Raw genomic sequence first — 55061 nt, 5'->3', positions numbered from 1 at the left:
CCGAGCCGCAGGCCGGGTCGTCGCTCGCCGACATCACCACCAAGGCGGAGCCCGCTGCCGACGGTTCCTACCGGATCACCGGAACCAAGATGTGGATTTCCGGCGGGGATCACGAATTGTCCGAGAACATCGTGCATCTCGTACTCGCCAAAGCGCCGGGAGGCGGTCCGGGCGTCAAGGGGATCTCCTTGTTCGTGGTGCCGAAGTTCCTTGCCGACGGCACTCGCAACGATGTGGCACTCGTCGGGCTCAATCACAAGATGGGCAACCGCGGCACCACCAACACCCTGCTGAACTTCGGCGACGGGACACACCATCCGGTGGCGGAGTCCGGCGCTGTCGGCTACCTCGTCGGCGATGAACATCGCGGCCTGAGCTACATGTTCAAGATGATGAACGAGGCCCGCATCGGTGTCGGATTCCTCGCCACCTCACTGGGTTACGCGGGATACCTGCAATCGCTCGACTATGCGAAGACCCGAACCCAGGGCCGTCCGGTGACGAACAAGGACCCGAACTCCGCACCCGTCGCGATCATCTCCCACCCTGATGTGAAGCGGATGCTCCTAGCCCAGAAGTCCTATGTAGAAGGCGCTTTGGCGCTGGGGCTCTACTGTTCACGGCTCGTCGACGAACAGCAGACCGCCACCGACCCGGCCGTCGCCGCACAGCGTCTCCTGCTGCTCGACGTGCTGACCCCGATCGCGAAGAGCTGGCCGTCGCAGTGGTGCCTCGAGGCCAACAATCTCGCGATACAGGTCCTCGGTGGATACGGCTACACCAAAGAGTTCGACGTCGAACAGCTCTACCGGGACAACCGCCTCAACCCGATTCACGAAGGCGCCCATGGGATTCATGGTCTCGACCTGCTCGGTCGCAAGGTCGTCATGCAAGGCGGCGCCGGACTGCAGCTTCTCGTCGAGACGATCTCCGCCACGATCGACCGTGCCGAGTCGGCCGAACCTGAGTACGCCGGCACGCTCCGCGCCGCCGTCGACCGCCTCGTCGAGGTCACCGGAACCCTCTGGTCTGCAGGCGATCCCGCAGTCAGCCTGGCGAACTCGACGGTGTATCTCGAAGCCACAGGACACGTGGTGATCGCCTGGATCTGGCTGGAGCAGCTGCTGGCGGCCGGCGAGAGCACCGGCGACTTCTATGACGGCAAACGCGCAGCGGCGCAGTACTTCTATCGGTACGAGTTGCCGAAGACCGGTCCGCAGTTCGACCTGCTGGCGAACCTGGATCGAACCACCCTCGACACGCCGGCCGCCTGGCTCTGATCCGACTGGTTCCCGACCCCAGAATTCGCGCCACCTGCCGCGATTCGCTCCTGTTGTACCCGGCGCGTATCGCAGCAGGTGGCGCGAACTTTGGGTGGTGAAGTCGTCAGGCGACGGGTCGCGTACGGACGTACATGTCGAGATCGGCCGTCAGCACGGTGGTGTCTCCGGTGGCGAGTACACCTTCGGTGACCACGAGGGCCCGACCCGGCTTGTCGAGGTCGACTTTCGTGACCTGCAACGAGCCGGTCAGTTCTTGGCCCGAGCGGACGGGGCTGCGGAACTGCACATCTCGCAACGTCCGCCCGGCGATGACGGCCCAGTGGTTGTAGGCACCGAGCACCGAGAGGCGCTGGAAGACAGCAAGGGTGTGGATGCCGCTGGCGATGACCTCACCGAAGTATCCGGCCTCTGCGACGGCGGTATCGGTATGGAAGCCTTGCGGATCCCATTGCTGCGCAAACGAGAGGATCTCGTCTCGGGTCACGAGATACGAACCGAGTTCGTACGTGTGACCTTCGACGAGATCCTCTGCGTAGAGCACGCTTGTTACAGCGCTTTGAGTTCTTCGATGACCAGGCCGACGGATTTCTTGGCGTCGCCGAAGAGCATCGAGGTGCCCGGAGCGGTGAACAGCGGGTTGTCGATGCCGGCGTAGCCCGAGGCCATACCGCGTTTGAGGACGATGACCGAGCGGGACTGGTCGACGTTCAAGATCGGCATCCCATGAATCGGGCTGCTGGGATCGTTGCGGGCGGCGGGGTTGGTGACGTCGTTGGCCCCGATGACCAGGGTGACATCGGTGCGGGAGAACTCCCCGTTGATGTCATCCATCTCCTTCATCGCGTCGTACTCGACATCAGCTTCGGCGAGAAGCACATTCATGTGTCCGGGCATCCGGCCGGCAACGGGGTGAATGGCGTACTTCACCTCCACGCCCTTCTCCTCCAGAATGCTCGCCATGTCCTTCACCGCGTGCTGAGCCTGCGCCACCGCGAGCCCATACCCGGGAACCACGATGACCTGGGAGGCGTACGCCATCTGGATCGCCGCATCGGCAGCGCTGGTGGCCTTGACGGTGCCCTGCTCGCCGGCCGGACCGGCCGCAGCAGCCCCACCGCCGCCACCGAACGACCCGAACACGATCGCCGGGATGGACCGGTTCATCGCTGTGGCCATCAGGTTGGTCAGAATGCTGCCCGACGCACCGACGATCATGCCGGCCACGATCATCGCGGTGTTGTTGAGCGCCAAACCCGCAGCCGCAGCCGACAAACCGGTCAACGCGTTCAGCAGCGAGATGACCACCGGCATGTCGGCGCCGCCGATCGGCAGCACCACGAACAACCCCATGATCGCGGCAGCGACGAGCACCAGCACGATCCACCACTGCGACGACCCCTCGCCCGGGGTGGCGTTGATGCCGATGAACACACACGCCGCGAGCGCGATGATCAGCAGCACGATGTTGGCGACCTGGAAGATCTTCGCGTTCTTCACGAACGCCTTCTCGACGTTCTTGTTCAGCAACTCCTGCAGCTTCAGGAACGCGATCAGCGACCCCCAGAACGACACCGAACCGATGATCGCCGCGAACAGCGACCCGATCACGATGTGAACGGTCGGGGATTCACCGTGCTTGAACTCCGAGAAACCTGCGGTCTCGATGAACTCCGACCACGCGATCAACGCCACCGTGCCGCCGCCGACACCATTGAACAACGCCACCAACTGCGGCATCGCCGTCATCTTCGTCCGCTTGGCCGGCGGCACACCCAAGATCACACCGATCGCCAAACCAGCGACGATCAGGATCCAGTTGATGGCGTAGGTGTCGCGGATCTCGATCAACGTCGCGATCACCGCGATACCCATACCGGTCGCGGCGATCCAGTTACCGCGCACCGCGGTCTTCGGTCCGGTCAACCCCGACAAACCGAGGATGAACATCGAAAACGCAACAATATAAAGAATATTGACCAAGTTGTTCACTTGCCGGCCTGCGCTTTCGGGTCAGCGGAATCAGCAGCAGCCACAGGGGCCTTCTTGCTCTTGAACATGCCCAACATCCGGTCGGTGACCAAGAACCCACCCACCACATTCAGGGTTCCGAAGATCAACGCCACGAACGCGATGATCCGCACACCCCACGGCGCATCATCAGGCAACCGGCCCAGCACCAACAGCGCACCCAGCACCACGATGCCGTGGATGGCGTTCGTCCCCGACATCAACGGCGTATGCAAGGTGTTGGGCACCTTGGAAATGACCGCGAAGCCGACAAAACCCGCCAACACCAAAATCGCGATATTCGCGAGTAAACCCGTATACATCTTTAGGCACCTGCCCTCTCGGTTTCGCGCGTCACACACGCCGCGGCCAATACCTCGTCAGAAAAGTCCGGCGCGAAATTGCCGTCGTCATCGAGCGCGAGTTCGATCAACGCCAAAATGTTCTTCGCGTACAACTCGCTGGCATGCTCAGGCATCCCCGCGGGCAGATTGAGCGGGCTGCAGATCAGCACGTCATGCTTGATCACATTCTCACCGGGCTCGGTCAGCTCACAGTTGCCGCCGGTCTCACCGGCCAGATCCACCACGACACTGCCGGGCTTCATACCGTCGACCGCGGCGGCGGTCACCAGCCGCGGCGCCGGACGACCGGGCACCAACGCCGTCGTGATCACCACATCAAAGCTCTTGATCGCGTCCTCGAGAGCCTGCTGCTGCTTCGCCCGCTCTTCCTCGGTCAACTCGCGGGCATAGCCACCTTCACCGGCCGCGTCGATACCGAGATCGAGCCACTGGCCGCCCACCGACTTGACCTGCTCGGCCACCTCCGGCCGCACGTCATAACCAGTGGTGCGCGCACCCAGACGCTTGGCTGTGGCCAACGCCTGCAAACCCGCGACGCCGACTCCGAGGACCAGCACCGTCGCCGGCTTGACCGTTCCGGCGGCCGTGGTGAGCATCGGGAAAAAGCGGGTCGACTTCTCCGCCGCCAAGATCACGGCCTTGTAGCCCGAGACGTTGCCCTGCGAGGACAACGCATCCATCGACTGCGCACGAGAAATACGCGGGATCGCCTCCACCGCGAACGCCTGCACCCCGGCCGCCTTCAAAGCGCCGATCTGATTCTCCTGATTACGCGGCGCCAAGAACCCGATCAACGACGAACCCGACGACAGCTTCCCGATCTCGGCATCGGTGGGTGCATCGACCTTCACCACCACATCAGCCGACCACGCATCACCAATCGACGCACCAGCATCGACATACAACTGATCAGGGATCAACGCAGCCTCACCCGCGCCCGACTCCACAACAACCGGTACGCCCTTGTTCACCAGCGTCGCGACCACCTTCGGCACCAACGCCACCCGGTTCTCCCCAGCTGTCGTTTCACGCACGACACCCACACTCATACAAGCTCCCTCGTCATGGGTATGGGTGGGCAACCGAGCGTGCGCTCTGGTGCCCACCCCTAAATAGCCTGATGTGGCGCACGACACGCGTGCGCCACATCACTGCGTTGGAACATAGCATGCGTAGCAGGGTGGTCATGGTGTTGAACTCGACACACTCAGCAGTTACAGACACCCGCACCGGAGCAGATGGCCACGTACGTTTGCGCAGTACAAACGGCTGATCTCAGACTAGAACTGGACTGCCGTGATCACTTCGCCGGTCGGCTGAGGAGATCCGCCATCGGGTTCGATGGTGATGCCCAGCTTGTCGGAGCCCGTCAGGTCGTCGAGTGCGATCACCTGACGCCCGGGGTCGCCCTGCATCAGGCCCACAGACGTCGGATCGTGCGAATCCCCGAGCAGCCACATCTGGTACGTCTGACCGGTCGGGGTCGGCGGCAGACCGTCGGCGAACACCACCGCGGTGTTCGCCTCGCGGGACGCCGCGACGGTGACGTTTCCGCCGCCAACAGCATCCTGCCGAAGTTGCATATCGGGTGCGCTGAGCACCTTGCTCGTGTCCTGCTCGAGCTCGCTGGCGACAGGAGCACCCGTGTCCGGAGCGGTCACCCTGCCGACGAGCACGCCACCGATGATGAGCATGAGGGCAGCAGCCACCGAGCCGACGGCGAGGCTGATGGGACGACGACGGGCAGCGAGGTCGATGACGTTGTTCGACGGGCTGACGGCCTTGTCGGGGTCCACGCCATCGGTGGACCGGTCAAAACCCGGCGGCTCCAGCGGCTGCGACGACAGGCTGGCAAGCAACTGCTCCCGGATCTGCGGGGGTGGCGGGGTCGCGACCTGGACGGTCATCTTCGCCAGCGCCTCACGGGTACGGGACACCTCGTGCCGGTACCTGCGCTGCTCGGCTACCGTCTCGCGGGCGATCTCGACCTCGATCCGGTCGATCTCGGTGTCGTCGAGCGCACCCACCGCGTAGAGCTCGATGTGCTCATCGAGCCAGCTGTGTTCAGCCATTGGGGTTCGCCTCCAAGCAAGTCTTGAGGCGGCGGAGGCCGTCGCGGATACGGGACTTGATCGTGGGTAGGGCGGCGTCCAAACGCTCCGCGACCTGCCGGTAGGTCAGGCCACCATAGTAAGACAATTCGATGCTCTGTCGCTGGGTGGCGGTGAGGCTGCCCAGGCAGAACATCACGTCCGAGCGTTCCTCTTCGGCGATCACCGAGTCGGCGACAGTGTCGCCCGGCGCCTCGAAGTTGGATACCGAGTAGTCGTTCGAGCGCTTGCCCGCGGCCTCTTCACTCCGTACCCGGTCCACGGCACGGCGATGGGCGATGGTCAGCATCCAGCTCAGCGCTGACCCGGCCGACGGGTCGAACCCGCCCGCCTTCTGCCAGATCTGCAGATATACCTCTTGCAGCGTCTCTTCGGCGTAACCACGATCGCGTAGTACGCGAAGGATGAGCCCGAAAACTCGGGCGCCCGTCGCGTCATACAACTCAGCAAAGGCCTGTCGATCATGGCCGGCCGTCCTGATCAGCAGATCGGTCAGATCCACCTGTGCTTCGGGGATTCGGTCGGTCACATCCATAACACTAGCGATAGTCATCAGAACACCTACTCAATCCGGAACACTCGGTTGTGCCAGCCGGTCGCTCCATCGGGAATGGGAGCAACCCTCTCCTCGGGTTGCACCGCCCCGGTCACATCGGTGGCGCGACAATAGACAGTGTGTTGTCCTGCGGTTGCGGGCCAGGTCCAGAACCATTGCCGCCAGGTGTCATTCGTGTACTCGGGAGCCAGGGTCGCGACGTTCCACGGCCCCTTGTCCACCCGCACCTCGACCTTGGCGATCCCGCGGTGCTGCGCCCACGCGGTGCCCGCGATGACCACATCCCCGACAGGATGCCTGGAGAGTCCCTCGGGCCTGTCGATCCGCGATGCTGTCTTGATCGGCCCCTTCACGCCCCAGTTCCGTTTCGTCCAGTAGGCCTCGGCCTTGTCGAACCTGGTGATCTCCCAGTCGACCACCCACTTGCAGGCCGAGACGTATCCGTACAGGCCCGGGACCACTTGCCTCACGGGATACCCGTGCTCGAGTGGTAGCGGCTCACCGTTCATCCCGATGACGAGCATCGCGTCACGGCCATCGGTGATGTCGTCGAGCGGAGTGCCTGAGGTCCAGCCGTCGACGCTGGTGGAGAAGAGCATGTCGGCGTCATCCTGCACGCCGGCGCGCTCGAGGATCGTCTTCATCGGGTAGCCGATCCAGCGGGCGGTGCCCGCCAGATTGCCGCCAACCTCATTCGAGACACAGGTGAGGGTGATGATCTTCTCCTCGGCCTGCATGTCCATCAGGTCGTCCCAATCGAGGGTGATCTCGTTGTCGACCATTCCGTGGATCCGGAGTTTCCACTCGCCGGTCGTCAGCTTCGGAACCTGGAGCGCGGTGTCGATGCGATAGAAGTCGGCGTTGTTCGTCATGAAGGGCGTGATGCCCTCGATCTCGACCTCGGTACCCGCTGGGATCGGTGCTGCGGCCCGGCTCGGCCGCGGCAGCCGGACTCGCTTCCGGTCGGCGACGACATCGCCCATCGTCGACACCTGCCTCCCGATGAATGCTCCGGCCACCGAGACGGCCGCGATCACACCCGCAGCGACACCGAACTGCCTTCTCGACAGATCGCGGTTCCCATCGGACTGCGGCTTCTCTGTCGACGCGTCGCCGTTCGGATCGGTCTCTTGCCGGGTAGCCGAACCCCTCACCCGTCCACCCGACGAAGAACCGCTCCACAAGAAACCACGCAGACCGCGAAGGACCAGAATTCCCACCACCGCAGCAACCAATGACGGTGCGGCATACCACATGTCAGACGTCGGTCGATGAAGCGCGGCCAGGACTCCAAAGGCCCCGAAAGCCACGATCAGCGCAGACCCGACCGGTACGGTGCGGCGTTCGGCGATACCCGCGATGATCGCGAGCACCACTACGGCAATCGCTATGCCCCACAACAGAACCGGTTTGTCGTTGGTACCGAACGTGTCGATGGCGAACTCGCGCACCGGGGCCGGCGCCCGATCCACCAGGAAAGAACCCACTGCATAGAACGGGGAGGCATAGGATGAGACGGCGGCTGCCGTCACCTCACCGGCAGCAAGCCCGGCACCCACGGCAATCAGGCCCGCGAGCCCGTTGCGTGCCGTCGCTGCTGTTCGCATTTCCTCAGCCCTTCAAAGATCTCGATTGGGTAACGCACTGGCAAGTGTTGATAACGAAGGGGATTCGGAGTCGTCGGCATTCCGGATGGTTCGGTGAACTCGGCAAAATTCTTTTCGATCCATACCCATCCGCTCGGCGGACAGCTCCGAACCTGCAGTGATCGACCAAGTGATCGGCAGAAACCGGAGCTCGAGTCAGAGCAACGGCACCGTCGCCCACACCGTGCAGAAGACCGACAGCAATCGATAGGACAGCGAACATGGCTCTCAAACGTATTCAGCGCATCGCGGTAACAGTGGCAAGCGTTGGCTTGGCAATCGGCCTCGTGGCAGGTTGTTCGGACGACAGCTCCGACTCCTCTTCGTCCAGTGCCGCGACGTCGGCACCCATGACTTCTTCCGAGATGTCCTCGGATTCAAGCACTTCGATGGAGCCCGCCACCCTGGTCGGACCCGGTTGTGCGGCATACGCCGAGGCAAACCCGACCGGCGCAGGATCGGTTGACGGAATGGCTGCCGATCCGGTTGCCACCGCCGCGAGCAACAACCCGATGCTCAAGACCCTGACCGCAGCGGTGTCGGGCGGACTCAACCCTGACGTCAACCTGGTGGACACCCTGAACGGCGGCGAGTTCACGGTCTTCGCCCCGACCGACGATGCCTTCGCCAAGCTCCCCCCGGCGACCGTCGAGTCCCTCAAGACCGACAGCGCGACCCTGACCAAGATCCTGACCTACCACGTTGTCCCGGGCCAGCTCACCCCTGAGCAGGTCATCGGAGACCACGCGACCGTCGAAGGTGGCACCGTGACCGTCGCCGGCCCGGTCGACACCCTCAAGGTCCAGGACGCGTCTGTCGTCTGTGGCGGTGTGAAAACCGCCAACGCAACCGTCTACCTCATCGACACGGTGCTGACGCCTCCGGCCGCGTAATCCGCGACTGCGAGAATCAGCATCTGGGGTAGATCAAGACTCGGGTCGGGGCGGTACACCCCCCCGACCGACCGTCCCGGCTCGAGTCGCTCCTTTGATACAGCAAAGATAGAAGTTGTCGCCCCGGCCACCGGCCGGGGCGACAACACATTTTGGGGGGTCCTGCCATATCGTGGTGGGTGTGACGGTAGGCCCGGTCCCCGGAGACGCGATCGAGACCGCTGAGGCGGCTCAAGATCCTGCCCGGCGGCAATTTCTCGTCGAACTACTTCGTAAGCCCTTGTCGACCCAGGTCTTGCGTTTTTGTGCTGTAGGCATCCTCTGCACGACGGCGTACGCATTGATGTACCTGTCGCTTCATCCACTGATGGGCGCTCAGGCAGCGAACTTCGTGTCGATGCTCATCGCAGCCATTCTCAACACCGCGGCCAACCGCGCGTTCACCTTTGCGCTGCGCGGTAGTCATCGACTGCTGGTGCATCACGTGCAAGGCATCTTGGTGTTCGGCTTCGGCGCAGCACTCAGCGCACTGTCATTGATGGCGTTGCACCAGATCTCTGAGCACCCCTCGAGCCGCCTCGAGCTGGTAGTGCTGATGACGGTCAACCTGATCGCCACCGCAGTCAGGTTTCTGACCTTCCGTCATGTGTTCGTTCGCGCCCGACGACGCCAGCTCGCCCAGGAAGAAGTGTCGGTCTCCCGATAGCGTGGCTCAGCGTGCCGCCGCGTGGCGTCCCGCCCGCCGACCGAAGAACGACCCCTCACCCAGCTGGGTGCCGCTCGCGTAACCCTTACCGTCCTGGGCGATGTTCGCAGCCCCGGCACCCGCCGCGTAGAGACCCGGCACCACGTCTCTTGCCTCCGTGAGGACCTCACCGTCGACCGACGTCGCCACGCCGCCCATCGTGAAACCCGCGTACATGGCCTTGCCCAGCGAGAGGTCGAACGCACCCCACGGGCCGCTGTTCTGCGGCGCAAGCCATTCCGGCCGCTTGTTGAAGTCGGGATCCTCGCCCCGGGCGGCGTTGTCGTTGTAGCGGTCGAGCGACTTCGCCAGGTTCCCCGTCGGAATCCCCAGTGCCGACTCCATCTCTGCGACTGTCTCCCAGCCGTCGATGAGCGGTGCGAGAGGGAACTCCGGTCGCTCCAGGTGCTCCTCGTCGACGATCAGATAGGCGATGGCGTCTGGTTGCTCCATGACGAACGCCGAGGTCCGTGAATGATACGAATCCTCGTTGACGAATCTGTTCCCGTCCTTGTTGACGGCAATGCCGGTCAGCAGGATCGACGGAGGATAGATGGGGGCCGTGACGAAGGGCTGGTCCATGTGTTTGAGTGCGGCGCCAACGGATGCGCCGAGGCGGATACCGAGCCCGTCGTCGTACGTACTGCCCAGCGTGTACGGCTTCTCGGACATCTGCGGAACGAACTCGGCGACCATCGATTCGTTCATCACGAAGCCGCCCGCCGCGATGATCACGGACTTCGCCTTGATGAAGCCGGTGTCTTGCAGTCGCTTCCACTTCACCCCGACCACGGCACCGGACTCATCGACGACCAGGTTGCGGGCACCTGTCTCGTACCGGATCTCGGTACCCAACTCCGCGAGGCGTTTGACGAGCAGATCGACCACCAGGCCGGCACCGCCGAGGTCGCCCTTCACAGGGACCTTGTGCCCACGGGGAGCGGGAACGGCTTGTTCACAGAACGGCCAGACCTTCTCGTTCCCGGTGTACATCAGGCCCTGTGTCTCGGGCTGGATGACGGCCTTCTCGGGGTAGTAGCTGCGCTCGAACTCGAACCCCAGCGACTCGAGCCAGTCGAAGTGCTCGACGCTGCCGTGGCTGTACGCGTGGATCTTCTCGGGTTCGGGGTCGCGCGAGACGGCGAGCAGATACTTTTCCATCTCCTCGGGCGAATCGTCATGGCCGGTCGCCTTCTGCACGGCGGTCCCGCCACCGAGGTAGAAGTGACCGCCCGCCATCGACGAGGTGCCACCGGCGACGGCAGCGCGTTCGAGGACGAGCACCCGGGCCCCGTCGGAGGCAGCCGCCACCGCGGCGCTGCCACCGGAGACACCGCATCCGACCACCAGGACGTCGACCTCATCGGTCCACGCGTCGACGTCCGACACGGGCACTACCTCGGGCAACTCTGCCTTCATCACATTTCCTCACTGACGCGACCCAAACTAGAACTCGTTCTAATTTAGGCCATATCAGCGATGAGTGCCATGGCCTTGCACTGATCGGCCAAAGTCATCGTCGACTGGTTGAACTCCCAGTGCACCTCGTCGGCACCGAGAGCCAGGGCCCGGCCAAAGTCAGCGGACAGCGTCTCGGCGAACCTCTCGAGAGCATGATCGCGCCGGTCCCGAATCGGATTGAGTCGCAGCGCGATCGGGCCACCCCCTCCCGCCTCACGGTATCCCCGGACGGCATCGCGGGCGGCATCCCAGCAGGTCACCGGGAACATGAAGCCGTCTGCGATCGCAGCGGCCTGCGCAATCCCGTCCGGGGTCACCGCGGCGATGAACACCGGGAGCGGATCTTGAAGGGGCTTGGGTTCGACCCAACTCGATCTCAGATCGTAGAAGTCCCCGGCATGAGACACCGGCCCCTTCCGCCAGCACTCGCGCATCAGCTCCAAGTGCTCCGCGAATTGCCTTCCTCGCGAGGACATCGCCACCCCTGCGGCCTCGTGCTCGTGCGGCGTCCATCCCTGGCCGATGCCGACCAGTAACCTGCCCCCGCTGAGCCGGTCGAGGGTCCCCAGCCGGCGAGCAAGCGCCACGGGGGGCTGGAACAGCGAGTGGACCACCGTCGTCGCCAGCCGGACGCGAGTCGTATGCGCCGCCGCCCAGGTGAGCACCTCGATCGGATCCCAGACGGGCATCGGCAGCTGACAGGGCCTTCCGACGGGGCCCGGGTCGGCGGGCAGCAGCAGCCGATCGGTGGCAGACACGCCATCGAGGCCCAGGTCATCGGCGGTGCGGGCGATGACAGACACCGACTCGGGACCGGCCAGCGGGCCAAATGTCGGCAGACCGACACCGCGGCGAGGTGCCGCCATCGAGGTACCTCCTACCGGTCCATGTGGTTCACGTTCACCCCTATGGACCAGGGCGCAGGTGACAACTCATCGCCGGGTAGGGCTCAGATGTGTTCGGAGATCAACACCGCACTGCAGTCCGGGACCAACGCCTTGAAGATGTGCGGAAGGTCCCCGGGGTAGCTGACGTAGTCACCGGGCTCGAGTTCGACCGGCTCATCGGTCAAACCGACCAGAGCCCGCCCGGCGCTGAGCACCACGTGCTCCACCACACCGGTCGCATGCGGATCGGCTTCGCGCGGCTCACCGGGCTGCGCCGTGATGAGGTAGATGTCGCGACGGGCGTTCGGCGGGCACGTGGCCAGCAAGGTGGCCAGGTAATTCGACCGTTCCGAGAAGACTCCGGGACCCTCACCTGCGCGGATCACCTGCACGCGCGGCATCGGCGGCTGTACCAGGTGCGCGAAGGGAACATTCAGTGCCGTACTGAGCGCCCACAGCGTCTCCACACTCGGGTTACCGTTGCCCGCCTCGAGGCTCGACAGAGTGGATTTGGCGACCCCGGCTCGCCGCGCGACCTCGGCGAGCGACAGCCCGGTGCGTTTTCGTTCTCGTTGCAGTGCTGTCGCGATCGCCTGCAATGGTGCGCCACTCATGTCGTCGAACCCCTCGATCGTTGCGTTCGACACAGACTACCGTTCGTTCGGCTTGACGAACGCGCACGACGTGGTCCATTATTTTGGTCATGCGTTCGATATGGCGAACACTCGATCCCCAGCTCACCCGCGACATCGCTCTGGTGTGCGCGGCGATCTCGGTTGTCGGCCTCTCCTTCGGCGCGATCGCCGTCAGCAGTGGTCTCCCCTTGTGGATGCCGCTGCTGATGTCGGTCGTTGTTTTCGCGGGGGCATCACAGTTCGCGTTCGTCGCCATCATCGCCGCCGGTGGAGGCATCGTCGCTGCCGTGTCGGCCGGACTACTCGCGAATGCTCGGCACATCCTGTTCGGGTTCTCGCTCGGCGACGTCCTCGGTACCTCACTCGCGAGCAGGCTCGTCGGATCACATCTGATGGTCGATGAATCCGTCGCGTTCACCCTGTCCAAAAGCTCGTCGCACGAACGTCGTTCGGTCTACTGGCTCTGCGGGGGCGGTCTTTTCGTCTCATGGAACCTGGGCGTGCTGGTCGGCGCGCTCGGCGGGACACTGGTCAGCGATACCGACGCGTTCGGGCTCGATGCCGCATTCCCGGCGGTACTGCTCGCCCTGATCCTGCCGTCGCTCAAAGAGCGCGTGACCCGTCGCGCAGCGGGCGTCGGAGCCGTGATCGCGGTCGGGGTCTCGCCGTTGCTGCCCGCCGGCGTCCCGATCCTGCTGGCGTTGTCGGCACTGGTGCTGACCATGCCCCTCCGGCGTCCGAGACGGGTGATCCACTCATGACCACGTCGGTCCCGGTCCTGCTCGCGGGCATTGCCGCACTGGCCGTCGGCACATATGCATTCCGGTTCGCCGGACCGGTGCTCGCCGCGCGGTGGACACTGCCGGACCGCCTGCAACAGCTCACCTCCGCCGGCACCGTCGTCCTCCTCGCCGCGCTGGTCGCCACCGCGACGTTCACCGACGGCGGCGACATCGCAACCCCGGCGAGGATTCTCGGCGTCACCGTCGGCGGTGTCCTCGCGTGGCGGAAAGTACCGTTCGTCGTCGTGGTGCTGGCCGCAGCCGGCACCGCTGCGTTGCTGCGACTGGCCGGCATGCCCTGAGACGTTACGGGTCTCAGACCCCTAGCCAGGTGAGAACATCTTTCGTGACCGGGTCGGTGATATCGGAGTATTCGGGATGCTTCTTGAGGTATGCCGCCACCAGCGGGCACACCCCTACGATCCGTTTACCCTGCGCACGAACATCATCGAGAGCCTCCTTCACCAGGATGGTCGCCAGCCCGCGGCCACCGAAGGCTTCGTCGACCTCTGTGTGATAGAAAACGCGCTGATCTGACCCTGCTGCGGTCCGATCCGCGTACTGGGTGAACCCGGCGACCTGACCCTCCACCGAGACCGTGTACCGGCGCTCCGCCGGATCCGGCGCCACGATGACCGCGGCACCTGTCTTGTCCGTCAATGCCTCACTGTTTTGCGTCATGCCTGCTCAACCGCCTTTTGTTTCCACTATTCCAGGCTCATGCCCCAGGTCCGGAGCGCGGCTTGATCCTCGTATTCGGCAGAGTCGGTGCGGGCAGACGATCGACGTGACCCGTGTATCCGGCCACCTCACCAAAACGTTCCGAATGAGCCTGCCATTGTTGCCGGTACGCCACGATCTCCTCGTGAGAGCGTCCGACAAAGTTCCACCACATCACCAGTTCTTCTTCAAAAGGTTTACCGCCCAGCAGAATCAGTCGCGCAGGACTGTCGTCTGAACTCTGCACGGTGATCTGACTGTGGCCCACACCCACGTATCCCATCTCCGTTCGGGCGACCTCGGAACCCTCGACGCTGACCGTTCCCTGATCGACGAGGATTCCGTATTCGAAATCGGTCTGCGCCGGGATGGTCAGCGACGACCCGACATCGAGGTCGATCTGCGCACCCACCAGAGGGGTGAACGTCGAGACCGGCGACGTTCTGCCGAGCAACTCCCCGATGAACACACTCACGCGCCCGCCTTCGACCCAGAAGGGTTCCGGTACGAAATGCTCGAATCGTCGCTCCGAGTCACGTGCATCATCCGGCATCGCCACCCAAAGCTGCACGCCGTGCAGAATCGAGGTGTCGGGCGTCGACACCTCGGAATGGCAGATGCCGTGACCTGCGGTCATCAGATTGACCTCACCGGGCCGCACCATCGCGTGTTCGCCGAGGCTGTCTCGATGCTCGATCTCACCCTCGAAAAGCCAACTGACTGTTTGCAGGCCGGTATGCGGGTGCGGGGGTACGTCCATTCCACCGGTTTCGCTGACATCTGCCGGTCCGTAGTGGTCGGCGAAGCACCACGCCCCGATCAGGGAACGGGCCCGCTGGGGCAGAGTGCGGTGGACCACCATCGCCCGCGGACCACCCAGCGGAACGTCTCGCGACGTCAGGATCTGCACCCGGTCCGGATCGCCGGGAACAGGCAGACAATCGATTTCAGGACCATTCACAACATTGCTCATAGGTATGACACCGCAATCATCGGCACGATCGGCCACCTTTCTCGATCCGTGACATTTCAATTTGCAATCGGACGAACGAATCAGCGGTCACGGTGGTAATACTTTCGGCATGGCAACGGCGGATTCACCGGTGTTCATCATGGGCGCACCACTGCTGCCATCAGTCTATTCGGCGATACCCGGCACGTCCCATTGATGGAGGTATAACCCACATGTCCTCTCCGACCACTGTCCAGAAGCTCGCTGCGGAAGCACTGGGCACATTCTGGCTGGTTCTGGGCGGTTGCGGTACTGCCGTATTCGCCGCCAAGTCCATTGCCCAAGACGATGACACCGGAACGAGTTTCCAGGTGGGCGTCGGGTTCCTCGGTGTGTCGATTGCGTTCGGTCTCACCGTTCTGACCGGCGTCTACGCACTCGGCCACATATCGGGCGGTCATTTCAATCCCGCAGTCACCGTGGGGGCCGCCCTGGCGAAACGATTCGAATGGAAAGACGTACCGGGATACATCGTGGTGCAGGTGATCGGCGGTCTGATCGCCGGTGTTGTCATTCTGGTCATCGCCAAAGGCAAAGACGGTTTCGAAGCCGAGGGCAACATGGCCGCGAACGGGTTCGGTGACCATTCTCCGTCCGGTTACACACTCTTGGCCGCTCTGATAGCCGAAGTCGTCCTCACGGCGATCTTCGTCGTGGTGATCCTCGGCGCCACCGACACCCGCGCCCCCGCGGGCATCGCGGGCATCGCGATCGGTCTGACACTGACCCTGATCCACCTCATCAGCATTCCGATCACGAACACGTCGGTGAACCCGGCCCGATCGACTGCCGTCGCGTTCTTCAACGGGAACGGGGCGCCGGGTCAGCTGTGGTTGTTCTGGCTGGCGCCGATCCTCGGTGCGGTGATCGCCGGCATCCTCTATCCCCTGGTGTTCGCCAAAGGCGCCGGCGAGCCCGAGCTCGACCAGATCCCGAATCCGCCGGTTCCGACGTAAACCGGCAAGCCCCCCACAAGCGGTCACCGAAAGCGGCGCAGCCGCAGACTGTTTCCGACGACGAACACCGACGACAGTGCCATCGCCGCTCCGGCGACCATGGGACTGAGCAGTCCGGCCGCCGCCAGCGGAATGGCCGCCACGTTGTAGCCGAAGGCCCAGAACAGATTGCCCTTGATGGTGCGTAGCGTGGCCCGGGACAGCCGGATGGCATCGCCCGCCGCGCGCAGGTCCCCGCGGACCAGGGTGATGTCACTCGCCTCGATGGCGGCATCGGTCCCGGTGCCCATCGCGAGTCCGAGGTCGGCTTGGGCCAGTGCCGCAGCGTCATTGACGCCGTCGCCGACCATCGCGACCGTTCTCCCCTCGGCCTGCAGTCGTTTGATCACGTCGACCTTGTCCGCGGGCAGTACCCCCGCGACCACTGTCTCGATACCGACCTGCGCCGCAACGGTTGTCGCCACCGTCTCGTGATCGCCGGTCAGGAGTACCGGCATCAGGCCGAGTCCCTTGAGCTCGGCCACCGCCTGCTTCGATGTCGACTTCATTTCATCGGCCACCACCAGGACCCCGCGAATCCGCTTGTCCCAACCGACGACCACCGCCGTGTATCCCGCCGCACCGGCCTGATCGAGTGCGACATCGAGCTCGACCGGAAGCTCGAAACCGCTGTCCGTCAGCAGCTTCGGCCGACCGACCAACACCTCGAGCCCGCTGATCGTGGCACGCACCCCGAGACCCGCGGTATTCGAGAACTCGGTGACCGGGTGCAGAGCGCCGACGCGCCGACGAGCCCCGTCGGCGACGGCCCGCGCGATGGGATGCTCAGACGCATCCTCGACAGCGCCGGCCATCGCGACGACATGGTCGTGTTCCTCGCCGTCGGCCACCCTCACGTCCGTCAAGACCATCTGGCCGGTGGTCACCGTTCCGGTCTTGTCGAGCACGACGGTGTCCACCTGCCGGGTCGACTCGAGCACCTCAGGCCCCTTGATCAGCACACCCATCGTCGCGCCTCGGCCGGTGCCGACCATCAGCGCGGTCGGGGTGGCCAGGCCCAGCGCACAGGGGCAGGCGATGATCAGCACGGCAACCGCGGCGGTGAAGGCGTCGGTTGCCCCATATCCAAGCAGGAGCCACACCGCCAGGGTGCCGAGGGCCAGCGCGATGACGATCGGCACGAACACGCCCGAGATCCGGTCGGCGAGGCGCTGTACTCGTGCCTTACCTGTTTGCGCCTGCTCCACCAATCGGGCCATCTGAGCAAGCTGGGTATCGGCACCGATTCGACTCGCCCGCACTACAACGCGGCCGCCGGCATTGACCGTCGCCCCGACCACGGTGTCGCCCGGGTTGACCTCGACCGGGACCGCTTCGCCGGTCAACATCGAGGCGTCTACCGCCGAGCTTCCGCTTTCGATCACCCCGTCGGTGGCGATGCGCTCGCCCGGCCGCACGACAAACAGATCCCCGACCGCGAGTTGCTCGATGGGAACCAACCTTTCGGCACCGTCCACGAGGAGCGTCACATCCTTGGCGCCGAGACCGAGCAGCGAACGAAGCGCTGCACCGGCCCGCCGCTTGGAACGCATCTCGAAGTAGCGGCCGGCGAGAATGAACGTGGTGACACCCGCGGCCGCTTCGAGGTAGATGTTCCCGGTTCCATCGGTGCCGCCCATATCCATTGCGCCATGGGCGGTCTGAGGATCGCCGGCAGATCCGAAGAAGAGGGCGTAGAGCGACCAGCCGAGCGCGGCGAAGGTGCCGAGCGACACCAGGGTGTCCATCGTCGCGGCCCCGTGCCGGGCATTGATGAAGGCAGCTCGATGGAACTGCCAGCCGCCCCACACCACCACCGGCGCGGCAAGGGTCAGCGACAGCCATTGCCAGTTGTCGAATTGCAGCGCCGGGATCATCGCCATCGCGATGACCGGTGCCGACAGAGCCGCACTGACGAGTGTGCGGTGTCGAAGGGCCCGCAATTCAGCGTCTTTCGCGGGCTCACCGGGCGTATCTTCGTCAGTGGCTCTCGCCGGAGGAGCGGCGGAATAGCCGGCGGCCTCGACCGCGGCGATGAGGGCGGCGGTGTCGATCGGGTCGGCGTAACGGACGCTGGCCTTCTCGGTCGCATAGTTGACCGTCGCCTCGACACCGTCGAGTTTGTTCAGTTTGCGTTCGATTCGATTGGCGCAGGACGCGCAGGTCATGCCACCGATCTCGAGGTCTATATGCGCCTGTGGCGCAGCAGTGACCACGACCTCAGGCCAACCGATAGCCGGCCTCGATGACCGCGGCCTCGACCTTTTCGCGTGCAACGGGTTCTGAGACGTGGACGATCAGGCCACCCGATTCCAGGTCGACTTCGACCCGATCGACTCCCGACACCTCGCCGACCTCTTCGGTGACCGAGGCGACGCAATGCCTGCAGGTCATCCCCACCACCGTGTAGGTGTCTGCACTCATGTCGCGACCTCCCCTTCCTATGAACGGACCAGCCGGGCTATTGCCTCGGTGGCCTCTTTGACCTTCTCCTGACCGGCCTCGTCACTCTGGCGGGCGGCGTCGATCACGCAGTGAGACATGTGCTCTTCGAGGAGCCCAAGACTCACCGCCTGCAGCGCCTTGGTCATCGCGGACACCTGGGTCAGGATGTCGATGCAGTATTTCTCTTCTTCGACCATCTTCTGGAGCCCACGGGCCTGTCCCTCGATCCGGCGTAACCGCTTGAGATAGTCGTCCTTGCGGTGGATGTAACCGTGATGGTGCTGCTCGTGTTCCTGATGTTCGTCGGCCATGATCACTCCTAGTTCGGCGCCCGTCGGCCACAATACCCCCCTAGGGTATTTCTCGCCACCAGCGTCGACATACGCCACATCCGGACCCGACAGGACCCGCCGAGGGCACAATTCAATGCCCTCGACGGACGTTCACGGGGATGATTCCGGCGGCGATCCGGGCTAGCCGGTGTCGTCGCGGCGGCGGATCGCCCTGGCCAACTCGGCCAGAGCTTCCGCGACGGCAAGCAGTGCCTCGTCGACGGTGGGTACAGCCTCAGCAGTCCTGTCGGCAGCCCGACGCGGGCGCGCCGTCCCAGGCGCACTCGGCGTGGGGATCTGCGGGGTCTGATCTTCGGAGACCTGTTGCGTGTCGTCGAGATGCCTCGACCGACGACCGGTACCCACCTGTTCTCCAGCAGACTCGGGAACGGACACCCGAGGTTGCTCGGTGGCGTGTCGCTGGGGCGAGACGGGCGCTGCGGACTCGCGAGCGGTCACAACTGAACCGCCCCGGCTCGAGCCGTTGCGGCTGACGGTGGTCTCCGGTTCGTAATGAGTCCCGAACTTGAGGGTCGACGACGTGGGAACGAACCTGTGGGGTCCGCCGTGATCGGCGAAGAGGGCACATGCGGAATCGGCGCCGTCCGTACCGGGACACGGCGACAGCTCGATCAACCGGTGGCCCGAGACCTCGTCAACCCACTGCAGCCACTGTCTGCGACCGGTCACCGGCTTGGCGCCGGCATCACTACCGTGGAGCCCTGGGTGACCTGATTCCAGCCGGCATCGCTGGACCCACCCGTTGTCTGGGGCGTCACCGAACGCCGCGTGAGTGTCGGCGGCAGCAATTACCGTTGACCAACACGCATCGAACTCGCCCACCACGGGTACATCTTGTCCTCAAGTGGCTCCGGTGGCGAGTCGACACACGAGTTGGGAGTACTGATGATCGGTTTCGTGAATGCAATTGCACTTGACGGTCCGAATCCGGTGGAGTTGGCCCGGTTCTACCAGCACCTGCTCGGGGGAGAACTGGACACCAGCGATCCTGAGTGGGTCGAACTCGACTGCGGTCTGGGCAAGGCGAAACTGACATTCCAACCCTCCACCAGTTATGTGCCGCCGGAGTTTCCCGACCCGAACGGTAGCCAGCAGTTCCATCTCGATGTCCAGGTCTCCGACTTCGAGACCGCCGAACCCCAGGTTCTCGAGCTCGGTGCGACCAAGGTCGACGGGCAGGAGCACGAGGGCTTCCGCGTCTATCGCGATCCGGTCGGCCACCCGTTCTGCCTCGTGCTGAGCTGACTCGATCTCCTGACTGCTGTACACCCTAGTCAGGCCGGGTACGATGGACCGCATGGCTGTAGTACTCGACGACAAGCTGGCTGATCTCGACCGCTGGGTTCCCGGGAATCGGTGCTCTATCGTGCGCGCCCTCGATGTCGTCGGCACCAAGACCGCGATGCTGATCATGCGCGAGTCGATGTACGGCACCACCCGCTTCGACGGCTTCGCACGGCGAGTGGGGGTCAGCGACGCCGTCGCCGCCGCGCGGCTCAAGGCCCTCGTCGCCGAAGGCCTACTGGAGAAGTCGCCCTACCAGGAGCCCGGCCAGCGGACCCGTTTCGAGTACCGACTCACCGAGAAGGGCGCCGACCTCGTGCCGGTCCTGTTCGGGCTGATGCAGTGGGGCGACAAGTACTGCCAGCCCAAGGGCGCGCCACTCGAGATGGTCTCCGACAAGACCGGCGCGCCGGTGCAGGTGACGGTGTCCACCGCGGACGGCGTCGAGGTGCCGCTCGACGAGCTACGGATATCACTGGTCAAGCGCTGACCGATAGACTTTCCACCCATGGTTGCCGACGCTGCGTTGCGTGCTGATCTCGTGGTGGTCGGTGCCGGCGTCGCCGGTCTCACCGCCGCGGTCCGGGCAGCCGAAGCGGGTCTGACCGTGATCGTTCTCAACAAAGGGCGCGGCTGGCGCCCCGACGACCTCGACCCCGGAACAGCGACGTATTTCGCCCAAGGCGGTATCGCAGTCGTCGAGCCCGACAACGACGAGGACTCGGTGGCGCTGCACACCCGCGACACCGTGGTTGCCGGTGCCGGACTGACCGACGAGGTCGCCACCGCATCGATCCTCGGTGACGGGTACGCAGCGGTCTCGACCCTCGTCGACTGGGGGGCACAGTTCGACCGGGGCTCCGACGGTCGGTTCCTGCGTACCAGGGAAGGCGGACACAGCGTCCGGCGCGTCATCCACGCAGGAGGAGATGCCACCGGCGCGCAAGTGCAGCGCTCACTCGCCACCCGCACCCTCTCCCATTCGCAGATCCGGGTCATCGACGAATCGCACGCCCAGCAGGTGGTGCTGTCCACGGGCGGTGACGCAGTGGGCCTGCGCATCGGGTCGGGCGACGGTCACACCGCCGAAGTGTTTGCTCCCACCGTCGTTCTCGCGACCGGCGGCGCCGGCCACATGTACCGCGCCACCACCAATCCTCTCGGTTCGACCGGTGACGGTACCGCCCTGGCACACGCGGCCGGGGCAGCAGTGGCCGATATGGAGTTCATCCAGTTCCACCCCACGATGCTCTATCGCCCGGGAGTTCGAGGGCGTCGCACCCTGATCACCGAGGCGCTTCGCGGCGAAGGGGCGATCCTCGTCGACATCGACGGCAATTCGGTCACCGAAGGCGTCCATCCTCTCGGTGACCTCGCACCGCGGGATGTGGTCGCGAACGCGGTGACCGCTGCGATGGCAAAGACGGGTGCCGAGCATGTCTACCTCGATGCGCGGCACATCAGCGACTTCGCCCGCCGATTCCCCACCGTGACCGCAGGGGTTGAGGTGATCGGCATCGATCCGGCCACCGACCTCATTCCGGTGGTCCCCGGCGCCCATTACCTGTGTGGTGGAATCGTCACCGACACCTCAGGAGCGACGTCGATTCCGGGGCTGTACGCCGCGGGCGAGGTGGCCCGCACCGGCCTGCACGGCGCAAACCGGTTGGCGTCCAACAGCTTACTCGAAGGTCTGGTCATGGGACGACGCGTGGCCGACGCCGCGATCGGCCGGACCGGCGGGCCGGTGGCACGGCCCGATGGACTCACGGCAGCCACCGAACGTCCTATCGCACCGCGTGGTGAACTGCAGAATCAGATGTCCGATCGCGCCGCGCTCAGCCGCGACCACACCGGGCTCAGCACCTTGGCCGAGCAACTACAGTCGGCGCCCCGACGTACACCGGTCACCGCCGCCGACCACGAGGACGCCGCACTCACCGTCACAGCGATGCTCGTGGTGAATGCGGCGTTGGCACGCAAGCGATCTCGCGGTTGCCATCACCGCACGGATGAGCCGGGGACCTAGACCGAAACTGCCTGCACCTCGGTGCCGGTCTTCCGTTCGAACGCCGGTGTTGCGGTGCCGGTGCGCATCTGAAAAACCGGCGCCTTCGTCCTCAGCACCTGTCCGGCAACCAACGTCAGACTCCGGGAGGCGACGACCACCCAGGCGAGGAGCAGCAGCACATACAGCGCCACCGAGATGATCTGCAGCAACCCGGAGTCGGTGGCGAACGCGAGAGCTGCGGATCCGGTGACGCAGGTGCCGATCGGGAAGGTGAAGCTCCACCAGGCAGGGGTGAAGCTCATCCCGCGGCGCACGTTGTGCACCGTGATGGACACTGCCAGTACGAAGACAAAGACGGCGAACCCGGCCATCACCAGTCCGTAGCCGATCCCGAGGACGTGTAGTCCGGCTGCGATCGGCGCTTTCTCCCCCTGGAATACCAGTGCCGAGTTGTTACCCAAAAGAACTGCTGCGGTGATGGATTGGCCGATCATCCCGAGCATTATCCAAACAGTCGGGGCCACGGCGACCGATGGCAGACCCCGATGGACGAGGCGCGAGTACACCATTGCGATGGTCAGGAAGCCGACGACGAGACTCAGGCCGAACATGGCGTAGCAGGTCGCCAGGAGGCCGAGCCGCAGTTGGCCCGCCGAGACGTGCTGGATCAGCAGCGATCCGGTGGCAGCCGAGACCATCGGCGGGACCACCGGCATGAGCCAGCTCGGCATCGCACCCGACCGCGCGCTCTGCGCCCCAGTGATCATCCGGAACGGGATCCACACGGCGGTGAAGAGTCCGGCCGTGGTGCCGGCCAGCCAGAGCAGTCCGCCGACCCACACCGCGACATGGTTGCCGAGGAACTGCGGACCGAGCTCGATGGTGCCGGCGCCGACGGTCAGCAGCGCCATGGCGGGCGCTCCGTAGAAGTGGGCCATCATCGGGTCGTCGGCGTGCTCGGCCGGGCCTCCGCGCAGGAACAGGATGGTCGCGATCACCAGCCCCACCGACGCGAGCAGCCAGAAGCCGGTGGCCGATGTGTTCAGACCCGGCAAGTCCGAGTGCAGGGCCACCCCTGAGGTGGCCACGATTCCCGTACCCATGATTGCGGCAAACCAGTTCGGCGTCATGCATCGATCGTGCAGCTCAGACGTTCTCGCCGGTAGACGGCTTGTCCTTGTCATGTCACAAGTTCAGCTTGTACCCTGCGCTGATGGTGTTGCCCGCACGCGTTCCCGACCTGTCCGCGCTGGACGTGGTGGTATCGGTGGCCCGGAGCGGAAGCATGAGCGCCGCCGCTCGAGAACAGAATCTGAGCCAGCAGGCGATCAGCTCCCGCGTTCACGCGGTGGAGCGCGAACTCGGCGTCATGCTCTTCCGCCGCTCGCCGTCGGGTACCGAACTGACCACCGAGGGTGTCGCCGTACTGGAATGGGCGGCGGGCCTGCTCGACGCAGCCGAAAAGTTCTCTGCGGGTATCGAATCGCTGCTCGGCAGCAAACGGGCTTCGCTGACCGTCGCGGCATCGATGACGATCGCCGAATACCTCGTCCCCTCATGGGCGCTGAGTCTGCGCAGGCTCTATCCCGAGGCCCGCATCAACGTACGGCCCATGAACTCCGCAGATGTGACGCGCGAGGTGCTGGGTGGCAACGTCGACCTCGGATTCGTCGAGGGCCCCGACGTGGAGTCGCGACTCGACAACCTAACTGTCGGCCACGACGAGCTGGTGGTGGTCACCCGACCTGAACATCCCTGGGCCAGGGCCGAACGCGTGATCACCGCCGAGGAACTGGCGCGAACACCACTGGTGCAACGGGAACCGGGGTCCGGTACCCGCGTCACGTTCGAGGCTGCGTTCGGAGAGGTCGCCGACCCCCTGCTCGAGCTGACCTCGGTTGCTGCGGTCAAGGCCGCAGTGTTGAGTTCCGACGCACCCGCGGTTCTCTCGAGCCTGTCCGTGACCCCGGAATTGACGGACGGCAGACTCGTGCGGATCTCGGTGACCGGCGTCCGGATGCCCCGCACGCTGCGTGCGGTGTGGAACCGCAGCGGCGGGTTACGCGGCCCTGCACGAGATCTGGTGGAGCTCGCCACCCAGGCCGGACCGCGGCGATGACCGGAGCGCCCCACCACTCCACGGTTCGCGGAGCACGGCTTGCGTGGACCGAGTCCGGGTCGGGCCCGCCTGCGCTCTGGGCGCACGGCCTGACCGCGAGCGCGACCGGAGCGCAGCCTCCCGGACCGTTCGACTGGTCCCCACTCGAGGGCGAGCATCGCCTGATCCGCTACGACGCTCGGGCACATGGCAACTCGACCGGAGACGCCATACCCGAGCAATACACGTGGCCCAATCTCGCCCTCGACCTGCTCGACCTGCTCAACCGCGCCGCCGGCACGGAGCCGGCCTCGGGCATCGGCGCCTCCATGGGCACCGCGACCCTGCTCTACGCCGCGGTCGCCCAACCGGGCCGGTTCCGCCGTCTGGTTCTCACGACGCCGCCGACGGCAGGACAGACCCGCGCCCGGCACGTCGCCGGATATCGGGACGGAGCTGCACTCATCGAACGCGAGGGAATGGCCGCCTTCGAGGCCGCCGCCGGACCGCTGCCCCCGGTGTTGACCGGAATCGTCCAGACCCCTTCCCCTCCGTCGGTCCCCCGGTCACTGCTGCCGTCGGTGTTGCGGGGCGCAGCCCTGTCGGACCTGCCTCCTGCCGCTGCCCTCGCTGCCATCGACGTGCCGGTGTTGGTGCTCGCCTGGTCGGGCGACGACGGCCATCCGTTGTCGACCGCCCGCTACCTGGCAGCGATCATTCCGAGCGCCCGACTGGTGACAGCCGACACACCTGGACAAGTGCGTTGCTGGCCCAAGGTCGTCGCCGCGTTCCTGCGCACGTGATCGCATCGGCAGAACTTGAAAGTTCGGCCACCCGAACTCTAAGATGAGCGGATGCGAAAAGCAGCTGTACGCAGCGGCGCGATCCTCCTGGTCGCTGCCTGCGTACTGGCGCTGAGCGCCTGTGTCGGTAAGCGTGGTCGCGACGACTCCCGGCTGACGGTCCTGACCACCTTCACGGTCTTGCAGGACATCGTCGCCAACGTCGCAGGTGACAAGGTCCGGGTCGAGTCCGTGACCAAGGCCGGCGCAGAGATCCACGGGTACGAACCCACCCCGGGCGATCTACGGCGAGCTGCCGACGCCGACCTCATCATCGACAACGGGCTCAACCTCGAGGCCTGGTTCAAGCAATTCGTCGATCGTCTCGACGCCGAACACATCGTCGCCAGCGACGGCGTCGTCCCGATCCCGATCACGGGCGACGCGGGCGCAGGCAAGCCGAATCCTCACGCCTGGATGTCGCCGCTGAACGTGCAGATCTACGTCGACAACATCACGAGAGCGTTGAGCGACCTCGATCCCGAACATGCCCGGGAGTACCGCGAGAACGCCGACGCCTACAAAGCCGAACTCCAGCAGGTGCACGACCGGATGGTCGCCGAGCTCGCAGCGATCCCCGAGCAGCGCCGAGCGCTGGTCAGCTGTGAGGGTGCGTTCTCCTACCTCACCCGCGACACCGGCATGCGCGAAAAGTTCGTCTGGCCGGTGAACGCTGAACAGCAGGGCACCTCGAAGCAACTGCAATCGACCCTTGATTTCGTGCGCGAGAACAATATTCGGGCAGTGTTCTGCGAATCGACCGTCAGCGACGCCGTGATGCGACAGGTCGAGCGTGCTACCGACGCCATCTTCGGCGGCACGCTGTACGTCGATTCGCTGTCCGAGGCGGGCGGCCCCGTTCCGACCTATCTCGACCTCATCCGGTACGACTCCGACACGATCGTCAATGCGCTCACCGAAGGCGGTAACCGATGACTCCCCTTTCCGATGCCTCGTCGTCGCCTGCCCCACCTGCCATCTCCGTCAAAGACGTGAGCGTCTTCTACGGCGATGTACACGCCCTCGAACATGTCGACCTCGACATCGCGCCCGGCCGGATCTGCGGCCTCATCGGGATGAACGGCTCCGGCAAGTCGACGCTGTTCAAATCCATCATGGGGCTGGTCAAGCCCGACGCCGGGTCGGTGTCCATCTCGGGCGGCACCCCCGCGCAGGCCCGGAACCACGGCCTCATCTCGTATGTTCCCCAGTCCGAGGACGTCGACTGGACCTTCCCGATCTCCGTCCGTGAGGTCGCGATGACGGGCCGGTACGGCCACCAGAACTTCATGCGCCGACCCCGCAAGGCGGACAAGGAAGCGGTCGCACACGCTCTCGAACAGGTCGAGCTGACCGATCTCGCGGACCGACAGATCGGCAGGCTCTCGGGCGGTCAGCGCAAACGGGCCTTCGTTGCTCGAGGTATCGCGCAGAACGCGGACGTGCTGCTGCTCGACGAACCGTTCGCCGGGGTGGACAAGAAGTCAGAGGCGACCATCATCCGGTTGCTGGTGTCACTCGCAGCAGAAGGCAAGACCATCTTGATCTCCACCCACGACCTCGGTTCCCTCGGGACCTTCTGCGACGAGGCGGTCCTGCTGATGCGAACGGTTCTCATGCACAACGTCCCCGGGGAGGTCCTGCGGCCCCGAGTCCTTGCCCGGGCTTTCGGAATGGATGTCCTCGACGGGCAGGTGGTCCCGTGATTCTCGACTGGTGGCTGGACCCCCTCGCCGAGGACTTCATGGTCAACATGCTCCTCGCGACGACCATCGCGGCAGCCATCTGCGCGATGATCAGTTGCTGGATCGTGCTGATCGGATGGTCACTCATGGGTGATGCGGTCTCGCACGCGGTGCTGCCGGGCGTTGTCCTCGCCTACATCTTCGGAGCCCCGTTCGCGGTGGGAGCGTTGATCTTCGGCCTCGGTGCGGTGTTGCTGATCGGAGTGGTCCGAGACACCAGCCGCGTGAAAGAGGATGCCGCGATCGGGATCGTGTTCAGCACGTTGTTCGCCTTCGGACTGGTGCTGATCTCGATCACCCCCAGTCAGACGGACCTCAACCACATCCTGTTCGGCAACGTCCTCGGGGTGTCCATGGCCGATCTGTGGCAGATCATCATCCTGGCCGTGGTGGCAGTTGTCGTCCTGACCCTCAAACGCCGCGACCTCACGCTTTTTGCCTTCGACCCCACGCACGCCCATGCGATCGGGCTGTCGCCGCGCCGGCTCGGCGCGCTTCTACTCGGCCTGCTGGCCCTGACTTGTGTTGTGGCACTTCAAATTGTCGGCGTCGTGCTCGTTGTCGCGATGCTGATCATTCCGGGCGCATCGGCGTACCTGCTCACCGACCGATTCAACAGGATGCTCGTCATCGCGCCGATCCTGGCCTGTTCCTGCGCTGTCCTGGGCATCTACTATGCGTACTACCTGGACGTTGCGCCCGGTGCGATGGTGGTGCTCGCCCAGGGCCTGGCCTTCGCGGTCATCTACTTGTTCGCGCCGCGCCAGGGTGTGTTGATCAAAGCGGTCAACCGGGCACAGCGACGACGCTCCACGGCCCTCGCTGCGCCCTGACGCAGCGAGAGGTGACAGACGATGGTGTCGTACACGGAAGCTTTCAACCACAGCGTCGAGGATCCGGACGCATTCTGGATAGAGGCGGCAGGCGCCGTCGACTGGTACGTGCCACCCACGATCGCGCTGGGTATCGGAGACGGTGGCTATCAGTGGTTTCCCGGGGCCGAGCTCAACACCAGCCACAACGCTCTCGACCGGCATGTCGAGGCCGGCCATGGCGATCGCCCCGCGCTGATCTGGGATTCGGCGATGGTGGGAACCACCCGGACCTACACCTACGCCGAGCTGCTCGGCGAGGTCGCCCGCTTCGCCGGCGTGCTGCGCGATCGCGGGGTCGCGGCCGGGGATCGGGTCATCGTCTATATGCCGATGATCCCGGAGGCAGCGATCGCGATGTTGGCCTGTGCCCGGATCGGTGCCGTGCACTCGGTGGTCTTCGGCGGATTCGCCGGTCGTGAACTGGCCACCCGAATCGACGACGCACAGCCCGTCGCTCTCGTGACGGCGTCGGGCGGCCTGGAACCCGGCCGCACCGTCGAGTACCTGCCGATGGTCGCGAAGGCGCTGGAACTCTCCGCCCACCCGCCGGCAACGATCATCGTGAAGAACCGCGACGAGGTCGAGGGCAGTGCCGCCGATCACGAAGGCTGGTTCGACTGGGACGAACTCTCCACCGATGTCGTTGCGGCAGATCCGGTTCCGGTCGCCGCCACGGACCCGCTCTACATCCTGTACACCTCCGGGACCACCGGCAAGCCGAAGGGCGTCGTCCGCGACAACGGCGGCCACGCGGTCGCACTCACGTGGTCGATGCGCAACCTGTACAACATCTCCGCGGGCGACGTCTGGTGGACCGCATCCGATGTCGGATGGGTGGTAGGGCACTCCTACATCGTCTACGGTCCGCTGCTCGCCGGCGCCACGTCCGTACTCTACGAAGGAAAGCCGGTGGGTACACCGGATGCCGGAGCGTTCTGGCGGGTGATCGCCGAACACGGGGTTCGGGCTCTGTTCACCGCGCCCACCGCGATTCGGGCGATCCGCAAGAAGGACCCCGACGCCAAGCTTCTCGCCGACCACGACATCTCGTCACTGCACACCCTGTTCGCCGCCGGTGAGCGACTCGACCCCGACACCTACGCGTGGGCGACGAAGGTCCTCGGCGTCCCCGTTGTCGACCACTGGTGGCAGACCGAGACCGGCTGGGCGATCGCCGCCAATCTCCTCGGCCTCGAACCGATGCCGCTCAAGCCCGGTTCTGCGACGGTTCCGGTGCCCGGCTTCCAGGTTCAGATCGTCGATGCCGCTGGCGAGCAGGTCGCGGCAGGCGACGAGGGCAACATCGTCATCAAACTGCCGTTGCCGCCCGGCACGCTGACCGGCTTGTGGAATGACGAAGAGCGCTTTCACAGTTCGTACCTCAAGGCATTCCCCGGCTACTACCTGACCGGCGACTCCGGTTACCTCGACTCCGACGGCTACGTCTTCGTGCTCGGCCGCTCTGACGACGTGATCAACGTTGCCGGACATCGACTTTCGACCGGCAGCATCGAGGCCGTGGTCGCCGCTCACCCCGCCGTTGCCGAATGTGCCGTGATCGGGATCCACGACGAGCTCAAAGGACAACGGCCGAGTGGATACGTGGTGCTGAAGGAGGGCGTCGACATCGACCCGGATGTCTTACGATCCGAACTCGTGGCCATGGTGCGCGACGAGATCGGTGCGGTCGCCACCTTCCGCGACGTCACCGTCGTCAACGGCCTGCCCAAGACCCGCTCCGGCAAGATCCTGCGTAAGACGATGCGGCAGATCGCCGACCGCGAGGATTACACCGTGCCGTCCACCATCGAAGATGTTGCCGTTCTCGACGCCCTGAAGTCGCAACTCGGCTGACCGATCTTGGTGGGTTCTGGCGAGCATAACCGCAGGTCGCGCTCGCCAGAACCCACCACTTCGGGAGTATGCAGGGTTGCAATTTTGCAGGACTGCAAGTTTTGATACGGTGGGTGGGTGTCCCCGACCTCTGCGAAGCCATCCCTGCGTGAGCGCAAGCGCGCCGCCACGTGGACGGCAATCCATGAAGCCGCGGCCGCCGCGGCGCTCGATCACGATGACCTGTCGAAGGTCACGATCGAAGACATCGCGGAGACAGCCGACATCTCGCCGCGCACCTTCTTCAACTACTTCCCCTCGAAAGAGGACGCGATACTCGGCCTCCGACAACCGTCCATCGATGACGACACCGCCTCGGGTTTCGCGATCCGAGGCGACGACAATCTGATCGAGAAGGTTGCGTTGCTCCTGTTCGAGGTCTTCGACAAGACCGCAGGCGGGCCCGGGTCACGCGAACTCCGGATGACGCTGATGCACCGCCATCCCGAACTGGCGCGGATCCGCTTGGCCCACACCGAGAAGCTCCATCACCTCGCCCGGGCACTGATCGAGGCCAGCCTCACCGAGACCGATCGATGGCGGGACCGCACCCACACCGTCGACATCCGCGCGACGGCTCAGATCCTCGTCGCCGCAGGACAATCGGTCGTCCGCATCGCCGTCGACTGGATGCTCGCCGAGCCCGAGGACGGCCGACCACTCGACGAGCTGGTGCATCGGGCCGCACAGTCGTTCACCACCGTTCTGGAAGAGGCCTGAATTGGCAACCGATACCCGCGCGGTCGAGGCACCGGCCACCCCATCGGGTCGCGGTGTCCTGCTCCTGTTCGCCGGCCTGCTGGTCGCCATGCTGCTGGCCTCGCTGAACATGACCGTGATGAGTGCGGCGCTACCGACGATCGTCGGTGAACTCGACGGCAACGACCAGATGTACTGGGTCATCACGTCGTACATTCTCGCCTCTACGATCGGGATGCCGATCTATGGAAAGCTCGGCGACCTCTTCGGCCGGAAGAGCCTGCTGATCATTGCGATCTGCATCTTCACCGTCGGGTCGGTACTCGGTGCTCTGTCACCGAACATGTTGTGCCTCATCATCGCCCGGGTCCTGCAGGGACTGGGTGCAGGCGGCCTGATCATCCTCTCGCAGGCCACTATCGCCGACGTCGTCCCGGCCAGAGAACGCGGCCGGTACGCCGGCATCATGGGCGCCGTCGTCGCTGTCTCCTCGGTCGCCGGTCCGCTGCTCGGCGGTTGGCTGACCGAGGGACCCGGGTGGCGCTGGGTGTTCTGGATGAATCTGCCTCTCGGGGTGCTGGCGGTCGTGGCCGCCGTCGCATTCCTGCACCCGCCCAAGAAGATCCGTGTCCGGCACAAGATCGACATCCTGGGCATGACCGTGCTCGGAATCGCCACCACCGGGATCGTCCTCGTGGCCAGTTGGGGTGGTTCGCAATACGCGTGGACCTCACCCACCATCATCGGGATCGTGATGGGTACCGTCGTCGCCTGGCTGGTCTTCATAATGGTCGAACGCCGCGCAGCCGAACCCGTGATGCCCATGTCACTATTTCGGCAGCGCAACTTCAACCTCACCACCGCGGGTGGGTTGTTCGCGAGTGTCGGCATGTTCGGTGCGATCTCCTACATGCCCACCTACCTGCAGATGGCCCTGGGCGTCACATCCAGCCACGTCGGCCTCCTGATGGTGCCGATGATGGGCACGATGCTCGTCTGCTCCATCACCGTGGGACGACTCGTATCCAGGACCGGACACTACAAAGCGATGCCGATCGTCGGGTCGCTCCTGCTCGCCCTGAGCCTGTTCCTGCTGTCGACGATCTCACTCACCACTATGACCTGGCTGATCTGCGTCTACCTCGGGATTCTCGGTGCGGGGCTGGGCATCTCCATCCAGATCTTGATCCTGATCGTGCAGAACACGTTTCCGTACAGTCTGGTGGGCACGGCGACGGCGGCGAACAACTACTTCCGCCAGATCGGCGCCTCGCTGGGTGCCGCGGCGGTCGGCAGCCTCCTCGCGTCTCGTCTCGCCGACCTGCTCGTCGGCAAGGTCCCCGGCGACAGCGCAGGCTCTGCGGACGGCGCGAAATCATTGACTCCAGAACTGGTGCGCGGGTTCCCTGACTCGGTGAAAGACCCGATCATCGAGTCGTACAACGACGCACTCATGCCGGTCTTCTTGTTCGTCAGCCCGCTCGCCCTTCTCGGCGCGATCCTGCTGTGCTTCGTGATCGAAAGCCCCTGGCGACAACGGTGGAGCACGACGAGCCGTTGGAATCGACCACCGAGGTCTTGCCGTGATCACATCGCGCGCATGCCCTTGGTGATCACGAGGTCCCAGGCCCGGTCCGGCAGGACTCGCTTCAGGAAGATCATCGGTTTGGCTCCGGTCCCGACCGTATAACGCGTCCGTGGCCGACTCGCCTGCGCTGCTTTGACGATCGACTTCGCCACCGCCTCCGGCGACGACGGCAACCGCGATGCGCTCTGGCTACGGAGCACGTCGGCGACAGCTGATGCGTCGTGCGCGTATGGTCCCTCGCCCGCTGTTTTCACCAGGTTGTCCGCTGAGATCGTGCCCCACTCGGTCTTGATCATGCCCGGTTCCACCACGACGACGTCGATACCGAAGGGCCGCAACTCGAGACGCAGGCAGTCGCTGAGACCCTCGAGTGCGAACTTCGTGCTGTGGTACCAGCCACCGAAGGGTGCCGTGATGATGCCGCCCATCGAGGTGATGTTGATGATCGTGCCCGACCGGCGTTCGCGCATGCCCGGCAGCACCAACTGGATCAATCGCGCGGCACCGAACACATTGACGTCGAACTGACCCCGGGCCTCGTCCAGAGGAACGTCCTCGATCGATCCGTAACTGCCGTAGCCGGCGTTGTTGACCAGCACGTCGATCCGGCCCGCTTCCGCAAGAATCTCTTCGACACCGTGCGCCATCGAGTCCTCGTCGGTGACGTCCATACCGATGACCCGAATACCCTTGGTCTTCAACGGTTCCATCTTCTCGACCCGCCGCGCGGCGGCGTAGACGACGAAACCAGCTGCCGCCAGCCTGACGGCGGTCGATTCGCCGATGCCCGATGAGGCACCGGTGACGAGTGCGACTCTGCTGCTCATTGTTGTGCCCCCAGTGGTGGTCGGCCTGCTGTCGACGTGCCAGAACACGGTCATCCTATGCGCGCTTTGCCGGTCGGCCAACAGATCGGACCGTCCGACACTGAACCGATCGTCGCGGCGGTGCGTCCAATGGTCGATTGCCGCGGACGAAGGGAGCGAGATGGCAGAGGGCAGGCACCCATTGCTGAAACTGTTCTATCTCCTTGTCGGATTGTTCGTCATCGGAGTTCTCGCCCTCGTGCTCTTTGTCCGTACGATCTTCGCAGCGCCCGGCGCAGATCAGTCAGACGAGTCGGCATCGATCGCCCAGGCGTTGCGCGAGCTCCCTGGAGTTGCCACGGTGGACTACAGCTACAAGCACTCCTTCACCCACGGCAACGATTTCCTGGTCGACCTGATCTTCCGCGACGACGCCCGGTTGGACGAGGTCGAGCACGCGGTCTCGCTGTTTCACGATGAAACCGACCACCAGGATTTCGAGGGCTACCAGACGACTCTGGCGGTCACGCTCCGATCCAATGTCTACTCGTACGTCCCCGCCGAGCCTGCGAGTATCAAAACCTGGTTCACGATGCTGACCGACCCCGCCTTCGTAAAAGTCGGCGCTCTAGCAGTCGACTGGGCAATCTCCGTCCCCGCCGAGTCCGATGGCGTCGCCATCGCGAGGACGATGAACTACGTGGCGGATCGGTATGCCACGGTTTTCGAAAGCAAGACGGGCTCCGTCGCCGTCGGGACGTCGCCGTCTGATGGCGCCGATCCCGCCAGGCCGCAACCGAGTCTGTCGCTCTCGCTCAACGGCACCCGCCCCGTCCCAGAGGAACTCGCGGTGTGGGAGATGTTCACCTCTCGATGGCCGGACATGTCGTCGATCACCATGGACTTCAGCTACATCGAGTACACCGACCAGCGCTCGGCGATCACCCGGGTGGTGTTTCCAGGAGCTTCCGGGTACGCAAACCCCGACCTAGACCCGGTGCAGCTCGCCATTGCGGCAGAGCAGGAGCAATCCCTGCAGCAGTCACCCGTCCCCATGCACTACGCCGCAACCGGCAGATAGAGCGACCTGCTGCAGCGGCCAGACCATCCCTGCATTCCGTCGAGCGTGCCGATAACGCCGTCGAGCGTGACGAAGTTGCGTAACTTCAGCACGGTCGACGGTCGGTAGGGCACGGTCAACGGTCGGTAGGGCACGGTCGACGGCCGCTGTGATCGCGGGCGACTACTCCAGCAAGACGAACTCCACCAGACCCATCCGCAGACCGTTGACCTGCACCGAGAGTTCGTGACCTCCGGGGTAATATCGGCGCGTCGTGATCGGCGCGAAGGAATGCGTCTTGGCAATGTCGACGCGCTCGCCCGGGCCGACCGTCTTGGCGGCCAGTTTGAAGACCTTGTGGGCGACGGTGCCGGTCGCCTTACGGAACCCCACGCTGTAGTCGACGATCACTTTGACCGGCTTGTCACCGGAGTTGACCAGCACGGCCGAGATGCCCAGTTTGCCGCCGACGGAGACGGTCGGATCCACACTCAACCCGACGAGGCTCACGCCGGTCGGTGCGGCGAACCCCAGCAGTGCCAACGCATTCGCGTCGCCCCGTTTGATCAGCGTCCGCAACGCGTGCCGCACCAGCCGGTCGGTGTTGGCGTCCGGCTCCGCCAGCCAGCGGGTCGCGGTGTCGACCACCAGGCCGGGATGTTGCCGGCTCAGGTCGTTGAGATGGTTGGCAACCGACCGCCGGACGTAGTCGCTGGGGTCGCGGTAGAGGGCGTCGATGATCGGCAGGGTGGCGTCGGGCCGGGTGAGCAATTCGGGGACCCGCCTGGCCCAGGGCAGGTAGTGCCTCGTTCCCTCACTCGCGAGTCGCCGCACGTGTTCGTCCCTTGCGGTGGTCCACCGCCCGGCAGCGGCGAGGGTGCGATCGAGGTCGGCGATGAGCATCGTCCGCAACGCGAACTCTGCCGTGAGCCTGGGGGTCAGCTTCTTGAGAAGTCCGAGCCCGGTGTCGAACGCCTTGGCCGATCCTGCGGCGGACGCCCGGGAAGCAACGGCCTCGGTGATCGGCCACACCATCCAGCCCGAGCATTCCGGTTGCGCCACCAGAGCATTGACCGCCGCGACGAAGTCGCCGTAGTCGTCCGGAAGGTCCTCGAGCAGGGCGTCGCGCACCAGGTCAGACCGCTCTTTGAGGGCCATCCCGTCGAAGATCTTCGCAGACCTCTTGGTTGCGGTGCTGCGCTGCCCGGCAACGGTCAGGCAACCGGCCAGAGCTTTCACCGCAGGGGCACCCAGGAGTTCGTCGGCGAACGGCATCTTGGCAGCCTACGCAGTACACCTGCAGATATCTGGTCGAGCTCCGCCTCCCCCTGCCTTGTATTACCACTAGTCAGGCTTTACTGTTCTGACTATGCTCACTGCAAGTCAGCCGCCTGCCCCGACCGTGCACGCCGACAGATCGCGATGGGTCGCGCTTGCCGCGGTCTGTTTCGGGATGATGCTCACGTTTTTGAACATCACCGCCACCATCTCCTCGGTCCCGGCGATCCAGTCCGACCTCGCCGCAGACAGCGCAACGATGGTCTGGATCCCGAGCGTCTTCGCCCTGGTGGTGGCCAGCCTCGTACTCTCTGCCGGAACGCTGGGTGACGTGATCGGCCGACGGACGGCCTTTGTCATCGGCTCCGCGATCATGTCGGTAGGCAGCCTCACCTCAATCCTGTCCCACACCAGCGGGTGGCTGTTGGCCGCTCAGGCCGTCACAGGCGTGGGCGCAGCGCTCGTACTTCCGAACAGCCTGTCCATCATCAGCAACAGCTTCACCGACCCGAAGGAACGTACCGAGGCGATCAGCATCTGGGCGGCATGTTCGGGCCTGGGCCTGGCGATCGGACCACTGTCCGCCGGAGCGGTGCTCGGAGCGTTCTCCTGGAACGCCGTCTTCGGGGTGAACGCGATCGCAGCGCTCGCCGTCACCCTCATCGCCCCGTTCGTCGTCCCGGCCAGCAAGGTGCCCGGCGCCAGGTTGGACCTACCGGGCCTGCTCAGCGCAACGACCGCGATCGCTGCACTCACGTTCTGGGTCATCGACGGCTCGCACAGCGGATTCGGCTCTGCCCGAGCGATCATCGCGATTGTCCTATTCGTCGGCGCACTCGCCGTCTTCATCGCGTTCGAGCGCGCCGTCGACGCCCCGATGCTCGACCCGCGCCTGTTCAAATCGCCCTCGTTTTCCACGGTCATGCTGGTCAGCGCCACAGTGCTGTTCGGGTTCACGGGCCTGGCGTTCATCTCCGTGCTCTTCTTCGAGAGAGTCGGCCGACTCGACGCCTGGACGACCGGCCTGCACCTGCTGGCACTGATGGGCACCTACGTCGTCGTCAGCGGCGTCGCACCACGACTGTTGCCCCGGACCGGCTTCAAGGTGATGTTGACGTCCGGGTTACTGATCACAGCCGCCGGCGCCCTGCTCCTGCTGCGGGTCCACCCGGGCGAGGGATGGACGAACATGACAGTCGCGCTCGTGGTCCTGGGCGTCGGATTCGGTTCGTTGATCGCCCCCGCCACAGCCGCCGCGATGAGCAGCGTCGAGCCCGCCCGAGCCGGCATGGCAAGTGGCACCGTCAACATGTTCCGGCAGCTCGGCGGAGTCCTCGGAACGAGTGTCCTCGGATCCATCCTGACGTCGCAGGTGGCGGCCGCAGCGTTGACCGATTCGCCCGCCGACGCCTTCGAGTCGGCCTTTCACATCTGCGCCGTCGTCGCAGCCATCGTGTTCACCGTCGTGGCCGTTCCCACCGCACTATTTGTCCGAAGTCGACCCGCACACTGAAGGATCAACAATGAGTATCGATGAAGCGCAACCTATTTCGGGCGATGCCGTGGACGCCGCCATCGCAGGCATCGACTGGGGTGAAGCCCGGAACCGCAACGTGACCTGGCACGACCCCGCCATACCCGCCCAGGTTGCCACCAAGCTGTCCGGGATCGACTACATGCACGCGCTCGCCGACGGCCGGATCCCGGCGCCACCGATCGTCGGACTGATCGACGCACGCCTGACCTCGGTGACACCGGGAGCAGCCGAGTTCACGCTGACGCCGAACGAATCCCACTTCAATCCGATCGGCGCCGTCCACGGCGGCGTCATTTGCACGTTGCTCGATTCCGCTGCCGGTTGCGCGGTCCACACAACTCTTCCTCAGGGGTTCGGCTACACATCCGTCGAGATCAAGGTCAACTTCATGCGTGGGACCACACTCGACTCCGGCGAACTGATCGCCCGGGGCTGGGTGAAGAAGGCAGGCCGGCGAGTGGCTTTCGCCGAAGCGGAGATCACCGACTCGCTCGGCAAGACAGTCGCAACCGCCTCCACCTCAATCCTGGTGTTCGAGGTGCCCTGACCTCAGCCTGCCTCGACGATGACCTTTCCGACCATCGCACCGCGTTCCCGATCCACCAGGTCCGCAACGCAAGTCTGTGAGTCTGGGCAAACAGGGCCGCCGTCCTGCGGGCACAGTCAGGTTGGCCCTGCAATGGTCGCAGCATCAATTGCCACTGGTTCGAGTATTGCTCTGTGGTGGTTGCGATTCGGCGGTGCGGCCAGGACCTCTGCTGTCCGATTCTTCAGAGCAGCACGATCGACGGCTCCATTCCTGGCCATGACTGCTTCCAGCGCGCTCACCCAGTGTCGGTAGTACGACCATGACTCATCAGCGGTGGGGTAGCGGGTTGACTCCCAGTCCTTGATGGAGTCGACGAGCGTGCCCTGGAACAGTTGCCAGTCAAACTCGCCTGCGGTGTGCGCCGCCACCGCCAGCGCGAACGCTCTGATCTCCCAGGGATGATCGAATGACATTTCGTCGGGCCGCCCGCCGGGTAGGTTGCGGACCAGATCATCCACCGTTCGGCGGTCCGCATCTGGAACAGTGGCAGGCACGCCGTTCATGATGCGGCCTTGACTGGGCCGACGCCGATCATCGAATCCCGCGTGACCAGTGCAGCGAGTTGCTCTTCGCTCCAGCCGTCGGTGCCGGCGGGTCGCTGCGGCAGTACCCAATAACGCATCTCCGAACTCGAGTCCCAGATGCGGATCTCGACGGAGTCGGCGACGTTGAACCCGAAGTCGTCGGCCAGGACCTTGCGCGGCTCACGCACGATTCGGGCTCGATACTGCGGGTCTTTGTACCAATTAGGAGGCAACCCGAGAACCGGCCACGGGTAGCACGAGCACAACGTGCACACGATGGCGTGGTGCACCTCGTCGGTGTCCTCGAGGACCACCATGTCTTCGCCTTGCAGTCCACCGATACCCAGTTCTCTGCAGGCTTCGGCGGCGTTGTCGAGGAGACGGTGCCGAAAGTCGTTGTCAATCCATACTTTCGCGACCACTTTCGCTCCCAGCTGCGGTCCGACCTGATTCTCATAGATGTCGACGATGCGGTCGACCATCGAGCTCGTCACCACCCCCTTTTCGATGAGCATCGACTCCAGCGCCTTGACGCGGGCGGCCGTTTCTTCCTGACCTGAGGCGCCTGCACTCATGCGCTCCGTTCCGTTCATCGACCAATTCGACGTAGGGGTCCCATACGTCGAAACAAACCGACGCGTTCGGATCACCAAAACCCTTGCCCCACAACTCTTCGCTGGTGAACTTTATGGTGTAGACGTGCTCCGGCGCGTCGCCGAGCCCGTTCCCCGCAGAATCGGGGTAGATGAAAGACCCGCGGTGAGCGACGACCACAGCCTGTTTGCCTCGGATGTACCGGGCCAACCGGGTGTGTCCGAACGGGCTGTTGTGCGCAGTGCGCACCCTGTCGCCGACGGTGAATCGCGGCTGCTTACTGGTTTTTCGAGCGGCGGAAGCGCCCGCCGAGACCGCGGCATCAACGAAATCGAGCAGCTCTTGGCGTTAGGGGTGATCAGGGAGTGGGGCGTCGGGGTTCTCGAGATAGTGACGGGCGCGGCGGGCGAGTTCATCCGGCTCGACAACGCCTGCCGCGATGACGTGGGCCTCGATGGAGTGGAGCCAATGCTGGTAATACGGCGAGCTGAGGTAAGTCGCCGGGTCCATCTTCTCGACGCCGTGCCGGAACTGGTCAATACCGAAGTACCCGGCGCCAACGCAGGCCGGGTACATCGCGAACACGGCCTTCTCCCACTCGGCGCTGAAGACCGGTTCACTGTCCGGAAGATAGACCGGACCGAGACCATCAGTCCCTCCGAGATCGAATACGCCGTTCACATGGTGCTCCCAACTCCGGCGTCATCTGCTGCTACAAATCCAGAACTCTCGGACTCGCGCTCTGAGGAGTTCCGCCTTCGAAGTGACTTACCTCACAGATCCTCCCAGCGCGGTGTCGGGGATGTCAATCGACGTAAACACGCCAAGATCCTCTTCTTTGAACTCGCCTAACCCAGGTGGCGGACCTATTTTCGGACAACATGTTCCGCGTTCAGCGACGATGTGCGGTGGCGAACCGTCAGGCGAACACCGGAGCTGCCGCGGAGCCGGTGCTCGGCGCGTTCGTATTCGGACGCGCTCTCACGGAGACCGCTGCGGAGGGGCACTCGATGACTCTTCCGAATGTGCAGAATCGTTCCAGCGAGCTGGATCCGATCCAATCAAGGATACGAATCAGCGAACGCAAAATCTCGCTGAACCTGCTGGTAAAAGGCCTTGCATCGGCCTGAGCTCCGGACCGGGGATGCGCGTGGGCGGCTCTGCTGCTATTTTGCTGTTATCTTCTCTCGGGGTCGCAGGTGGCCCCGAGGACTTTCCCGGCTCGTTTCGGGCCATCTGAACACTGCATACGAAGGAAACTGATGCGCGCAAAGTTTGCCTGGCGGAAATTGGTCGCCGGCGCCGCTGCCGTGGTTGCGGGTGTGACCTTGTCGGTCGCTGCCGTTCCTGCCACCGCCTCCGCCGAACCTCAGACCGTCCGCGTCTACTCGGCCTCGATGGGCAAGAGCATTCCGGTGAAGGTGCTCCCCGCCGCAGGCGGTGGCTCGAACAACGCCACCCTGTACCTGCTCGACGGCCTGCGCGCCCCGAACAACAACAGCGGCTGGTTGCTCGAGACCGATGTGCAGCGCTTCTTCGCCGGCAAGAACGTCAACGTGGCGATTCCATTCGGTGGCGGCGGCAGTTTTTACACCGACTGGCAGCGGGACGACCCCACCCTGGGCCGGCAGAAGTGGGAAACCTTCCTGACCCGGGAGTTGCCCGCCTTCATGCAGGCCAACTTCGGCAGTGACAACCGCCGCAACGCGATCGCAGGCCTGTCGATGAGCGGCACCTCCGCGCTCAACCTGGCCTCGAAGCACCCGAACTTCTACCAGGGTGTCGCGTCGTACAGCGGCTACCCGACCGTCAGTTCCCCCGGATTCGCCCAGGGCATCGCCGCATCTGTCCTGGAGATGGGCGGTAACCCCATCAACATGTGGGGCATCTGGCCCGCAGGTGCCTGGCTCGAGAACGACCCGTCGCTGCACACCGCGAACCTGCGTGGCAAGCGCGTCTACGTCTCGTCCGGCGCCGGATCACCGAGTACCAACCCGGCCTTCAACCCGGCCAGCGCGTCGTTCGATCCGATCAAGTTCTCACAGATGGTTCCGCTGGAAGCTGCCGCAGGCATCAGCAGTCAGCTCTACGTCGCCAGCCTCCAGGCGGCCGGCATCAACCCGCAGACCCACATCACGCCTGAAGGCGTGCATTGGTGGTCGTTCTGGCAGGACCGCCTGAAGGAATCCTGGTACGGCACCCTGGCTCCCGCTCTGGGGGTCTGAGAAACCACAAGCAACACTCAAGGCCGCGGCCCGAAGCAATTCGGGTCGCGGCCTTGTTGCTTCGACGCCCCTCCCCGAGTCCACTGAGACGCGCGGCTGCGATTAGCTTCGAGACATGGACAACTTCTCAGCCTTGGTGGCCCGGCAGGATGACGATCAGATCGTGACAGCGGTCGAGAGTCTCGACGCAGCGCAACTCCCTGACGGCGACGTGACGATCCGGGTGCTGTATTCGAGCGTCAACTTCAAGGACGCGCTGGCACTGACGCCGAAGGGCGGGGTGGTGCGCGACTATCCGATCGTCCCCGGCATCGACCTGACCGGCGAGGTGGTGGAGTCGCAGTCACCGGACTTCGCGGTCGGCGACCTGGTCCTGGCCCACGGCTACGAGATCGGCACGGGACGTCACGGCGGGTACGCCGAATACGCGCGGGTTCCGGCCGGATGGGTCGTCGCACTCGGTCCGATCTCCCCGCACGACGGGGCGGCCATCGGGACCGCCGGGTTCACCGCCGCGATGAGCGTCCAAGCCCTGATCGAGCGCGGCCTGACCCCCGGGGACGGGCCGGTCCTGGTCACCGGAGCGACAGGCGGAGTCGGTTCTGTCGCCATCGACCTACTGGCGGGTGCGGGCTACGAGGTCGTCGCCTCCAGCGGAAAGACCGAGGCAGTCGAACGACTCCGCGCCCTCGGTGCCGCCGACGTGATCGGGCGGCTACCGGAGGACCCGGATGCCAAACCCCGCCCCCTGGGCAAGACTCGCTGGGCCGGAGCCGTCGACTGCGTGGGCGGCGCGACACTGGCGGACGTCCTGAGCTCGGTCAAGTACGGCGGCGCAGTCGCGGCCAGTGGCCTCACCGGAGGACCAGGCCTTTCGACGACCGTCCTGCCCTTCATCCTGCGCGGGGTCGCGCTCCTGGGGATGGACTCGGTGCAGATGCCCATCGAACCGCGGCGAGCGCTCTGGGAGAAGCTCGGCACCTCGCTCGTCCCGCAGCATCTTGCTGATGTCGCGACGGAAGTCGATGTGAAGGACGTCGCCCAGGTCGTCGACAAGGTCCGGGCAGGCAAGTTCTCCGGTCGCGCGGTCGTAAAGGTGGCCGGCGGCTTCTGATCGTCTCCGGGCCCGGCGGTCAGGAGACCGTGATGACCACTTTGTTCGGATAGAACGCGAGGTGCCCGGCGATGTCCGCGACGGCGTCATAGGGTTCGGCGTAGGTCCACGCCGCGTCGGCGATCACCCCGTCAGGCGTCACCAGGTCGAAGTACGTGGCATCGCCCTTGTAGGGACAGTAGGTCTCGCTGTCGCTGGGTCTGAGCAGCGATGGATCGATGGCCGACAGCGGCACGTACGCCACGGGTGGATACGTGGATTCCTGCAGCGTGAGCGACTTCGCGGTATCGGCGACGACGGTTTCGCCGGCCCGCACCCGAACCTGACCTGTGCTTGCCTCAACGGTGATCGGATGCGTCTCGTCGGGTATCAATCGGGTCTTTGCCATGTGATCCACCTCTCGTGTCACTGACATAACCACCCACCGGCCGCGCTGATTCCCCCGATCTCACGGCAGCAGTCGGCGCAAGTACTCAGCGGTCTTGTCGTCAGCGGGGTAGAAGCTCTCGACGCTGAGTTCGTCCACCGTCACATCCAGTGGCGTTCCGAAGGTGGTGACCGTGCTGAAGAACGACAACTCCTGGTCGCCGGTGCGCAGACGCAGGTAGACGGCCACGTCTCCGGCCATCGTCGGGTCGTCGACGTCATCGTCTTCGGCTGCGGGATAGGCCCGCAGTTCGGCGAGCAGTGTCTTCAGCTTCGGATCGCCCGTCACCCTGATCTGGCGCTCCAATCGCTCGAACAGGTGGGTTCGCCACTGCCCGAGGTTGACGATCCGGCCCCCGAGTCCCCGTGGGTCGAGACTGAACTTGAGAACATTGAACGGCGCCGCAAGCAGATCCTCGGGCGCGTCCTGGGTGAACGCCGCGACAGCTGCGTTCGCGTCCACCAGATTCCAGTGCCGATCGACCGCTAGCGCGGGGTACGGCTGAGTCGCCGCCAAGACTTGACGTATCGCGCTGCGCACCATGGACATTCGCTCGCCGTCGAGCGCGGACTCGCTGTATGAGGGCGCGAAGCCTGCAGCGAGCAGGAGTTGGTTGCGTTCCCGCAGCGGCACCTCCAGGTGCTCGGCCAAGGTGAGCACCATCGCCCGGCTCGGCGCCGATCGACCGGTCTCCAGAAAGCTCAGGTGCCGAGCCGATACGTCCGCCACCGACGCCAACTCCAGCTGCGGGACCTTGCGGATGGTTCGCCATTCACGCAGCAGATCACCGAACAGGTACCGCTTTTCCTCTGGCATTCTCGGTCTCCCCGCCTGTTGTTCTGTTGTGGATACTCGGGTGAGCTCGATCCCGCACCCATCGCCCTGGTCCCTCCCATTTCACCTTATGATCAGCGGCGGACCTTCAACGCTGAGGAGCAGGACATGACTGTGCTCGACCGCTTTCGCATCGACGACAAGGTGGTGATCGTCACCGGCGCATCGTCAGGACTGGGCGTCGCCTTCGCCAAGGGATTCGCCGAAGCCGGCGCCCGGGTCGTCCTGGCCGCCCGCCGCGCCGACCGGCTCGAGCAGACCGCGAAGTTGGTCGAATCCGTCGGCGGGACGGCATTGTCCGTCGTCACCGACATCTCCCAGCCAGACCAGGCCACCGCACTCGTCGACGCCGCGATGGCTGAGTTCGGCCAGGTCGATGTGCTGATCAACAACGCCGGCGTCGGCACCGCGGTGCCGGCGACCCGAGAGACCCCGGACGAGTTCCGCGCGGTGGTCGACATCAATCTGAACGGCTCGTACTGGGCCGCCCAGGCCGTCGGCCGGGTGATGCAACCGGGGAGCTCGATCATCAACATCTCGAGCATCCTCGGCATCACCACCGCGGGCCTCCCCCAAGCCGCCTACTCGGCGAGCAAGGCTGCCATCTCCGGACTCACCCGCGATCTGGCTCAGCAGTGGGGCAGCCGGAAAGGTATCCGCGTCAACGCGATTGCCCCCGGCTTCTTCAAGTCCGAGATGACCGACACCTATCCCGACGGTTACCTGCAGGCCATGGGTCCGCGGCTGGTGCTGAGCAGGACCGGCGACCCGGAAGAACTGGCCGCCACGGCGATCTGGTTGGCGTCGCCGGCCTCCGGATATGTCACCGGCCAGACCATCGTCGTCGACGGAGGCGTCAGCATCACCTAGCTCCACCAGACGAGATCGCTCCCGCCCACCTCAGCCGGGCATCTTGTCGATGAACCCGTAGACGGCGGTGATCTTCTCATCGTCGTTCACGGCCGCGACGTCGAATCCGACCACCAACGGCTCGGCGCCCACCTCTGCCACCAACTCCCAGGTGAACCTGGCGATGTTGTGGTGAGCGTCGAGCACGTCGCCGCGAACGAACGTCAGGCCGGCGAACTGCTCCTGCGCGCCGGCGATGACCTGGTCGATACCGTCGACGCCGCTGACCGACGCGAGCGGGTCGGTGTAGACGCCGTCGGCTGCCCACAGTGCAGCGATCGCCTCGCGACGGGCCTGCGGGTCCGTCTCGTTCCACGCGGCGAGGTACTGATCGACGAGCGCACCCACGGTGTCGAGATGCGATGTGTCCTGGATGGTTCCGGTCATTGCCTGCTCCTTGCTGTTGTGTGTGATGACAATCGTGCCGCTCATGGGTGTCACTGGGCGATGACGTCCGAGGTAAGAATCTGCATCATCCGGGGCTTGTCAGACCCCTCTGGCAAAGTCGTACACATGTTCGAGGGGATCGCCGTGGGGGCGGATGAGGTGGCCGATATCGGGCCTGCGGAGTCGGCGCTGCCTGATGAGCTGCTGCGTCATGCTGAGCGTGCGGTCACGGGTCAGAGCCGGCTGGAGTGGGAACGCTATACCGCTGCGGCACAGTTGCATCGACTCCTCGTCGAATCGCTCGCGGACACTCCGGTGGCGATGCGGGCGGTCGATCCATTCAGTGTCTGCGCGGCGCAGTTGGCTGCGGCGCAGCAGATGACCCAACAAGGCGCCGAGCATCATTTGACGCGAGCACTCGCGTTGCGAGACCGAATACCGATGGTCAATCAGTTGTTGAAGGAGGGGTTGATCGCTGCGCATCACATTGCGGCGATCATCTCGCGGACGGATCTGATCGAGGGGTCAGAGTTCATGGCCGACATCGACCGCGATATCGCGGAGGCGTTGCGGCGGCCCGGGTCGTGGTCGAAGAACCGGTTGCGCGACATGGTCGATGCGACCATTTTTCGGCGGGATCCGAATCTGGTGCGGGAGAACCGCGACGACGCCACGAAGCGACGTGGGGCACCCAAACGCCGCGGGCCGAGCGTCACCGGAGGCGTTCAGTCGACAGCAGGAAACTCGCAGGTAAGAGTTGTGGAGATGCACTGCCGACGCGCGGCCGTCTAGGATTGTCGACAAAATCACCCAGTTCGCTGAACGAAAGGACGAGGCTGGCTTGTGGCCGTGCCAAGAGGAGCGCTCGACGAGCAAGGCCTTCCCGTCAGCCTGGTTGACGTCGCGGGCCGTCGTGTTCGCGATGCCATCCTGTCGGGAACACTGAAGCCCGGCGAGAAAATCGTCGAGGAACAACTGTGCGCAAGTCTCGGCATCAGCCGGGCGCCGCTGCGTGAGGCACTGCGCCTGCTTAGCCAGCAGGGCCTCGTCGAACATCTCCCGCGGAGGGGGTCACGCGTCACCGAGTGGTCACCCCAGGACATCCTGCAACTGTTCGAGCTGCGGCACATCCTCGAGCGGCATGCGATCGAATCGGCCCTGCCCCTTGCCGACGTCGAGACCGCGCTCGATCCGGTCCGCGAGGCCCTCGATGACATGCGCACCGCGAGTGAGCGCGATGACGACCTCGAGAAGGACGACGCCCACCGGCGCTTCCACGCGGCGGTCGTCGGACTCGCCGGAAACCGCCAGCTCGACATCGCGATGGAACCCGTCCTGCTCAAGCTGCAGCTGCCGATGGCGATCAATCTTCGTAATGAAGCCCGCGTTCACGACCCGAGCGACGGAATCCGGCGACACCAGCGCATCCTCGAAGCGTTGGAAACCAACGATTCGCGAATTGCGGTCGCAGCGGCCAAAAACCACGGCCAATTGGCCTATCTGGGCCTGGAGAGCAACAGCTAACACAAACGACACACAGCCGTTTCGCCGTTGGCACGATTCTGTCGACAATCGACATTATGACTTTCGATGCAACGGCAACCGGGCCCACAATCGGTCCATCGGTGGCGGAGATCCTGCAGTCCCACGCGAGCGGCAGCGGATCTCCTACCAAGACAGCGGCTCGCGTGGCCGACGCGATCGCCGCCCGGGGCGACGACGGCACCTGGCTGTCGACGGTGCCTCGCGACAAACTTCTCGCCGCAGCCGAAGCCATCGAACAACGACCCGGGGCGCGCACGCTCCCGCTCTACGGAGTCCCCTTCGGAGTCAAGGACAGCATAGACGTCGCAGGCGTCCCCACCACGCTGTCGTGCCCCGACTACGCCTACGTCCCCGAGGTCACCGCACCGGTCGTGCAGCGACTCCTCGACGCCGGCGCTCTGTATGTGGGCAAGACCAACCTCGACCAGTTCGCGACAGGTCTCAACGGGACACGCACCCCGTACACGGTGCCGCGGAGTGTGTACGGCAACGAAATGATCTCCGGTGGTTCGAGTTCCGGGTCGGCGTTGACCGTGGCCCTGGGACAGGTGCCCTTCGCCGTCGCCACCGACACCGCCGGGTCGGGCCGGGTCCCGGCCGCACTCAACGGGGTTGTGGGTTTCAAGCCGTCCCGAGGTCTGATCAGCACCGTCGGACTCGTCCCGGCCTGTAAGTCGCTCGACTGCATCACGGTGATGGCCGGATCGATCGACGACACCGACCGGGTCCTCGACGTGGTGATCGGTCGCGACGACCGCGACTCCTGGTCTCGCGACCGCGGGCCCCGCCACGACGGCCGATCCATTCGGGTGGGCTTGCCTGCCCCTGATGAACTCGACTTCTTCGGTGATGACGAGATGCAGGCCGCGCACTTGGCGTTCCGCCACCGAATCTCCCGCACAGAAGACATCGTCGATGCACCATTGGCTCCGTTTCTCGCCGCAGGCGCCCTGCTCTACTCGGGACCATGGGTCGCCGAACGCCTCGTCGAGTTCGCCGATTTCCTCGCTGCACAACCTGAGTCGATCTTTCCCGTCGTCCGCGACATCCTCCGCAGCGGCGAGAAGTACACCGCTGTCGATGCCTTTGCCGCGCAACAGAAACTACAGGACCTCAAAGCCGAGGTGGCGCGCCTCTGGAAAGACATGGACGTCCTGGTGATCCCCACCATCGGTACCACCTTCACGGTCGACGAGGTGCTTGCGCGTCCCATCGACTGCAACACGATGCTGGGCCACTACACACACTTCGGAAATCTTCTCGACCTCACCGGGGTCGCCATTCCTGTCGGCCATACCGCCGACGGCCGACCACTGAGCGCGATGATCCTCGGGCCGGCGCTCTCCGACGACACCGTCCTGACTCTCGCCGCAAGATTTCTCGACGAACCCCGCACCACCTCCGCGCTGCCCGCCGATGCGCAGCAAAACCTTTCGGCACCAACATCAGTCATCGAGGAGCATTCATGACCGAATCACCCACCGCGTCAACATCTGTCGATGCGGTACCCGAACCGTACCCGCTGATCGCGGGTAAAACGGCGCTCATCGTCATCGACATGCAGCGCGACTTCATCCTGCCCGGAGGTTTCGGGGAGAGCCTCGGCAACGACGTGAACATGCTCCTGAAGGTGGTCCCGCCTCTCGCCGACCTCATCGCCGCCGCGCGGGCCGCCGGAATGCTGGTGGTCCACACCCGGGAAGGCCACGTGCCCGATCTATCTGATTGTCCCCCAGCGAAACTCAAGCGCGGCGCACCGTCCAAGCGCATCGGCGACCCCGGTGAATACGGCCGCATCCTGATCCGCGGCGAGTACGGCCACGACATCGTCGACGAACTCGCGCCGCTCGAGGGAGAGATCGTCATCGACAAACCGGGCAAAGGGGCGTTCTACGCCACCGAACTGCAGGAGATCCTCACCGGGGCGGGCATCACGCAACTGCTCGTCACCGGGGTCACGACGGAGGTGTGCGTGCACACCACCACCCGGGAGGCGAACGACCGCGGATACGAGTGCCTCGTCGTATCCGATTGCGTCGGATCGTATTTCCCGGAGTTCCAGCGCATCGGTCTGGAAATGATCAGTGCGCAAGGTGGAATCTTCGGCTGGGTCGCCGATTCCGCGGCGGTCATCCCCGCCATTGCCGCTCTATCCGTCACACCAGTCTCCGCCCCCGCCTCCCAGAGCTGACAGGAACCGTCCATGAGTACTGAAGTCAACGAAAAAGTCCCACTACCCAGCCCCGAACCCGTGAAGATCCCCTGGTGGACTCGCGGCGACACCAACGCCTTCTTCGGCCTGGGATTCAACATCCTGGTGAACGTCCTGACCCTCACCGGGCTGATGATCGGCGTCATCAGCGTCTCCCCCGGCGATGTGCTGGGAACGGTGCTGCCCGCGCTCGGGGTCGCATTGATCTTGGGCAACCTCTACTACACCTGGCTGGCACGACGCCTGGGGCAGAAGGAGAATCGCACCGACGTCACCGCGCTGCCGTACGGCCCCAGCGTCCCGCACATGTTCATCGTCGTCTTCGTGGTCATGCTGCCGGTCTACCTCAACACCGACGACGCGATCGCGGCCTGGCAAGCCGGTCTCGCGTGGGCGTTCATGATCGGCGTGATCGTGATGATCGGGGCGTTCGTCGGTCCCTATATTCGCAAGATCACCCCGCGCGCAGCGATGCTCGGCACCCTCGCCGGAATCTCGATCACCTTCATCTCGATGCGGCCCGCAGCCCAGATGTACGAAGCCGCGTGGATCGGTCTACCGGTGCTCGCCATCATCCTGATCGGCTTCTTCACCAATGTGCGCCTACCGGGCAACATTCCGGTCGGTCTGGCCGCCTTGCTCGTCGGTACCGCCATCGGCTGGGCAGGTGGATTCATGGACGCGCCTGCCGTGGGCGACGCAATCGGCGACATCGCGGTCGGCGTCCCCGATCAGCGCTTCGACATGCTGTTCGACGGATTGAAAGACCTCGCACCACTGCTCGGCACCGCGATCCCCCTCGGCGTCTACAACTTCACCGAAGCGATGAGCAACGTCGAGAGCGCGGCAGCCGCCGGCGACAACTACAACCTGCGCAGCGTGCTGCTGGCCGACGGTGCCGGCGCGATCATCGGTGCCGGTTTCGGTTCCCCTTTCCCGCCTGCTGTGTACATCGGACATCCCGGCTGGAAAGACGCCGGCGGTCGCGCGAGTTACTCACTCGCCAGCGGCGTCGCGATCGGATTGCTCTGTTTCCTAGGACTTTTCGGGGTGCTCGATTCGATACTGCCGGTACCGGCGATCGTCCCGATCCTGCTGTACATCGGTCTCCTGATCGGCGCGCAGGCGTTCCAGGCAGTACCGCGGATCCACGCCATCGCGGTGGTCGCGGCGATCTTGCCGAACCTCGCGCAGTGGGCCCACGGACTCATCGACAACGCTCTCGCGGCAGCCGGTACGACGGCGAACGATGTCGGCATGGAGTCGCTCAACGGCGCGGGCGTCGTCTATGAGGGCCTCAAGGTGTTCGGCGAGGGTGCGGTCTTGGTCGGACTCGTCCTGGGCACGATGGTCACCTTCATCATCGACAAGAAGTTCCTCTACGCGGCCATCGCCTCGGCCGTCGGTGCGGTGCTCTCGTTCATCGGCCTCATCCACGCCCCTGAGGTCGCCTGGAACGCGGCACCCGAGGTGGCACTGGGCTACCTGTTCTTCGGCATCGTGTGCCTGGGCTATTACTTCCTCCCCGGGGGCAAAGAGTCTGTGGAGCACGACGACTCGGACGTGATGGCGGAATAGCTCCACCCCGCGCGCAGACAACGGTGCCCCGGCCAATGTGGCCGGGGCACCGTTGTCGTCCTGGACTGGTCCGTCAGAGTGCGCTGCCGGCCGTCCAGGTCTCCCAGGGCACGCCCCAGTCGCCGTTCTGCCACAACTCGAGCGCGGGACCGCCCGTGTTGCGGACTTCGACGACGTCGCCGGTGACAGCGAAGTCGTAGAACCATCTGGCGTTGTCCGGGTTCAGATTGAGGCAGCCGGACGACATGTTCGTATTGCCCTGCTGGGGGATGGTGTCTTCCAGCTGATGCAGGTAGATGCCGTCATTGCTGATCCGGGTGGCCCAGTTGATGGTCTCGCGGTATCCCAGGCGTGAGTTCACCGGCAGACCGTAGGTAGAGGAATCCATGATCACCGGGTTGGCTTTGTCGAGCACGGTGTAGGTGCCCGATTGCGTCCAGAAGTGGATGGTCTTCCCGTTGACCGTCTCGGTGCCGCCCCGGCCCATCGAGGTCGGCATCGTGCGTACCAATTCGTCGTTGACGTAGACACTCACCTGCTTCGTGGTGTCGTCGGCGATGGAGATATGCGAGTCGCCGATCGTGAACGAGCACGCCGCGTCGTCCTGGCCGTACAGCCCGTTCCCGAGGTCGATGGCGTAGACCATCGCACGAGCGGTCACCTTGGTGCCGGGCCGGAAGTACTCCTTGGGCCGCCAGTGCACGTTCTGGCTGTCGACCCAATTCCACTGCCCCTCTACGGCGGGCTCCGTCTGAACGGACAACGCTTTCTGCGCGGCGGCACGGTCGGTGATGGGTTCGTCGAAGTGCACCACGGTGACGATCCCGACGCCGTAGGTGGCGCCGTCCCTCAGCGCTCCCCCGCCGGTGGTGACAAACGAGGGCATGGTCAGGTTGTTCGGTTCGACGGTGCGGAAGGAGCTGGTCGTCGAACGGGTGCGGCCTGCCGCGTCTCGGGTGGTCGCATCGAGCTGGTAGGTCTTGGAGTAACCCAGGGCCGTGTCCGGCTTCCAGGCCAGTCTGTCGGGTGTCATGACCCCGGGGATCACCCGACCCTCGTCGTTGGTCATGACCACGTCGACCAGCGTGCCCTCGGCGACACTGACCAGCACCGTGCCCACCGGATCGAAGCCCGCGGTTGCTGCCGGTGGCTCGAAGGTCACCTGCGCCTCAGGTATCGGCGGCGGCGCCGAGGACTTCTGCGTCGTCGTGCCTCCGCTCGCGCAGGCGGCAAGCGCTGCAGCAAGCGCACCACCGCCTGTGATGAGTAGCCCCCGCCGACTGATATGACCATCTGAATTCCGATGGCGTTCGGACACCGGGCACGCTCCTCTTTCACGACTATCAAGACGTTCGCGATTACCAACGCTCACCAGTTTACGGATGGCCGACCGGTTTGCCCGTTTCTGTCATGCCCGCCTGCGGCGCCGGCAGGGCACGTAGTAACCTTTCCGTGTCCTCGCTGATACCAAAACGTTGCTTCTGAGATAAAGGACCTATTTGTGGCTCGACACCGCCTGACTGCACCCGCCCCGTACCTTCAGGCGCCCGCCGTGGCCCCTGTCTCACCGAGCCTCCAGGTCAGACCCGGTGTTACGCGTGCTCAGATGGCTCCGTGGGAGCGTGGCATCTGTCTGACGCAGTCCATCGCGGAACCGAGCGATGCTCAACGCAGAGTACTGGTGCAGGCGCCGTCCGCAAGCCGTGGACCACAGCATCGCGCCCCACGGACCGGTGTGGTCCCGACCACGGCCAAAGCCGGCGCATTCGCCGCCGTCGCCGGAGTGATCGGCTTGTCGGTGGGTGGGGCCGCTCAGGCATCCGCAGATACCCCAGCCGCACCGGTCAACGCCGGGTTCCCGGCGCTGCCAGAACTGCCGGCTCTTCCCCCCTTGCCTGCCCTGCCCCCGGAACTGACCCTCCCGTCGGACCTGACGCTGCCTGCGCCGCTCGACGACCTGGTGCAGGACCTGCTTCCTCCGCAGTCGGCCCTACCTGACGGCCGGACTGCGGTTTCTCCGACCACGGGCACCATGACCTCGGGCTACGGCGCGCGATGGGGCACCACCCACTACGGACTGGACATCGCCAACGAGATCGGCACCCCGGTCTACGCGGTCACCGACGGCACCGTCCTGGAGTCCGGACCCGCGAGCGGCTTCGGACAGTGGGTTCGGGTCCAGCAAGACGACGGCACCATCGGCGTCTTCGGTCATGTCGACCAGAGCTTCGTGACGGCCGGACAACAGGTCAAGGCCGGCGAGCAGATCGCCACGGTCGGCAATGAGGGGCAGTCGACCGGACCGCACCTGCACTACGAGGTCTGGGACCAGAGCGGCGCCAAGATCGACCCACAGGTGTGGCTGAACAACCGCGGTGTGAGCATCGGCTGATTCGACAGACAAAGCAGCGCCCCGACCTCATGGTCGGGGCGCTGTTTGGTGCTGGACGGGTTGGGGCACGCTGCACCCATGACCTTTCCGCACGAGAACGAAGAGCCCGTTGGCGAGACTGCTGAAAAAGACGAGGAGAAGGACGTCTACGAGGCCGCCCAGGAAGGTGCAGGCGGCGAGCGTGATCACGCCGTCGGTGGCTCCGAAGGCACCACCGACGGACAGTGAACGTACGAATATCTCAGATCAGCGCGGCGAATCGCCTGTGACCAACGGCCGATCCGGATCGGCAACCCAAGCGGTCATCGAGCCATCGTAGATCGCGACATCGTCGCGACCCACCAGCGAAAGGGCTTGCGCGACACCGGTTGCAGCGATCCCACCACCACAGTAGGTGACAATGGTCTTGTCGGTGTCCAGTAGACCCGCAGCCTTGAATGCTTTGCGCAGCTCCTCAACGGGTTTGAATCCGCCTTTTTCAGCGTCGAGCACCCCCGCGACCGGCACGTTGATGCTGCCCGGGATGTGGCCGTTGCGTGCGTAGGTGGTGGTTTCGCCGCGGTAGGTGGGCTCGTCCAGGACGTTGACCAGAATGGTCGACTCGTCATCAAGGGCGGCAAAGATCTCTTCGGTCGAGCGCAGAAGTTCTGGTCGGCGTGCGAGAACGAACTCTCGGGGTGTCGCGGTCGACGACTCGTCGGTGACCGGGAGCCCCGCGGTCTTCCACGCGGCGATGCCACCGTCGAGAACAGCAACGTCGTCGAAACCCTCCAGCCGCAGGTGCCACCAGAAGCGGGTTGCCCAGAAGCCCGCCGACTGGTCGTAGACGACCACTTTCGCTCCCGAGCCGATCCCCAGGGCACCCGCCGCCGCGGCGAATCGCTCCGAGCTCGGCACCGTCCAGGCCTGCTCGCTGTCGGGATCGGCGAAGTCGGTCAACAGCTCCGCGAAGAGCGCGCCCGGGATGTGTTCGGCCTGATAGGTCGCCTGCCCGGACTCGGGGACATACGGCCCGTCCTTCGGGATCGGAAGGTGGGTGGTGGCGTCCACGACCACCAGATCAGCGTCGTCGAGATGGGACTGCAACCAGGCGACATCAACGATTGCGGGAAGTGATTTGTTGCTCATGGGGCCTTCCGTGAGGATTTGAAATGGACATTCCCCCCCCCACGTGCACGGTAGTGGCCGGCAGGTGGCGCGGTGGGCCCCGGAACCGCGGACGCGACGTTCAGAAGGCGGCGGGAAACCGCCGGCGCAGCGCATCGATCTGCCTGCGAACCTCATACAGCTCAACTCGCTTCGTGGCATGTGTTTCTGCGGGTGCCGCGAAGGTCGTGATTTCTTCTTCGATCTGCGTAGCCCACTCTTCGAGTTGCGCGGCAAAGTACAGCGCCTGCGCCTCATTCGAGTCCTGGCCCCACTTGCTCGTGGTCATGGCGCAGGAGTCTATCCCGCCGACCCGTGCCGTCCCACGCTTCGGGCTAAGTGGTCTGAGCCGTTAGTTCGTCGGGGGGTCATGCCGCCTCGCTGCTTTGATCGATCAGTTTGAGTTGGCGGTGGAGGTCCCGGCGGGTGTATTTCCAGGCGAAGGGTTCGGCGGTGCGGTTGTAGCGTTCGGCGAAGGTGTGCAACCGGTTCTCGACTGAGGTGAGGTCGGGAAAGTCATTGGGCGTGAGGACTTTGCGTTGGACGATGGAAAAGTAGATCTCGACTTGGTTGAGCCATGATGCGTGCACCGGGGTGTGCACCATGACCGCGTTCGGGTATCGGGCGGTGAGGCGGTCGATCGATGCTTGTCCGCGGTGCGAGGAGCCGTTGTCGACGACCCAAAACACCCGGTCGGCGGACGCGTACGGTTCGCTCGTCATGACCTGATCGACGAGGGCGGTGAACTCGGTGATGCCGGTGCTTTGCTCGCAGCGGCCGAAGACCCGTGCGGTGTGGACGTCGTAGGCAGCGAGGTAGGTGAGCGCGCCGCGGCGGCGGTAGTCGTGGCTGACGCGCATCGGGCGACCTGGTGCGGCGGCGGTGGTGCGGTGGCAGCGGTCGCGGGCTTGGATCGACGGCTTTTCATCGGCCGAGATCACAAACTCGTTGCTGCCCAACGGTTTGCCTGCGTAGCGGCGTGCGTACAGGTCGAGAACGACAGATGCTCTCATCTCGAAGTTCGGGTCGCGGGCGGCGATCCAGGAGCGATGCTGCCACGGTTTGAGCGCATCCTCGTCCAGCCACCGGCGCACCGTCGACACCGAGACGGTCATGCCGTCGCGTGCGAGTTGGGCGGCGAGTTCCGGGGTGGACCACCGTGCGATCGGAATATCGTGATCGGCCGGGATCTGACACGCCCACGCTTTCACTGCAGCGATGTCAGCGGGGGTGTAGATCGGTGGCCGGCCCGACCGTGGTGCGTCGGCGAGGGCATCGATACCGTGATGGTGGAACCGGCTGCGCCACTTACGGACCGTGTCGGGATGAACGTCGAGTTCGATGGCGATACTTGCGTTGGTGCAGCCGTCCGCGGCGAGCAGCACGATCAGAGACCGCAGCACTGTCTTCTGCGGTGTCGACCCACACCTCACCCATGTTTCGAGAACCTGACGGTCGCTGGTGGACAGGACGATCACGCAGGCCGAGGGTCGAGCGGTTTTGTCACTCATGCCTCAAAAGGACACCTGAGTCACACCTGTCTCGGGCCGCGGCACGCCGATGATCCGCGAAATGTTGGGTGGACCACACGGATCGGGCACGATCGGATGCGTGCCGACACCACCGGAATCGACGAAAAGCTCACTGCGCCTCAAGCTCAGCGGCCACGCCCGAACGAGGTGGCCGCAACTCGCGCGAGTCAACGTCCGATTTCGTGGCGCGTTCGCCTACGTCGACGGTGTACTACCGGACGAGTCGGTCCTGGTGTTGATGCGGCTGCGATACAACGGCTCCGCTAGCAGATGGGGCTTCGCGATCCACCTCGCGTCCAAGGGCAAGTACGAAGATTCGCTGCTGCCTACAGGCGACTTCACCGGCAGCCCTGAAGACGCACTCGACACCGCATGCGGGCTCTACCTCGGCGACCCGACAGCCTGGCAAATACCCCCGACGAACTAACGGCTCAGACCACT

Annotated in this window: 62 protein-coding genes (1 of these 62 running past the window's edge); 32 read left to right on the top strand and 30 right to left on the bottom strand. The window is 64.7% G+C overall.

Annotated features, from left to right (window positions below):
• Nucleotides 1-1280, top strand: the 3' portion of a protein-coding gene (locus BFL43_RS21640) for an acyl-CoA dehydrogenase (protein ID WP_084894648.1). The gene continues 496 nt to the left of window position 1, outside the view; the window shows 1280 of its 1776 coding nt (coding positions 497-1776); its start codon lies off the left edge, out of view; its stop codon occupies nucleotides 1278-1280.
• 106 nt (nucleotides 1281-1386) lie between these two features.
• On the opposite strand, the gene BFL43_RS21635 is transcribed toward BFL43_RS21640, so the two are convergent.
• The 7 genes from BFL43_RS21635 to BFL43_RS21605 form a co-directional block, all read right to left on the bottom strand.
• Nucleotides 1387-1824 carry a MaoC/PaaZ C-terminal domain-containing protein gene (locus BFL43_RS21635; protein ID WP_084894646.1) on the bottom strand — a complete coding sequence of 146 codons (438 nt, stop codon included), beginning with the start codon at nucleotides 1822-1824 and terminating at the stop codon, nucleotides 1387-1389.
• A gap of 5 nt (nucleotides 1825-1829) precedes the next feature.
• Complete coding sequence (locus BFL43_RS21630) at nucleotides 1830-3272, bottom strand: NAD(P)(+) transhydrogenase (Re/Si-specific) subunit beta (protein ID WP_084894644.1); 1443 nt, start codon at nucleotides 3270-3272, stop codon at nucleotides 1830-1832.
• Nucleotides 3269-3613: an NAD(P) transhydrogenase subunit alpha gene (locus tag BFL43_RS21625; protein WP_084894642.1), complete on the bottom strand. Its 345-nt coding sequence runs from the start codon at nucleotides 3611-3613 to the stop codon at nucleotides 3269-3271. The genes BFL43_RS21630 and BFL43_RS21625 overlap by 4 nt, the downstream gene beginning before the upstream one ends.
• Before the next feature lie 2 nt (nucleotides 3614-3615).
• A complete protein-coding gene (locus tag BFL43_RS21620) occupies nucleotides 3616-4704 on the bottom strand; it encodes a Re/Si-specific NAD(P)(+) transhydrogenase subunit alpha (protein ID WP_084894640.1) in 1089 nt (362 codons plus the stop codon).
• A gap of 231 nt (nucleotides 4705-4935) precedes the next feature.
• Nucleotides 4936-5727, bottom strand: a complete 792-nt coding sequence (locus BFL43_RS21615) for an anti-sigma factor (protein ID WP_084894638.1) — start codon at nucleotides 5725-5727, stop codon at nucleotides 4936-4938.
• Nucleotides 5720-6301 (bottom strand): ECF RNA polymerase sigma factor SigK, encoded by a 582-nt coding sequence (gene sigK / locus BFL43_RS21610; RefSeq protein ID WP_084839468.1) that lies wholly within the window; start codon nucleotides 6299-6301, stop codon nucleotides 5720-5722. The genes BFL43_RS21615 and sigK overlap by 8 nt, the downstream gene beginning before the upstream one ends.
• Nucleotides 6302-6327: 26 nt before the next feature.
• Nucleotides 6328-7929, bottom strand: a complete 1602-nt coding sequence (locus BFL43_RS21605; RefSeq protein WP_084894636.1) for a molybdopterin-dependent oxidoreductase — start codon at nucleotides 7927-7929, stop codon at nucleotides 6328-6330.
• Between the two features lie 260 nt (nucleotides 7930-8189).
• Here BFL43_RS21605 and BFL43_RS21600 point away from each other — a divergent pair, with 260 nt between their 5' ends.
• Both BFL43_RS21600 and BFL43_RS21595 read left to right on the top strand, forming a co-directional pair.
• Nucleotides 8190-8861 carry a fasciclin domain-containing protein gene (locus tag BFL43_RS21600; RefSeq protein ID WP_084894634.1) on the top strand — a complete coding sequence of 224 codons (672 nt, stop codon included), beginning with the start codon at nucleotides 8190-8192 and terminating at the stop codon, nucleotides 8859-8861.
• 181 nt (nucleotides 8862-9042) lie between these two features.
• The gene (locus BFL43_RS21595) at nucleotides 9043-9567 is read left to right on the top strand and encodes a GtrA family protein (RefSeq protein WP_240498409.1); all 525 of its coding nucleotides are present in this window, start codon (nucleotides 9043-9045) and stop codon (nucleotides 9565-9567) included.
• 6 nt (nucleotides 9568-9573) lie between these two features.
• Here BFL43_RS21595 and BFL43_RS21590 read toward each other — a convergent pair whose 3' ends face one another.
• The 3 genes from BFL43_RS21590 to BFL43_RS21580 all read right to left on the bottom strand — a co-directional run bounded on the left by BFL43_RS21590 (nucleotide 9574) and on the right by BFL43_RS21580 (nucleotide 12568).
• Entirely contained in the window at nucleotides 9574-11025 is a 1452-nt protein-coding gene (locus BFL43_RS21590) for an FAD-binding protein (RefSeq protein WP_084894630.1), read from the bottom strand.
• Between the two features lie 44 nt (nucleotides 11026-11069).
• Entirely contained in the window at nucleotides 11070-11933 is an 864-nt protein-coding gene (locus tag BFL43_RS21585; protein ID WP_084894627.1) for an LLM class flavin-dependent oxidoreductase, read from the bottom strand.
• Nucleotides 11934-12016: 83 nt separating this feature from the next.
• On the bottom strand, nucleotides 12017-12568 hold the full coding sequence (locus BFL43_RS21580; RefSeq protein WP_084894850.1) for an XRE family transcriptional regulator: 552 nt from the start codon (nucleotides 12566-12568) through the stop codon (nucleotides 12017-12019).
• A gap of 89 nt (nucleotides 12569-12657) precedes the next feature.
• Here BFL43_RS21580 and BFL43_RS21575 point away from each other — a divergent pair, with 89 nt between their 5' ends.
• Together BFL43_RS21575 and BFL43_RS21570 are read left to right on the top strand one after the other, a co-directional pair.
• Nucleotides 12658-13350 (top strand): AzlC family ABC transporter permease, encoded by a 693-nt coding sequence (locus BFL43_RS21575; protein WP_084894848.1) that lies wholly within the window; start codon nucleotides 12658-12660, stop codon nucleotides 13348-13350.
• Nucleotides 13347-13673 (top strand): AzlD domain-containing protein, encoded by a 327-nt coding sequence (locus BFL43_RS21570; RefSeq protein WP_084894625.1) that lies wholly within the window; start codon nucleotides 13347-13349, stop codon nucleotides 13671-13673. The genes BFL43_RS21575 and BFL43_RS21570 overlap by 4 nt, the downstream gene beginning before the upstream one ends.
• 13 nt (nucleotides 13674-13686) lie before the next feature.
• On the opposite strand, the gene BFL43_RS21565 is transcribed toward BFL43_RS21570, so the two are convergent.
• Both BFL43_RS21565 and BFL43_RS21560 read right to left on the bottom strand, forming a co-directional pair.
• On the bottom strand, nucleotides 13687-14052 hold the full coding sequence (locus BFL43_RS21565; RefSeq protein ID WP_084894623.1) for a GNAT family N-acetyltransferase: 366 nt from the start codon (nucleotides 14050-14052) through the stop codon (nucleotides 13687-13689).
• Between the two features lie 37 nt (nucleotides 14053-14089).
• A complete protein-coding gene (locus BFL43_RS21560; protein ID WP_084894621.1) occupies nucleotides 14090-15064 on the bottom strand; it encodes a pirin family protein in 975 nt (324 codons plus the stop codon).
• Nucleotides 15065-15276: 212 nt separating this feature from the next.
• On the opposite strand from BFL43_RS21560, the gene aqpZ reads away from it, so the two are divergent.
• Nucleotides 15277-16059 carry an aquaporin Z gene (gene aqpZ / locus BFL43_RS21555; RefSeq protein WP_084894619.1) on the top strand — a complete coding sequence of 261 codons (783 nt, stop codon included), beginning with the start codon at nucleotides 15277-15279 and terminating at the stop codon, nucleotides 16057-16059.
• A gap of 23 nt (nucleotides 16060-16082) precedes the next feature.
• Here aqpZ and BFL43_RS21550 read toward each other — a convergent pair whose 3' ends face one another.
• The 4 genes from BFL43_RS21550 to BFL43_RS21535 form a co-directional block, all read right to left on the bottom strand.
• Nucleotides 16083-18266: a heavy metal translocating P-type ATPase gene (locus tag BFL43_RS21550; protein WP_084894846.1), complete on the bottom strand. Its 2184-nt coding sequence runs from the start codon at nucleotides 18264-18266 to the stop codon at nucleotides 16083-16085.
• A gap of 52 nt (nucleotides 18267-18318) precedes the next feature.
• The gene (locus BFL43_RS21545) at nucleotides 18319-18522 is read right to left on the bottom strand and encodes a cation transporter (RefSeq protein ID WP_084894617.1); all 204 of its coding nucleotides are present in this window, start codon (nucleotides 18520-18522) and stop codon (nucleotides 18319-18321) included.
• Between the two features lie 17 nt (nucleotides 18523-18539).
• A complete protein-coding gene (locus BFL43_RS21540) occupies nucleotides 18540-18854 on the bottom strand; it encodes a metal-sensitive transcriptional regulator (protein ID WP_084894844.1) in 315 nt (104 codons plus the stop codon).
• A gap of 162 nt (nucleotides 18855-19016) precedes the next feature.
• Nucleotides 19017-19565, bottom strand: a complete 549-nt coding sequence (locus BFL43_RS21535; RefSeq protein ID WP_143695454.1) for a hypothetical protein — start codon at nucleotides 19563-19565, stop codon at nucleotides 19017-19019.
• A 216-nt stretch (nucleotides 19566-19781) separates the two neighbouring features.
• On the opposite strand from BFL43_RS21535, the gene BFL43_RS21530 reads away from it, so the two are divergent.
• From BFL43_RS21530 to nadB, 3 genes are read left to right on the top strand one after another with little or no spacing between them, the layout of a single operon-like run.
• On the top strand, nucleotides 19782-20141 hold the full coding sequence (locus tag BFL43_RS21530; protein ID WP_084894613.1) for a VOC family protein: 360 nt from the start codon (nucleotides 19782-19784) through the stop codon (nucleotides 20139-20141).
• A 52-nt stretch (nucleotides 20142-20193) separates the two neighbouring features.
• Entirely contained in the window at nucleotides 20194-20670 is a 477-nt protein-coding gene (locus BFL43_RS21525; protein ID WP_240498408.1) for a helix-turn-helix domain-containing protein, read from the top strand.
• 18 nt (nucleotides 20671-20688) lie between these two features.
• Nucleotides 20689-22209, top strand: a complete 1521-nt coding sequence (gene nadB, locus BFL43_RS21520; protein WP_084894609.1) for an L-aspartate oxidase — start codon at nucleotides 20689-20691, stop codon at nucleotides 22207-22209.
• Here nadB and BFL43_RS21515 read toward each other — a convergent pair.
• Nucleotides 22206-23321: a TDT family transporter gene (locus BFL43_RS21515; RefSeq protein WP_084894608.1), complete on the bottom strand. Its 1116-nt coding sequence runs from the start codon at nucleotides 23319-23321 to the stop codon at nucleotides 22206-22208. The two genes, nadB and BFL43_RS21515, sit on opposite strands and share 4 nt — an antisense overlap.
• A gap of 83 nt (nucleotides 23322-23404) precedes the next feature.
• On the opposite strand from BFL43_RS21515, the gene BFL43_RS21510 reads away from it, so the two are divergent.
• From BFL43_RS21510 to BFL43_RS21475, 8 genes are all read left to right on the top strand, one after another.
• Nucleotides 23405-24310 carry a LysR family transcriptional regulator gene (locus BFL43_RS21510; protein WP_084894606.1) on the top strand — a complete coding sequence of 302 codons (906 nt, stop codon included), beginning with the start codon at nucleotides 23405-23407 and terminating at the stop codon, nucleotides 24308-24310.
• Nucleotides 24307-25092 (top strand): alpha/beta hydrolase, encoded by a 786-nt coding sequence (locus BFL43_RS21505; protein ID WP_084894604.1) that lies wholly within the window; start codon nucleotides 24307-24309, stop codon nucleotides 25090-25092. Before BFL43_RS21510 ends, BFL43_RS21505 begins: the two co-directional genes overlap by 4 nt.
• Before the next feature lie 51 nt (nucleotides 25093-25143).
• Nucleotides 25144-26067, top strand: a complete 924-nt coding sequence (locus tag BFL43_RS21500; RefSeq protein ID WP_084894602.1) for a metal ABC transporter substrate-binding protein — start codon at nucleotides 25144-25146, stop codon at nucleotides 26065-26067.
• On the top strand, nucleotides 26064-26837 hold the full coding sequence (locus BFL43_RS21495) for a metal ABC transporter ATP-binding protein (protein ID WP_084894600.1): 774 nt from the start codon (nucleotides 26064-26066) through the stop codon (nucleotides 26835-26837). Before BFL43_RS21500 ends, BFL43_RS21495 begins: the two co-directional genes overlap by 4 nt.
• A gap of 38 nt (nucleotides 26838-26875) precedes the next feature.
• Nucleotides 26876-27709: a metal ABC transporter permease gene (locus tag BFL43_RS21490; protein WP_084894842.1), complete on the top strand. Its 834-nt coding sequence runs from the start codon at nucleotides 26876-26878 to the stop codon at nucleotides 27707-27709.
• A gap of 21 nt (nucleotides 27710-27730) precedes the next feature.
• The gene (locus tag BFL43_RS21485; RefSeq protein WP_084894599.1) at nucleotides 27731-29605 is read left to right on the top strand and encodes a propionyl-CoA synthetase; all 1875 of its coding nucleotides are present in this window, start codon (nucleotides 27731-27733) and stop codon (nucleotides 29603-29605) included.
• 117 nt (nucleotides 29606-29722) lie between these two features.
• The gene (locus BFL43_RS21480; RefSeq protein WP_084894597.1) at nucleotides 29723-30364 is read left to right on the top strand and encodes a TetR family transcriptional regulator; all 642 of its coding nucleotides are present in this window, start codon (nucleotides 29723-29725) and stop codon (nucleotides 30362-30364) included.
• Nucleotide 30365: 1 nt separating this feature from the next.
• The gene (locus BFL43_RS21475; RefSeq protein WP_240498407.1) at nucleotides 30366-32033 is read left to right on the top strand and encodes an MDR family MFS transporter; all 1668 of its coding nucleotides are present in this window, start codon (nucleotides 30366-30368) and stop codon (nucleotides 32031-32033) included.
• On the opposite strand, the gene BFL43_RS21470 is transcribed toward BFL43_RS21475, so the two are convergent.
• Nucleotides 31931-32758, bottom strand: a complete 828-nt coding sequence (locus tag BFL43_RS21470) for an oxidoreductase (protein WP_084894595.1) — start codon at nucleotides 32756-32758, stop codon at nucleotides 31931-31933. The two genes, BFL43_RS21475 and BFL43_RS21470, sit on opposite strands and share 103 nt — an antisense overlap.
• A gap of 160 nt (nucleotides 32759-32918) precedes the next feature.
• On the opposite strand from BFL43_RS21470, the gene BFL43_RS21465 reads away from it, so the two are divergent.
• Nucleotides 32919-33818, top strand: coding sequence for a hypothetical protein (locus tag BFL43_RS21465; protein WP_084894593.1), 900 nt, complete (start codon nucleotides 32919-32921; stop codon nucleotides 33816-33818).
• 162 nt (nucleotides 33819-33980) lie between these two features.
• Here BFL43_RS21465 and BFL43_RS21460 read toward each other — a convergent pair whose 3' ends face one another.
• Nucleotides 33981-35072, bottom strand: coding sequence for a DNA alkylation repair protein (locus BFL43_RS21460; protein WP_084894591.1), 1092 nt, complete (start codon nucleotides 35070-35072; stop codon nucleotides 33981-33983).
• A 94-nt stretch (nucleotides 35073-35166) separates the two neighbouring features.
• Here BFL43_RS21460 and BFL43_RS21455 point away from each other — a divergent pair, with 94 nt between their 5' ends.
• Both BFL43_RS21455 and BFL43_RS21450 read left to right on the top strand, forming a co-directional pair.
• Nucleotides 35167-36588: an MFS transporter gene (locus BFL43_RS21455; RefSeq protein ID WP_084894589.1), complete on the top strand. Its 1422-nt coding sequence runs from the start codon at nucleotides 35167-35169 to the stop codon at nucleotides 36586-36588.
• A gap of 10 nt (nucleotides 36589-36598) precedes the next feature.
• Nucleotides 36599-37159: a PaaI family thioesterase gene (locus BFL43_RS21450; protein ID WP_084894587.1), complete on the top strand. Its 561-nt coding sequence runs from the start codon at nucleotides 36599-36601 to the stop codon at nucleotides 37157-37159.
• Between the two features lie 116 nt (nucleotides 37160-37275).
• On the opposite strand, the gene BFL43_RS21445 is transcribed toward BFL43_RS21450, so the two are convergent.
• From BFL43_RS21445 to BFL43_RS29925, 4 genes are read right to left on the bottom strand one after another with little or no spacing between them, the layout of a single operon-like run.
• The gene (locus tag BFL43_RS21445) at nucleotides 37276-37704 is read right to left on the bottom strand and encodes a nitrile hydratase accessory protein (protein ID WP_084894585.1); all 429 of its coding nucleotides are present in this window, start codon (nucleotides 37702-37704) and stop codon (nucleotides 37276-37278) included.
• A complete protein-coding gene (gene nthA, locus BFL43_RS21440) occupies nucleotides 37701-38240 on the bottom strand; it encodes a nitrile hydratase subunit alpha (protein WP_240498406.1) in 540 nt (179 codons plus the stop codon). Before nthA ends, BFL43_RS21445 begins: the two co-directional genes overlap by 4 nt.
• Nucleotides 38179-38658, bottom strand: coding sequence for an SH3-like domain-containing protein (locus tag BFL43_RS29930; RefSeq protein WP_346425988.1), 480 nt, complete (start codon nucleotides 38656-38658; stop codon nucleotides 38179-38181). Before BFL43_RS29930 ends, nthA begins: the two co-directional genes overlap by 62 nt.
• Before the next feature lie 9 nt (nucleotides 38659-38667).
• Nucleotides 38668-39000 carry an SH3-like domain-containing protein gene (locus BFL43_RS29925; protein WP_168176695.1) on the bottom strand — a complete coding sequence of 111 codons (333 nt, stop codon included), beginning with the start codon at nucleotides 38998-39000 and terminating at the stop codon, nucleotides 38668-38670.
• Nucleotides 39001-39227: 227 nt separating this feature from the next.
• Between BFL43_RS29925 and BFL43_RS21430 the strand changes: the two genes are divergently transcribed.
• The 3 genes from BFL43_RS21430 to BFL43_RS21420 all read left to right on the top strand — a co-directional run bounded on the left by BFL43_RS21430 (nucleotide 39228) and on the right by BFL43_RS21420 (nucleotide 41658).
• Nucleotides 39228-39449 (top strand): hypothetical protein, encoded by a 222-nt coding sequence (locus BFL43_RS21430; RefSeq protein WP_084894581.1) that lies wholly within the window; start codon nucleotides 39228-39230, stop codon nucleotides 39447-39449.
• A gap of 132 nt (nucleotides 39450-39581) precedes the next feature.
• Nucleotides 39582-40544 carry an alpha/beta hydrolase family protein gene (locus BFL43_RS21425; RefSeq protein WP_084894579.1) on the top strand — a complete coding sequence of 321 codons (963 nt, stop codon included), beginning with the start codon at nucleotides 39582-39584 and terminating at the stop codon, nucleotides 40542-40544.
• 115 nt (nucleotides 40545-40659) lie between these two features.
• Complete coding sequence (locus tag BFL43_RS21420; protein WP_084894577.1) at nucleotides 40660-41658, top strand: oxidoreductase; 999 nt, start codon at nucleotides 40660-40662, stop codon at nucleotides 41656-41658.
• A gap of 19 nt (nucleotides 41659-41677) precedes the next feature.
• Here BFL43_RS21420 and BFL43_RS21415 read toward each other — a convergent pair whose 3' ends face one another.
• Nucleotides 41678-42046, bottom strand: coding sequence for a DUF427 domain-containing protein (locus tag BFL43_RS21415; RefSeq protein WP_084894840.1), 369 nt, complete (start codon nucleotides 42044-42046; stop codon nucleotides 41678-41680).
• A 60-nt stretch (nucleotides 42047-42106) separates the two neighbouring features.
• Entirely contained in the window at nucleotides 42107-42901 is a 795-nt protein-coding gene (locus tag BFL43_RS21410) for a helix-turn-helix transcriptional regulator (protein WP_084894575.1), read from the bottom strand.
• Between the two features lie 126 nt (nucleotides 42902-43027).
• On the opposite strand from BFL43_RS21410, the gene BFL43_RS21405 reads away from it, so the two are divergent.
• Nucleotides 43028-43789 (top strand): SDR family oxidoreductase, encoded by a 762-nt coding sequence (locus BFL43_RS21405; RefSeq protein WP_084894573.1) that lies wholly within the window; start codon nucleotides 43028-43030, stop codon nucleotides 43787-43789.
• Between the two features lie 30 nt (nucleotides 43790-43819).
• On the opposite strand, the gene BFL43_RS21400 is transcribed toward BFL43_RS21405, so the two are convergent.
• Entirely contained in the window at nucleotides 43820-44215 is a 396-nt protein-coding gene (locus BFL43_RS21400) for a nuclear transport factor 2 family protein (protein ID WP_084894838.1), read from the bottom strand.
• Nucleotides 44216-44311: 96 nt separating this feature from the next.
• Here BFL43_RS21400 and BFL43_RS21395 point away from each other — a divergent pair, with 96 nt between their 5' ends.
• The 5 genes from BFL43_RS21395 to BFL43_RS21375 are packed head-to-tail and all read left to right on the top strand — an operon-like array spanning nucleotide 44312 to nucleotide 49550.
• Nucleotides 44312-45007, top strand: coding sequence for a DUF222 domain-containing protein (locus BFL43_RS21395; RefSeq protein ID WP_168176697.1), 696 nt, complete (start codon nucleotides 44312-44314; stop codon nucleotides 45005-45007).
• Between the two features lie 51 nt (nucleotides 45008-45058).
• Nucleotides 45059-45739, top strand: a complete 681-nt coding sequence (locus tag BFL43_RS21390; protein ID WP_084894571.1) for a GntR family transcriptional regulator — start codon at nucleotides 45059-45061, stop codon at nucleotides 45737-45739.
• 56 nt (nucleotides 45740-45795) lie between these two features.
• A complete protein-coding gene (locus BFL43_RS21385) occupies nucleotides 45796-47229 on the top strand; it encodes an allophanate hydrolase (RefSeq protein ID WP_084894569.1) in 1434 nt (477 codons plus the stop codon).
• Nucleotides 47226-47951, top strand: a complete 726-nt coding sequence (locus tag BFL43_RS21380) for a cysteine hydrolase (protein ID WP_084894567.1) — start codon at nucleotides 47226-47228, stop codon at nucleotides 47949-47951. Before BFL43_RS21385 ends, BFL43_RS21380 begins: the two co-directional genes overlap by 4 nt.
• 12 nt (nucleotides 47952-47963) lie before the next feature.
• Entirely contained in the window at nucleotides 47964-49550 is a 1587-nt protein-coding gene (locus BFL43_RS21375) for a regulator (protein WP_084894565.1), read from the top strand.
• A 73-nt stretch (nucleotides 49551-49623) separates the two neighbouring features.
• Here the strand turns inward: BFL43_RS21375 and BFL43_RS21370 are convergent, their stop codons facing one another.
• A complete protein-coding gene (locus BFL43_RS21370) occupies nucleotides 49624-50868 on the bottom strand; it encodes an Ig-like domain-containing protein (RefSeq protein ID WP_240498405.1) in 1245 nt (414 codons plus the stop codon).
• A gap of 288 nt (nucleotides 50869-51156) precedes the next feature.
• On the opposite strand from BFL43_RS21370, the gene BFL43_RS21365 reads away from it, so the two are divergent.
• Both BFL43_RS21365 and BFL43_RS29070 read left to right on the top strand, forming a co-directional pair.
• Nucleotides 51157-51942: a M23 family metallopeptidase gene (locus BFL43_RS21365; protein WP_084894563.1), complete on the top strand. Its 786-nt coding sequence runs from the start codon at nucleotides 51157-51159 to the stop codon at nucleotides 51940-51942.
• A 78-nt stretch (nucleotides 51943-52020) separates the two neighbouring features.
• The gene (locus BFL43_RS29070) at nucleotides 52021-52170 is read left to right on the top strand and encodes a hypothetical protein (RefSeq protein ID WP_168176696.1); all 150 of its coding nucleotides are present in this window, start codon (nucleotides 52021-52023) and stop codon (nucleotides 52168-52170) included.
• Nucleotides 52171-52188: 18 nt separating this feature from the next.
• Here BFL43_RS29070 and BFL43_RS21360 read toward each other — a convergent pair whose 3' ends face one another.
• The 3 genes from BFL43_RS21360 to BFL43_RS21350 all read right to left on the bottom strand — a co-directional run bounded on the left by BFL43_RS21360 (nucleotide 52189) and on the right by BFL43_RS21350 (nucleotide 54599).
• Entirely contained in the window at nucleotides 52189-53070 is an 882-nt protein-coding gene (locus BFL43_RS21360; protein WP_084894561.1) for a sulfurtransferase, read from the bottom strand.
• A 100-nt stretch (nucleotides 53071-53170) separates the two neighbouring features.
• Entirely contained in the window at nucleotides 53171-53377 is a 207-nt protein-coding gene (locus tag BFL43_RS21355) for a hypothetical protein (RefSeq protein WP_084894559.1), read from the bottom strand.
• 79 nt (nucleotides 53378-53456) lie between these two features.
• Nucleotides 53457-54599 (bottom strand): IS630 family transposase, encoded by a 1143-nt coding sequence (locus BFL43_RS21350; protein WP_084889713.1) that lies wholly within the window; start codon nucleotides 54597-54599, stop codon nucleotides 53457-53459.
• Between the two features lie 100 nt (nucleotides 54600-54699).
• Here BFL43_RS21350 and BFL43_RS21345 point away from each other — a divergent pair, with 100 nt between their 5' ends.
• A complete protein-coding gene (locus BFL43_RS21345; protein WP_084889720.1) occupies nucleotides 54700-55047 on the top strand; it encodes a hypothetical protein in 348 nt (115 codons plus the stop codon).
• Nucleotides 55048-55061 lie beyond the last annotated feature (14 nt).

It is taken from the genome of Williamsia sp. 1135 (assembly GCF_002095395.1).
GTDB lineage: Bacteria > Actinomycetota > Actinomycetes > Mycobacteriales > Mycobacteriaceae > Williamsia.
The sequence above is the reverse complement of the archived record's forward strand: the minus strand, read 5'-3'. Positions and strand labels throughout refer to the sequence as shown.

Coding starts and splice junctions, on each gene's coding strand:
- BFL43_RS21575 (WP_084894848.1), top strand. CDS start 12,658: ATGCGTTCGATATGGCGAACACTCGATCCCCAGCTCACCCGCGACATC.
- BFL43_RS21420 (WP_084894577.1), top strand. CDS start 40,660: ATGGACAACTTCTCAGCCTTGGTGGCCCGGCAGGATGACGATCAGATC.
- BFL43_RS29070 (WP_168176696.1), top strand. CDS start 52,021: ATGACCTTTCCGCACGAGAACGAAGAGCCCGTTGGCGAGACTGCTGAA.
- BFL43_RS21605 (WP_084894636.1), bottom strand. CDS start 7,929: ATGCGAACAGCAGCGACGGCACGCAACGGGCTCGCGGGCCTGATTGCC.
- BFL43_RS21410 (WP_084894575.1), bottom strand. CDS start 42,901: ATGCCAGAGGAAAAGCGGTACCTGTTCGGTGATCTGCTGCGTGAATGG.
- BFL43_RS21485 (WP_084894599.1), top strand. CDS start 27,731: ATGGTGTCGTACACGGAAGCTTTCAACCACAGCGTCGAGGATCCGGAC.
- BFL43_RS21350 (WP_084889713.1), bottom strand. CDS start 54,599: ATGAGTGACAAAACCGCTCGACCCTCGGCCTGCGTGATCGTCCTGTCC.
- BFL43_RS21540 (WP_084894844.1), bottom strand. CDS start 18,854: ATGGCCGACGAACATCAGGAACACGAGCAGCACCATCACGGTTACATC.
- BFL43_RS21490 (WP_084894842.1), top strand. CDS start 26,876: ATGGTCAACATGCTCCTCGCGACGACCATCGCGGCAGCCATCTGCGCG.
- BFL43_RS21360 (WP_084894561.1), bottom strand. CDS start 53,070: ATGAGCAACAAATCACTTCCCGCAATCGTTGATGTCGCCTGGTTGCAG.
- BFL43_RS21545 (WP_084894617.1), bottom strand. CDS start 18,522: ATGAGTGCAGACACCTACACGGTGGTGGGGATGACCTGCAGGCATTGC.
- nthA (WP_240498406.1), bottom strand. CDS start 38,240: ATGCTCATCGAAAAGGGGGTGGTGACGAGCTCGATGGTCGACCGCATC.
- BFL43_RS21600 (WP_084894634.1), top strand. CDS start 8,190: ATGGCTCTCAAACGTATTCAGCGCATCGCGGTAACAGTGGCAAGCGTT.
- BFL43_RS21510 (WP_084894606.1), top strand. CDS start 23,405: ATGGTGTTGCCCGCACGCGTTCCCGACCTGTCCGCGCTGGACGTGGTG.
- BFL43_RS21615 (WP_084894638.1), bottom strand. CDS start 5,727: ATGGCTGAACACAGCTGGCTCGATGAGCACATCGAGCTCTACGCGGTG.
- BFL43_RS21365 (WP_084894563.1), top strand. CDS start 51,157: ATGGCTCCGTGGGAGCGTGGCATCTGTCTGACGCAGTCCATCGCGGAA.
- BFL43_RS21505 (WP_084894604.1), top strand. CDS start 24,307: ATGACCGGAGCGCCCCACCACTCCACGGTTCGCGGAGCACGGCTTGCG.
- aqpZ (WP_084894619.1), top strand. CDS start 15,277: ATGTCCTCTCCGACCACTGTCCAGAAGCTCGCTGCGGAAGCACTGGGC.
- BFL43_RS21415 (WP_084894840.1), bottom strand. CDS start 42,046: ATGGCAAAGACCCGATTGATACCCGACGAGACGCATCCGATCACCGTT.
- BFL43_RS21450 (WP_084894587.1), top strand. CDS start 36,599: ATGAGTATCGATGAAGCGCAACCTATTTCGGGCGATGCCGTGGACGCC.
- BFL43_RS21460 (WP_084894591.1), bottom strand. CDS start 35,072: ATGCCGTTCGCCGACGAACTCCTGGGTGCCCCTGCGGTGAAAGCTCTG.
- BFL43_RS21565 (WP_084894623.1), bottom strand. CDS start 14,052: ATGACGCAAAACAGTGAGGCATTGACGGACAAGACAGGTGCCGCGGTC.
- BFL43_RS21500 (WP_084894602.1), top strand. CDS start 25,144: ATGCGAAAAGCAGCTGTACGCAGCGGCGCGATCCTCCTGGTCGCTGCC.
- BFL43_RS21590 (WP_084894630.1), bottom strand. CDS start 11,025: ATGAAGGCAGAGTTGCCCGAGGTAGTGCCCGTGTCGGACGTCGACGCG.
- BFL43_RS21550 (WP_084894846.1), bottom strand. CDS start 18,266: ATGACCTGCGCGTCCTGCGCCAATCGAATCGAACGCAAACTGAACAAA.
- BFL43_RS21425 (WP_084894579.1), top strand. CDS start 39,582: ATGCGCGCAAAGTTTGCCTGGCGGAAATTGGTCGCCGGCGCCGCTGCC.
- BFL43_RS21495 (WP_084894600.1), top strand. CDS start 26,064: ATGACTCCCCTTTCCGATGCCTCGTCGTCGCCTGCCCCACCTGCCATC.
- BFL43_RS21380 (WP_084894567.1), top strand. CDS start 47,226: ATGACCGAATCACCCACCGCGTCAACATCTGTCGATGCGGTACCCGAA.
- BFL43_RS21405 (WP_084894573.1), top strand. CDS start 43,028: ATGACTGTGCTCGACCGCTTTCGCATCGACGACAAGGTGGTGATCGTC.
- BFL43_RS21580 (WP_084894850.1), bottom strand. CDS start 12,568: ATGAGTGGCGCACCATTGCAGGCGATCGCGACAGCACTGCAACGAGAA.
- nadB (WP_084894609.1), top strand. CDS start 20,689: ATGGTTGCCGACGCTGCGTTGCGTGCTGATCTCGTGGTGGTCGGTGCC.
- BFL43_RS21355 (WP_084894559.1), bottom strand. CDS start 53,377: ATGACCACGAGCAAGTGGGGCCAGGACTCGAATGAGGCGCAGGCGCTG.
- BFL43_RS21375 (WP_084894565.1), top strand. CDS start 47,964: ATGAGTACTGAAGTCAACGAAAAAGTCCCACTACCCAGCCCCGAACCC.
- BFL43_RS21625 (WP_084894642.1), bottom strand. CDS start 3,613: ATGTATACGGGTTTACTCGCGAATATCGCGATTTTGGTGTTGGCGGGT.
- BFL43_RS21585 (WP_084894627.1), bottom strand. CDS start 11,933: ATGGCGGCACCTCGCCGCGGTGTCGGTCTGCCGACATTTGGCCCGCTG.
- BFL43_RS21465 (WP_084894593.1), top strand. CDS start 32,919: ATGGCAGAGGGCAGGCACCCATTGCTGAAACTGTTCTATCTCCTTGTC.
- BFL43_RS21400 (WP_084894838.1), bottom strand. CDS start 44,215: ATGACCGGAACCATCCAGGACACATCGCATCTCGACACCGTGGGTGCG.
- BFL43_RS21385 (WP_084894569.1), top strand. CDS start 45,796: ATGACTTTCGATGCAACGGCAACCGGGCCCACAATCGGTCCATCGGTG.
- BFL43_RS21445 (WP_084894585.1), bottom strand. CDS start 37,704: ATGAACGGCGTGCCTGCCACTGTTCCAGATGCGGACCGCCGAACGGTG.
- BFL43_RS21470 (WP_084894595.1), bottom strand. CDS start 32,758: ATGAGCAGCAGAGTCGCACTCGTCACCGGTGCCTCATCGGGCATCGGC.
- sigK (WP_084839468.1), bottom strand. CDS start 6,301: ATGGATGTGACCGACCGAATCCCCGAAGCACAGGTGGATCTGACCGAT.
- BFL43_RS21560 (WP_084894621.1), bottom strand. CDS start 15,064: ATGAGCAATGTTGTGAATGGTCCTGAAATCGATTGTCTGCCTGTTCCC.
- BFL43_RS21530 (WP_084894613.1), top strand. CDS start 19,782: ATGATCGGTTTCGTGAATGCAATTGCACTTGACGGTCCGAATCCGGTG.
- BFL43_RS21525 (WP_240498408.1), top strand. CDS start 20,194: ATGGCTGTAGTACTCGACGACAAGCTGGCTGATCTCGACCGCTGGGTT.
- BFL43_RS21515 (WP_084894608.1), bottom strand. CDS start 23,321: ATGACGCCGAACTGGTTTGCCGCAATCATGGGTACGGGAATCGTGGCC.
- BFL43_RS21455 (WP_084894589.1), top strand. CDS start 35,167: ATGCTCACTGCAAGTCAGCCGCCTGCCCCGACCGTGCACGCCGACAGA.
- BFL43_RS21570 (WP_084894625.1), top strand. CDS start 13,347: ATGACCACGTCGGTCCCGGTCCTGCTCGCGGGCATTGCCGCACTGGCC.
- BFL43_RS21620 (WP_084894640.1), bottom strand. CDS start 4,704: ATGAGTGTGGGTGTCGTGCGTGAAACGACAGCTGGGGAGAACCGGGTG.